Source organism: Cryobacterium sp. M96, assembly GCF_002929845.1.
GTDB lineage: Bacteria > Actinomycetota > Actinomycetes > Actinomycetales > Microbacteriaceae > Cryobacterium > Cryobacterium sandaracinum.
The window spans coordinates 1-56625 of sequence record NZ_PJJS01000049.1 but is presented as its reverse complement, the minus strand read 5'-3'; the positions used below and the strand labels follow the sequence as shown (position 1 = coordinate 56625).

At 68.3% G+C, this 56625-nt stretch carries 54 protein-coding genes (1 of these 54 only partly in view); 42 read left to right on the top strand and 12 right to left on the bottom strand.

Annotation, left to right across the window (positions count from 1 at the left end; translation table 11 throughout):
- Positions 1–480, top strand: the 3' portion of a protein-coding gene (rplQ, locus tag CXY79_RS09775; RefSeq protein ID WP_104100944.1) for a 50S ribosomal protein L17. The gene continues 36 nt to the left of window position 1, outside the view; the window shows 480 of its 516 coding nt (coding positions 37–516); its start codon lies beyond the left edge, outside the window; its stop codon occupies positions 478–480.
- A 130-nt stretch (positions 481–610) separates the two neighbouring features.
- Positions 611–1663, top strand: a complete 1053-nt coding sequence (locus CXY79_RS09770) for a GNAT family N-acetyltransferase (protein ID WP_104100943.1) — start codon at positions 611–613, stop codon at positions 1661–1663.
- 55 nt (positions 1664–1718) lie between these two features.
- Here CXY79_RS09770 and CXY79_RS09765 read toward each other — a convergent pair whose 3' ends face one another.
- Entirely contained in the window at positions 1719–3635 is a 1917-nt protein-coding gene (locus tag CXY79_RS09765) for an acyltransferase family protein (protein ID WP_233191401.1), read from the bottom strand.
- 190 nt (positions 3636–3825) lie between these two features.
- On the opposite strand from CXY79_RS09765, the gene CXY79_RS09760 reads away from it, so the two are divergent.
- The 4 genes from CXY79_RS09760 (at position 3826) to glmM (ending at position 7193) form a co-directional block, all read left to right on the top strand.
- Complete coding sequence (locus CXY79_RS09760; protein ID WP_104100941.1) at positions 3826–4659, top strand: tRNA pseudouridine(38-40) synthase TruA; 834 nt, start codon at positions 3826–3828, stop codon at positions 4657–4659.
- Positions 4660–4828: 169 nt separating this feature from the next.
- Positions 4829–5275 carry a 50S ribosomal protein L13 gene (gene rplM, locus CXY79_RS09755; RefSeq protein WP_104100940.1) on the top strand — a complete coding sequence of 149 codons (447 nt, stop codon included), beginning with the start codon at positions 4829–4831 and terminating at the stop codon, positions 5273–5275.
- 49 nt (positions 5276–5324) lie between these two features.
- Positions 5325–5810 (top strand): 30S ribosomal protein S9, encoded by a 486-nt coding sequence (gene rpsI, locus CXY79_RS09750; RefSeq protein WP_104100939.1) that lies wholly within the window; start codon positions 5325–5327, stop codon positions 5808–5810.
- A gap of 21 nt (positions 5811–5831) precedes the next feature.
- A complete protein-coding gene (glmM, locus tag CXY79_RS09745; protein ID WP_104100938.1) occupies positions 5832–7193 on the top strand; it encodes a phosphoglucosamine mutase in 1362 nt (453 codons plus the stop codon).
- 295 nt (positions 7194–7488) lie between these two features.
- On the opposite strand, the gene coaA is transcribed toward glmM, so the two are convergent.
- A complete protein-coding gene (gene coaA / locus CXY79_RS09740) occupies positions 7489–8445 on the bottom strand; it encodes a type I pantothenate kinase (RefSeq protein WP_104100937.1) in 957 nt (318 codons plus the stop codon).
- A 33-nt stretch (positions 8446–8478) separates the two neighbouring features.
- On the opposite strand from coaA, the gene glmS reads away from it, so the two are divergent.
- The 10 genes from glmS (at position 8479) to CXY79_RS09690 (ending at position 16449) form a co-directional block, all read left to right on the top strand.
- The gene (gene glmS / locus CXY79_RS09735) at positions 8479–10329 is read left to right on the top strand and encodes a glutamine--fructose-6-phosphate transaminase (isomerizing) (protein WP_104100936.1); all 1851 of its coding nucleotides are present in this window, start codon (positions 8479–8481) and stop codon (positions 10327–10329) included.
- A gap of 59 nt (positions 10330–10388) precedes the next feature.
- Complete coding sequence (locus CXY79_RS09730) at positions 10389–10745, top strand: holo-ACP synthase (protein WP_104100935.1); 357 nt, start codon at positions 10389–10391, stop codon at positions 10743–10745.
- Entirely contained in the window at positions 10742–11920 is a 1179-nt protein-coding gene (gene alr / locus CXY79_RS09725; protein ID WP_104100934.1) for an alanine racemase, read from the top strand. Before CXY79_RS09730 ends, alr begins: the two co-directional genes overlap by 4 nt.
- Positions 11920–12441, top strand: coding sequence for a tRNA (adenosine(37)-N6)-threonylcarbamoyltransferase complex ATPase subunit type 1 TsaE (gene tsaE / locus CXY79_RS09720; RefSeq protein ID WP_104100933.1), 522 nt, complete (start codon positions 11920–11922; stop codon positions 12439–12441). Before alr ends, tsaE begins: the two co-directional genes overlap by 1 nt.
- Before the next feature lie 155 nt (positions 12442–12596).
- Positions 12597–13229, top strand: coding sequence for a tRNA (adenosine(37)-N6)-threonylcarbamoyltransferase complex dimerization subunit type 1 TsaB (gene tsaB / locus CXY79_RS09715; protein WP_104100932.1), 633 nt, complete (start codon positions 12597–12599; stop codon positions 13227–13229).
- Positions 13229–13741, top strand: a complete 513-nt coding sequence (gene rimI, locus CXY79_RS09710) for a ribosomal protein S18-alanine N-acetyltransferase (RefSeq protein ID WP_104100931.1) — start codon at positions 13229–13231, stop codon at positions 13739–13741. Before tsaB ends, rimI begins: the two co-directional genes overlap by 1 nt.
- Positions 13738–14850: a tRNA (adenosine(37)-N6)-threonylcarbamoyltransferase complex transferase subunit TsaD gene (gene tsaD / locus CXY79_RS09705; protein ID WP_104100930.1), complete on the top strand. Its 1113-nt coding sequence runs from the start codon at positions 13738–13740 to the stop codon at positions 14848–14850. Before rimI ends, tsaD begins: the two co-directional genes overlap by 4 nt.
- 139 nt (positions 14851–14989) lie before the next feature.
- Complete coding sequence (locus CXY79_RS09700; protein ID WP_104100929.1) at positions 14990–15358, top strand: DUF4190 domain-containing protein; 369 nt, start codon at positions 14990–14992, stop codon at positions 15356–15358.
- Positions 15359–15455: 97 nt separating this feature from the next.
- Positions 15456–16019: a DUF4190 domain-containing protein gene (locus CXY79_RS09695; RefSeq protein ID WP_104100928.1), complete on the top strand. Its 564-nt coding sequence runs from the start codon at positions 15456–15458 to the stop codon at positions 16017–16019.
- A 19-nt stretch (positions 16020–16038) separates the two neighbouring features.
- Entirely contained in the window at positions 16039–16449 is a 411-nt protein-coding gene (locus CXY79_RS09690) for a DUF4190 domain-containing protein (RefSeq protein ID WP_104100927.1), read from the top strand.
- A 25-nt stretch (positions 16450–16474) separates the two neighbouring features.
- Here the strand turns inward: CXY79_RS09690 and CXY79_RS09685 are convergent, their stop codons facing one another.
- A complete protein-coding gene (locus CXY79_RS09685; protein WP_104100926.1) occupies positions 16475–17674 on the bottom strand; it encodes a methyltransferase domain-containing protein in 1200 nt (399 codons plus the stop codon).
- Positions 17675–17801: 127 nt separating this feature from the next.
- Here CXY79_RS09685 and groES point away from each other — a divergent pair, with 127 nt between their 5' ends.
- The 4 genes from groES to CXY79_RS09665 all read left to right on the top strand — a co-directional run bounded on the left by groES (position 17802) and on the right by CXY79_RS09665 (position 21328).
- Positions 17802–18098 (top strand): co-chaperone GroES, encoded by a 297-nt coding sequence (groES, locus tag CXY79_RS09680; protein WP_066597535.1) that lies wholly within the window; start codon positions 17802–17804, stop codon positions 18096–18098.
- Between the two features lie 101 nt (positions 18099–18199).
- A complete protein-coding gene (gene rarD, locus CXY79_RS09675; protein ID WP_104101025.1) occupies positions 18200–19129 on the top strand; it encodes an EamA family transporter RarD in 930 nt (309 codons plus the stop codon).
- A gap of 46 nt (positions 19130–19175) precedes the next feature.
- Positions 19176–19907, top strand: coding sequence for an ABC transporter substrate-binding protein (locus CXY79_RS09670; protein ID WP_104100925.1), 732 nt, complete (start codon positions 19176–19178; stop codon positions 19905–19907).
- Between the two features lie 125 nt (positions 19908–20032).
- Positions 20033–21328, top strand: coding sequence for an ABC transporter substrate-binding protein (locus tag CXY79_RS09665; RefSeq protein WP_104100924.1), 1296 nt, complete (start codon positions 20033–20035; stop codon positions 21326–21328).
- Between the two features lie 219 nt (positions 21329–21547).
- Here the strand turns inward: CXY79_RS09665 and CXY79_RS09660 are convergent, their stop codons facing one another.
- Genes CXY79_RS09660 through CXY79_RS09645 form a run of 4 tightly spaced genes read right to left on the bottom strand, consistent with a single transcriptional unit; the run spans position 21548 to position 25491 of the window.
- A complete protein-coding gene (locus tag CXY79_RS09660; protein ID WP_104100923.1) occupies positions 21548–22318 on the bottom strand; it encodes an ABC transporter ATP-binding protein in 771 nt (256 codons plus the stop codon).
- Entirely contained in the window at positions 22315–23229 is a 915-nt protein-coding gene (locus CXY79_RS09655) for an ABC transporter ATP-binding protein (protein ID WP_104100922.1), read from the bottom strand. Before CXY79_RS09655 ends, CXY79_RS09660 begins: the two co-directional genes overlap by 4 nt.
- Complete coding sequence (locus CXY79_RS09650; protein WP_104101024.1) at positions 23219–24199, bottom strand: branched-chain amino acid ABC transporter permease; 981 nt, start codon at positions 24197–24199, stop codon at positions 23219–23221. The genes CXY79_RS09655 and CXY79_RS09650 overlap by 11 nt, the downstream gene beginning before the upstream one ends.
- Positions 24200–24213: 14 nt before the next feature.
- Positions 24214–25491 (bottom strand): branched-chain amino acid ABC transporter permease, encoded by a 1278-nt coding sequence (locus tag CXY79_RS09645; protein WP_104100921.1) that lies wholly within the window; start codon positions 25489–25491, stop codon positions 24214–24216.
- A gap of 277 nt (positions 25492–25768) precedes the next feature.
- Between CXY79_RS09645 and guaB the strand changes: the two genes are divergently transcribed.
- Positions 25769–27271, top strand: a complete 1503-nt coding sequence (gene guaB / locus CXY79_RS09640; RefSeq protein WP_104100920.1) for an IMP dehydrogenase — start codon at positions 25769–25771, stop codon at positions 27269–27271.
- Between the two features lie 16 nt (positions 27272–27287).
- On the opposite strand, the gene CXY79_RS09635 is transcribed toward guaB, so the two are convergent.
- Complete coding sequence (locus CXY79_RS09635; RefSeq protein WP_104100919.1) at positions 27288–28430, bottom strand: MalY/PatB family protein; 1143 nt, start codon at positions 28428–28430, stop codon at positions 27288–27290.
- 63 nt (positions 28431–28493) lie between these two features.
- Between CXY79_RS09635 and CXY79_RS09630 the strand changes: the two genes are divergently transcribed.
- From CXY79_RS09630 to guaA, 7 genes are all read left to right on the top strand, one after another.
- Entirely contained in the window at positions 28494–29612 is a 1119-nt protein-coding gene (locus tag CXY79_RS09630) for a GuaB3 family IMP dehydrogenase-related protein (protein ID WP_104100918.1), read from the top strand.
- An 87-nt stretch (positions 29613–29699) separates the two neighbouring features.
- Entirely contained in the window at positions 29700–31430 is a 1731-nt protein-coding gene (locus CXY79_RS09625; RefSeq protein ID WP_104100917.1) for a glycerol-3-phosphate dehydrogenase/oxidase, read from the top strand.
- 547 nt (positions 31431–31977) lie between these two features.
- Positions 31978–32505: a cation:proton antiporter regulatory subunit gene (locus CXY79_RS09620; RefSeq protein WP_104100916.1), complete on the top strand. Its 528-nt coding sequence runs from the start codon at positions 31978–31980 to the stop codon at positions 32503–32505.
- A 3-nt stretch (positions 32506–32508) separates the two neighbouring features.
- The gene (locus CXY79_RS09615) at positions 32509–34017 is read left to right on the top strand and encodes a cation:proton antiporter (RefSeq protein ID WP_104100915.1); all 1509 of its coding nucleotides are present in this window, start codon (positions 32509–32511) and stop codon (positions 34015–34017) included.
- Positions 34014–34799 (top strand): SURF1 family protein, encoded by a 786-nt coding sequence (locus tag CXY79_RS09610; RefSeq protein WP_104100914.1) that lies wholly within the window; start codon positions 34014–34016, stop codon positions 34797–34799. Before CXY79_RS09615 ends, CXY79_RS09610 begins: the two co-directional genes overlap by 4 nt.
- A gap of 9 nt (positions 34800–34808) precedes the next feature.
- Positions 34809–35261, top strand: coding sequence for a DUF3817 domain-containing protein (locus CXY79_RS09605; protein ID WP_104100913.1), 453 nt, complete (start codon positions 34809–34811; stop codon positions 35259–35261).
- On the top strand, positions 35258–36850 hold the full coding sequence (gene guaA / locus CXY79_RS09600) for a glutamine-hydrolyzing GMP synthase (RefSeq protein WP_233191399.1): 1593 nt from the start codon (positions 35258–35260) through the stop codon (positions 36848–36850). The genes CXY79_RS09605 and guaA overlap by 4 nt, the downstream gene beginning before the upstream one ends.
- 249 nt (positions 36851–37099) lie before the next feature.
- Here guaA and CXY79_RS09595 read toward each other — a convergent pair whose 3' ends face one another.
- Positions 37100–37906 carry a Bax inhibitor-1/YccA family protein gene (locus CXY79_RS09595; protein WP_104100912.1) on the bottom strand — a complete coding sequence of 269 codons (807 nt, stop codon included), beginning with the start codon at positions 37904–37906 and terminating at the stop codon, positions 37100–37102.
- Positions 37907–37972: 66 nt separating this feature from the next.
- Entirely contained in the window at positions 37973–38521 is a 549-nt protein-coding gene (locus CXY79_RS09590) for a hypothetical protein (protein WP_104100911.1), read from the bottom strand.
- 38 nt (positions 38522–38559) lie between these two features.
- Between CXY79_RS09590 and CXY79_RS09585 the strand changes: the two genes are divergently transcribed.
- From CXY79_RS09585 to CXY79_RS09555, 7 genes are all read left to right on the top strand, one after another.
- Positions 38560–39576 carry a glycerophosphodiester phosphodiesterase family protein gene (locus CXY79_RS09585; RefSeq protein ID WP_104100910.1) on the top strand — a complete coding sequence of 339 codons (1017 nt, stop codon included), beginning with the start codon at positions 38560–38562 and terminating at the stop codon, positions 39574–39576.
- Between the two features lie 59 nt (positions 39577–39635).
- Positions 39636–42092: an ATP-dependent helicase gene (locus CXY79_RS09580; protein WP_104100909.1), complete on the top strand. Its 2457-nt coding sequence runs from the start codon at positions 39636–39638 to the stop codon at positions 42090–42092.
- A gap of 73 nt (positions 42093–42165) precedes the next feature.
- On the top strand, positions 42166–42990 hold the full coding sequence (locus CXY79_RS09575; RefSeq protein WP_104100908.1) for an FUSC family protein: 825 nt from the start codon (positions 42166–42168) through the stop codon (positions 42988–42990).
- A 66-nt stretch (positions 42991–43056) separates the two neighbouring features.
- Positions 43057–44472, top strand: coding sequence for a ferric reductase-like transmembrane domain-containing protein (locus CXY79_RS09570; RefSeq protein WP_233191398.1), 1416 nt, complete (start codon positions 43057–43059; stop codon positions 44470–44472).
- A complete protein-coding gene (locus CXY79_RS16225; RefSeq protein WP_166785885.1) occupies positions 44469–44981 on the top strand; it encodes an FMN-binding protein in 513 nt (170 codons plus the stop codon). Before CXY79_RS09570 ends, CXY79_RS16225 begins: the two co-directional genes overlap by 4 nt.
- Positions 44982–44985: 4 nt before the next feature.
- Positions 44986–45795: an FAD:protein FMN transferase gene (locus CXY79_RS09560; RefSeq protein WP_369827969.1), complete on the top strand. Its 810-nt coding sequence runs from the start codon at positions 44986–44988 to the stop codon at positions 45793–45795.
- A gap of 131 nt (positions 45796–45926) precedes the next feature.
- Positions 45927–46286 carry a hypothetical protein gene (locus tag CXY79_RS09555; RefSeq protein ID WP_104100906.1) on the top strand — a complete coding sequence of 120 codons (360 nt, stop codon included), beginning with the start codon at positions 45927–45929 and terminating at the stop codon, positions 46284–46286.
- Between the two features lie 213 nt (positions 46287–46499).
- On the opposite strand, the gene CXY79_RS09550 is transcribed toward CXY79_RS09555, so the two are convergent.
- The gene (locus CXY79_RS09550; protein ID WP_104100905.1) at positions 46500–46868 is read right to left on the bottom strand and encodes a DUF3054 domain-containing protein; all 369 of its coding nucleotides are present in this window, start codon (positions 46866–46868) and stop codon (positions 46500–46502) included.
- Between the two features lie 61 nt (positions 46869–46929).
- On the bottom strand, positions 46930–47640 hold the full coding sequence (locus CXY79_RS09545; protein WP_104100904.1) for a VIT family protein: 711 nt from the start codon (positions 47638–47640) through the stop codon (positions 46930–46932).
- Positions 47641–47874: 234 nt separating this feature from the next.
- On the opposite strand from CXY79_RS09545, the gene sucC reads away from it, so the two are divergent.
- The 7 genes from sucC to CXY79_RS09510 all read left to right on the top strand — a co-directional run bounded on the left by sucC (position 47875) and on the right by CXY79_RS09510 (position 56587).
- On the top strand, positions 47875–49044 hold the full coding sequence (gene sucC / locus CXY79_RS09540) for an ADP-forming succinate--CoA ligase subunit beta (protein ID WP_104101020.1): 1170 nt from the start codon (positions 47875–47877) through the stop codon (positions 49042–49044).
- A 13-nt stretch (positions 49045–49057) separates the two neighbouring features.
- Positions 49058–49945: a succinate--CoA ligase subunit alpha gene (gene sucD, locus CXY79_RS09535; protein ID WP_104100903.1), complete on the top strand. Its 888-nt coding sequence runs from the start codon at positions 49058–49060 to the stop codon at positions 49943–49945.
- 316 nt (positions 49946–50261) lie between these two features.
- Positions 50262–51815, top strand: a complete 1554-nt coding sequence (locus tag CXY79_RS09530; RefSeq protein WP_199186753.1) for a DUF6350 family protein — start codon at positions 50262–50264, stop codon at positions 51813–51815.
- A 9-nt stretch (positions 51816–51824) separates the two neighbouring features.
- Positions 51825–52418 (top strand): phosphoribosylglycinamide formyltransferase, encoded by a 594-nt coding sequence (purN, locus tag CXY79_RS09525; protein WP_104100902.1) that lies wholly within the window; start codon positions 51825–51827, stop codon positions 52416–52418.
- Entirely contained in the window at positions 52415–54091 is a 1677-nt protein-coding gene (gene purH / locus CXY79_RS09520) for a bifunctional phosphoribosylaminoimidazolecarboxamide formyltransferase/IMP cyclohydrolase (RefSeq protein ID WP_104100901.1), read from the top strand. Before purN ends, purH begins: the two co-directional genes overlap by 4 nt.
- A 94-nt stretch (positions 54092–54185) precedes the next feature.
- Complete coding sequence (locus tag CXY79_RS09515; RefSeq protein ID WP_104100900.1) at positions 54186–55382, top strand: mechanosensitive ion channel family protein; 1197 nt, start codon at positions 54186–54188, stop codon at positions 55380–55382.
- Positions 55383–55501: 119 nt separating this feature from the next.
- Positions 55502–56587, top strand: coding sequence for a Glu/Leu/Phe/Val dehydrogenase family protein (locus CXY79_RS09510; protein ID WP_104100899.1), 1086 nt, complete (start codon positions 55502–55504; stop codon positions 56585–56587).
- Positions 56588–56625 lie beyond the last annotated feature (38 nt).

The window sequence follows — 56625 nt, the reverse complement described above, 5'->3', positions numbered from 1 at the left end:
GGACCGGCCCACGAGCGCCTCATGCTCGCCAACCTGGCCGCATCCCTATTCACCCACAAGTCCATCAAGACGACCGAGACGCGCGCCAAGCGCCTGCGTCCGGTCGCCGAGCGACTGATCACCTTCGCAAAGAAGGGTGACCTGCACGCCCGTCGTCGCGTGCTTGCCACTATCGGCGACAAGACCGTCGTGCACGAGCTCTTCACCGAGATCGCACCTCAGGTTGCCCTTCGTGAGGGCGGTTACACCCGCATTACGAAGCTCGGCTTCCGCAAGGGCGACAACGCTTCGATGGTACAGATGGAGCTCGTTCTCGAGCCCGTCACCCCGAAGGTCAAGCGCTCCTTCGCCAAGGCTGCTTCCAAGCCCGCCGCGGCAGCGCCCGATGCCGAGGCTCCGGCCGAGGTCGTCGTCGAGGATGCTGCTGTCGAAGCTGACGTCGTCGAGGATGATGTCGCTGCCGCCGAGGAATCCAAGTAAGCACTCTGCGCTGTATCGGCTCAGCTGAATCGCTGTGTTGAATTGAGAGGGGCCCGACTTCGGTCGGGCCCCTCTCTGTGCCCCGGCGACGGGCTAGCACCCTCGCGGGGCCCCGGTTACAATATTGGCCATGGAACGCCTGAGCGGAACCCAGAATCAGGGCCCGCGTCGGCGTGCAGCCCCGCCGCTCGACGCGCCGGGGCCCGCCCACCCTGAGATCGCCCGGTGGCGTCCGGCAACGGTGTCGGACGCCGACGACCTGTGGCAGTTCACTTGCGCGGTCGGCAAGGCGGACCATCCGTACCACCTGACGACGCGGGAGGGAATCGAGCGGGACTTCGGTCTGTCGTACTTCCATCCGGAGCGGGATTCCCTGATCGGGTTCGCCGCCGACGGCACCCTCGTGGCGATGGGGATGGTGATGGCGCCGCCGGGCGAGACGCTGGCCCGCGCGATCCTGGTCGGCGGGGTGCACCCCGACTACCGCGGACGCGGAATCGGCCGCGAGCTGCTCGCGTGGCAGCTGGGCCGGGCCGAGCAGCAGCTCGCCACCGACGATCCCTCGGTTCCACGCTGGATCCTCGCCTACACCGAGGAGACCGCGTACCGCAGCACCCGTCTGTTCCGGCGCCTCGGCATGGAATGCGCCCGGTACTTCCAGTCCCTCGAGCGGCGCCTCGACGAGCTGATCCCCGAGATCGACCTTCCGGTTGACATCCGCGTCATCCGGTTTACCTCGGAGCTCTCTGCGGCCGTTCACGAAGCGCGCGACTCGTCGTTCCGGGATCACTGGGCCAGCCAGCCGATGAGCGACGATGCTTGGGACTCCTTCGTGACGAGTCGCAAATTCCGCCCCGACCTCTCATACCTGGCCCTCGCGGCCGGCCCCGACGGCACCCCGAAGGTCGTGGGCTTCACCCTGGCCACGGTCAACGAGGACGACTGGCTGAACCAGGGCTACACCGGCAGCCACGTCGACCTCGTCGGCGTCATCGACGGATGGCGGGGCAAACACATCGCGCGGACCCTGCTGGGCCTGCATTTGCATGCCGCACGCACCGAGGGTCTGGCCCGGGCGACCCTGGTCGTCGACTCCGAAAGTCCGACCGGCGCGCTGAACCTGTACCTCGGCATGGGTTTCACGCCCACCACCCGCAGTCTCGCCTTCACCATTGAGCTCTAGTCCCACCCGGGACCCGCACCCGCCGACCCGGCCGACCCGGCCGACCCGGCCTTGGTCACGGCAGCAGCGGCGGCCGGAAAGAGGGTGACCCGGCAGGGTCGGGCAGGCGATACGCCTCGAGGCCCGGCTGCGGCGGCGGCTCGGCGAGCCGTTCCAGAGCGGCCCGGATGACGTCGGCATAGATCCGACCGCCGGCCGGACCGGGATGGATGTTGTCGTTTGCGAGCACATCCGTGTGCGAGGCGATCGCCGTGCTCCAATCGGCCAGCTCGACCGTGCGGTGCCGGGCAGCGTACTCGGCCAGGCTGGCGTTGACCCCGGCCGTCCAGTCACGTTCGGCGAAGGCAGTGACCAGGATCAGCTCCCGGTCCGGGCCGATCACCGCGCGGATGGCCGCCAGCTGACTCGAACGGATCGGCCCGTTGGTGCCGAGGCCCACGACGACCACCGGCCGGAGCGTGCCGGCCTCGGCTTGGGTGGCCAGGATGTCGGGGGCAGCCCCCATGCCCCGTGAGACGGTGGCATCGATCGCGATCCCCGGGAAGCCGGCCTGCAGCTCGGGGGCCGAGGCGAGCATCACCGAGTCGCCCACGGCCGTGATCAGGTCCCCGGGCGCCGCGCGTTCAATGGCGCTGACGGCCGGCCGGGACGCGCGCCGTGCGTTCTGCACGGCCTGCCGCTGCGCAGCATCCAGTGCCTTCTGGCCGCGTTCGATCTCGCTCTGGGCGCTCGTCTGGGCGGGAGCGGTGAGCAGCGCCGCGGTCGTGCCGGTCGCCAGAAACAGCGCGGCGGCGCCGAACAGGCCGAACCAGACGAGCCTGCCGGGCATGCGGATCGTGCGCGCGCCGCTCGTGCCCTGCCGCAGGCGACGGATGCTGCCGCGCACCCCCTTCGTGCGCACGGGAAGTTCCAGCCAGCGGTACGATCCACCGGCCGCCAGCAGCGTCAGCGCGCCCGCCAGCACCCCGACTCCGATGCTCGTCAGCACGGTCGGCGACGCGGCGGCCGCCGGCCACGCCCCCTGGGCGAGCACGAGCACCGGCCAGTGCCACAGATAGATGCCGTAGGAGCGTTCACCCAGGTAGCGCAGCGGCGCGGTATCCAGCGCCTGGCCGAAGCCTGGCCCGCGCACGGCCGCCCAGATCACGACCGCGGTCAGCAGGCTCACCAGCATCAGTCCGCCTCGATAGGTCGCCAGGCCGGTGTCGGGCAGGGCGAACGCCGCCGCCAGAACCCCGGCCAGGGCGAGCCGACCCAGCCACGGCCGCCAGCGGTCGCGCAGGGCGGCGAGGCGGGGTGCCGTGCCGTCCGGGAGGCCCGAACGGCGCAGCAGCAGCGCGAGCGCGGCACCGGTGAAGAGCCCGAAGCTGTGCGTGTCCGAGCCGTAGTACACCCGGGTGGGGTCGGCGGGGTCGTACAGTAGCCCCATCCAGACGGCAGAGGCCAGGGCCAGGCCGGCGACGAGTGCCAGGCGAAGCCGGCCGCTCCTCACCAGCAGCAGGCCGAGGAGAGCGAACGGCCAGACCAGGTAGAACTGCTCCTCCACCGCCAGCGACCACAGGTTGCGGAACAGTTCCGGCGCCGTGGCGCTGAAGTAACTCGCCGACCCGGCGATCGATACCCAGTTGTAGCCGAAGGTGATCGCGCCGAGCAGCTGCCAGCCGAGGCCCACCAGCACGTCGCCGCCGATCAGCCAGGCGGCAGTGCACAGGATCAGCACCAGAGGGACCAGTGGCGGCACCAGGCGCAGCGCCCGCCGTTTCCAGAATCGACCGAGCGCGATCCGCGAGGTTTCGTCCCGTTCGGTGATGAGGAGGCCCGTGATCAGGAACCCGCTGATCACGAAGAAGACGTCGACCCCGATGAATCCGCCGGGAAGGACCGCGGGGAAGAAGTGGAACACCACGACCAGAACGACGGCGATGCCACGCAGGCCGTCGAGACCGGCCAGGCGTTTGGTGGGCACGTTCACGGAGTCCGGATGAGCGTCAGAGGGCGGGGGCGGCAGATTTTCATGACAGGTGGGGACCGAAGTCCGGGTTCTACGATATCCCGGACCGGACCGTACACTTACCTCCGTGATTCTTCCCCCGGCGCCCGACGAGACCCAAGCAGCGGGCACCACCCGGATCAGGCTCGACATCGCCTATGACGGCACCGGCATGAGCGGCTGGGCGACGCAGCCGGGCCTCCGCACCGTGCAGGGTCAGATCGAGGCCGGGCTGGCCGGCATCCTGCACAGCCACCCGCCGACCCCGATCCTGACCGTGGCCGGGAGAACGGATGCCGGTGTGCACGCGACCGGGCAGGTCGCCCACTTCGATCTGAACCCCGACCAGGCCGACGGCCTTGTGCGCATCTCCCGCGGCAAGGGGCGGCCCCCGACGCCCCTGGCGGTCATGGTGCAGCGGCGGCTCAGCGGCATCCTCGTCACCCAGCCCGAAATCGTGATCATATCCTCCGTGCTCGCCCCGCCCGGGTTCGACGCCCGGTTCTCCGCGCTTTACCGGCGCTACGAGTACCGGATCGCCGACTCCGTCGTCGGGCACGACCCGCTGCAGCGGTTCCGCACCACCTGGCACGGCTTCGCCCTCGACGTGGACGCTATGGACGCGGCTGCCGCGACGCTGATCGGCCTGCACGACTTCGCCACCTACTGCAAGCCGCGGCCCGGGGCCACCACGATCCGCACCCTGCAGGAGTTCCGCTGGTACCGCGATCCGGATGGTGTGCTCGTCGCATCCGTTCAGGCTGACGCCTTCTGCCACAGCATGGTGCGCGCGCTGGTCGGGGCCTGCGTCGCGGTGGGGGAGGGGCGGCTGTCCGGGGACCGCCTCGTCGACCTCCGGATCGAGCGGGCACGTACCAGCGAGTTCAAGGTGATGCCCGCCCAGGGTCTCACGCTGCTTGAGGTCGGCTATCCGGCCGACGAACTGCTCGCCCTGCGGGCCCGCGAAACGCGCGCGCGCCGGGAGCTCATCGACGACACCGAGTAATGGTTGAATTGCGCTGCCGGGCCGACGGCGTTAGTGTTATTCCTTGGTGTCTGTGCGTTGCAGCCAGACACACGAACGTGAGCCCTCCATCGATCGTGTTCCCTTTCTGGGAACACACCCGGAGCGGGATTCACGAACACCTCCGTTCGAACAAGAAAGCAGCTCAATAGTGACGCGCACTTACACTCCCAAGGCAAGCGAAGTCCAGCACGACTGGGTCGTCATCGACGCCACAGATATCGTGCTCGGTCGTCTTGCCAGCCACGCCGCCATTCTCCTTCGCGGGAAGCACAAGGCAACGTTCTCTCCCCACATGGATATGGGCGACTTCGTCATCATCATCAACGCCGAGAAGATTGCCCTTACCGGCAAGAAGCTCGACCTGAAGATGGCGTACCGCCACTCCGGTTACCCGGGCGGCCTCACGGCCACCAACTACTCGGAGATGCTCGAGAAGCACCCGACCCGCGCGGTCGAGAAGGCCATCCGTGGCATGCTGCCGAAGAACACGCTCGGCCGCGCCCAGCTGGCCAAGCTCAAGGTCTACGCCGGCCCGGAGCACCCGCACGCCGCGCAGCAGCCGAAGCCGTACACCCTCGCCCAGGTCGCTCAGTAGCGCCGGCCTCCAGACTTTTCGATTCTAAGAAAAAAGGATTCACACCATCGTGGCGAAAATCGCAGATCAGATTGACCAGGCTCCGGAGAGCTACTCGACCGAGACTCCGACCGAGACTGTAACCAAGGCGCCCCGCGCCATCCTCAATGTCCCCGGCGCAGCCGTCGGACGTCGCAAGCAGGCCATCGCCCGCGTGCGCATCGTCCCCGGCTCCGGCACGATCACCGTCAACGGCCGCGAATTCGGGGACTACTTCCCGAACAAGCTGCACCAGCAGCTCATCAACGACCCGTTCAAGGTGCTCGACCTCATCGGCAGCTACGACGTCATCGCCCGTATCACCGGTGGTGGCCCCTCCGGCCAGGCCGGTGCCCTGCGTCTCGGTATCGCGCGTTCGCTGAACCAGATCGACGAAGAGAACAACCGTGCCATCCTCAAGAAGGCCGGCTTCCTCAACCGTGACGCTCGCGTCAAGGAGCGTAAGAAGGCCGGACTCAAGAAGGCCCGTAAGGCTCCTCAGTTCTCCAAGCGTTAAGTCGATTGGCACCGTAGAAAAATGCCTCGACTATTTGGCACGGACGGCGTCCGGGGTCTGGCCAACCGTGATCTCACGGCTGGCCTGGCTCTGGCCCTCGCCCAGGCCAGTGCGGCGGTCCTGACTCAGGGCCGCCGCGCGGAGTTGCGTCGCGCAGAGGGCCGTCGGCCCGTTGCGGTGCTCGCCCGGGATCCTCGGATCTCCGGTGAATTCATTTCGGCCGCGGTCGCGGCCGGACTGGCGAGCTCCGGTGTGGACGTGCTCGACGCGGGCGTCATTCCGACGCCCGCCGCGGCTTTCTTGATCGCCGATATCGGCGCAGACTTCGGCGTGATGATTTCCGCCTCGCACAACCCCGCTCCCGACAACGGCATCAAGTTCTTTGCCTTCGGGGGAACCAAACTTCCCGACGACGTTGAGGACCGCATCGAAGAGCACCTGTCGCTCGACATGCTCACGCCGATCGGCGGAGACGTCGGTCGCATCAGCCGCTTCGCGGACGCCGAGGACCGCTATGTCGTGCACCTGCTCGGAACGCTGCCGCACCGCCTGGACGGCATCCACGTCGTGCTCGACTGCGCGCACGGCGCCGCCGCCGGCGTATCGCCGCAGGTCTTCACGGATGCCGGTGCCACGCTCACGGTCATCGGAGCCGACCCCGACGGCAACAACATCAACGACGGGGTGGGCTCCACCCACCTCGACAATCTCTCCCGTGCCGTCCTCGAGGCCGGTGCCGACGTCGGAATCGCCCACGACGGCGACGCGGACCGGTGCCTGGCCGTCGACCGCGACGGCAACATCATCGACGGTGACCAGATCATGGCGATCCTCGCTGTCTCCATGGCCGAGCGCGGGGTTCTGAAGGACCGCACGCTCGTGGCCACGGTGATGAGCAATCTCGGTTTGCGTAAGGCCATGGCGGCCAACGACATCCGCATGATTGAGGCCAAGGTCGGCGACCGGTACGTGCTCGAAGAGCTCAACGTCGACGGGCTGTCCCTCGGCGGCGAACAATCCGGTCATGTGATCATGACCAAGTTCGCCACGACCGGTGACGGCATCCTGACCGGGCTGCACCTGGTCGCCGAAATGGCACGCACCGGCAAGACCCTCGCAGAGCTCGCCTCGGTGATGACGGTCTACCCGCAGATCCTGGTCAACGTGCGCGGCATCGACCATCACGGGCTGAAATCGAACGAGGTCATCGCGGAGGCTATCCGTGCCGCTGAGGCCGAGCTCGGGGACACCGGACGGGTGCTGCTGCGACCGTCGGGCACCGAGCCCATGGTGCGCGTCATGGTAGAAGCGGCCGATCAGGGCACCGCCGACCGGCTCGCGAACGAGCTGGCCGACATCGTGCGCCTGCAGCTCGCCCTCTAGAGAGTTCTCGCCGCGGCCGCACCCTCGTTCTCGGCCGCGGGCCCCGCGCCCTCGTTTTCGGCCGCGCCCCGCGCGCCCGCTCCGCCCCGCGCCCCTGACGAATTCGACGGAGATTGTGGCCGAATCGTTCCGAAACAGCCACAGAAACCGGCTTTTCGTCAAAATCTCCGTCGAATTGGTTCACGGCCGGAGTGCCCGGACGTCGAGGGTGCCCGCACGTCGAGGGTGCCCGCACGTCGAGGGTGCCTGTGCGGTGACACCCGGCGGAGCGCACTGTGCGGTGACAAACGGCGGGTCACACCTTGCGCAGCAGCACCTTGGAGACGGAGTGGTTCGGATCCTTGCGCAGCACGAGGGTCGCCCGAGAGCGGGTCGGACGGATGTTGCGCAGCAGGTTCGGTTCGTTGATCTCGGTCCAGATTTCCCGGGCCCGGCTCCGCGCCTCGGCCTCGGTCATACTCGCGTACCGGTGGAAGTACGACTTCGGATTACTGAATGCGCCGCGCTGCAGCTTGAGAAAGCGCTCCTCGTACCAGCGAGCGATGTCCTGCGTGCGGGCGTCCACGTATACGGTGAAGTCGAAGAGGTCGCTGACGGCGAGGCCGTGGCCCGGTCCGGGCGGCTGCAGCACGTTGAGACCCTCGACGATCAGGATGTCCGGCTGCCGCACCACGATCTGGGCGTCGGGCACGATGTCATAGCTGAGGTGTGAGTAGAACGGCGACCGCACTTCGGCGGCACCGCTCTTGACCGCGGCCACGAAGCGTAGCAGGGCCCGCCGGTCGTAGGACTCGGGGAACCCTTTTCGGTCCATCAGGCCCCGGCGGGTGAGTTCGGCGTTGGGCAGCAGGAAACCGTCGGTGGTCACCAACTCGACCCGCGGGGTGTCCTCCCAGCGGGCCAGCAGCTCCCTCAGCAAGCGGCCGATGGTGGACTTGCCCACCGCGACCGATCCGGCGACCCCGATCACGAACGGCGTGCGCTGGGCGCGCTCCCCGAGGAAGTCGCTCGTGGCGCGGTGCAGCTGCCGTGCACCGGCGGCGTAGAGGTTGAGCAGGCGGCTGAGCGGCAGGTAGACATCCGTCACCTCACTGAGGTCGAGCGGCTCACCCAGCCCCCGCAACTGCACGATCTCCGTCTCCCGCAGCGGAAGCCGGGTGGTTGGCGCGAGGGCGGCCCAGTCAGCCCGGTCCAGTTCGACGAAAGGAGTGCTGTGGCCGTTGTTCCAGGGACTCGCAACCGGATCGGACATTTCACCGAGCTTACTCGGACTAATATCGCAGTCATGTGTGGAATCGTTGGTTACGTCGGAGATAACAAGAGCGTTCAGGTCCTGATGGGAGGTCTGCGGCGACTCGAGTACCGGGGGTACGACTCCGCGGGGATCGCTGTCATCGACAGCGAGGGTGCTCTCAATACCGCTAAGCGAGCGGGCAAGCTGGCCGTTCTGGCCGCCGAGCTTGAGGCGAACCCGATCAATAATGGGAACACCGGGATCGGACACACTCGGTGGGCCACCCACGGGGCGCCGAATGACGTGAATGCGCACCCGCACCTGGGTGACAACGGCAAGCTGGCCCTTATTCACAACGGAATTATTGAAAACTTCTCCGTGCTCAAGGACGAACTCCTCGCCGAGGGATTCACCTTCGAGAGTGAGACCGACACCGAGGTCGCCGCGATCCTGCTTGGCCGGGAATACCAGCGCGTCGGCGACCTGGGCGAAGCGTTCCGCGCTGTCGTCTCCCGCCTCGACGGTGCCTTCACCCTGCTCGCCGTCCACCAAGACCAGCCCGGCATCGTCGTCGGCGCCCGCCGCAACTCCCCGCTCGTGATCGGCCTGGGCGACGGAGAGAACTTCCTCGGCTCCGACGTCGCCGCTTTCGTCGAGTACACCCGCCGCGCGGTCGCCATCGGCCAGGACCAGATCGTCACGATCACGCCGGACCTCGTCACCGTGACCGACTTCGACGGCAACGCCGTCGAAGTGGAAGAGTTCGACATCGCCTGGGATGCCTCCGCGTCCGAGAAGGGCGGCTGGTCCAGCTTCATGGCCAAGGAGGTCTCCGAGCAGCCGGATGCCGTGCGCAACACCCTGCGCGGGCGCATCCATGAGGGCCAGGCCGTCGTTCCCGAGCTGACCGAATTCGGAGACGACGTGCTCGCCGGCATCCGTCGCATCGTGGTCGTCGCCTGCGGCACCGCGGCGAACGCCGGCTACGTCGCCAAGTACGCCATCGAAAAGTGGACCCGGGTTCCGGTCGACATCGAACTCAGTCACGAGTTCCGTTACCGCGACCCGGTGCTGAACCCCGAGACCCTGGTCATCTCGATCAGCCAGTCCGGCGAAACCATGGACACGCTGATGGCGGTCAAGTTCGCCCGGGAAGCGGGTGCGAAGGCCATCTCGATCTGCAACACGCAGGGTGCCACCATCCCCCGCGAGTCGGACGCCGTCATCTACACCCACGCCGGCCCGGAGGTCGCCGTGGCCTCAACGAAGGGCTTCACCGCCCAGATCGCCGCCCTCTACCTCTTCGGCCTGCACCTGGCCCGGGTGCGCGGCAGCCTCAGCGAAGCCGAGTGCGCCGTGCAGATCGCCGAGCTCCAGGCCATCCCGGACAAGCTGGCGACCACGCTGCTGCAGGAGTCGACCGTGCACGAGCTGGCCACCTGGATGGCCGACACGCGTGCCGTGCTCTTCCTCGGCCGCCACGTGGGCTTCCCGATCGCGCTCGAGGGTGCGCTCAAGCTCAAGGAGCTCGCGTACATCCACGCGGAGGGCTTCGCCGCCGGTGAGCTCAAGCACGGCCCGATCGCGCTGATCGAGCCCGGCCAGCCGGTCTTCGTCGTTGTGCCGAGCCCACGCGGCTCCGCGCACCTGCACCCCAAGGTGGTCTCGAACATCCAGGAGATCCGGGCCCGCGGCGCGCGCATCATCGCGATCGCCGAAGAAGGGGATGTCGCGGTGCTGCCGTTCGCGGACACCGTCATCCGCATCCCGCTGGCCTCGCCGCTGTTCGAACCGCTCCTCGCGGTCGTACCGCTGCAGATTTTCGCCATGGAACTCGCCACGGTGAAGGGCCTCGACGTCGACCAGCCACGCAACCTGGCGAAGTCCGTCACGGTCGAGTAGCGCCAGTCCTCGAGTCGGAGTAGCCGGAGGGTGCAGCACAGGGTGCAAGGGTTGACCGGATGATCCGGGGCATCGGGGTCGACATCGTCGACCTCGCTCGCTTCGAACGGCAGGTCTTGCGCACGCCTGGGCTTATTCCTCGGCTTTTCACAGAAGCCGAGCGCGGGTTGCCGATGCACTCCTTGGCCGCGCGCTTCGCGGCCAAGGAGGCACTGATCAAAGCGCTCGGCGACAGTGCCGGCGCCAGCTGGCAGGAGATGGACGTCGTGACCGACGCGCACGGCAACCCGGGATTCGTGCTTCACGGGGCTACCGCGGCGGCACTGACGGCCCGCGGCATCGACACAGTGCACTTGACCATGACTCACGACGCCGGGGTGGCCTGTGCGTTCGTGGTCGCGGAGGGCGGGGCATGACCGGATACCGCGAGGCCGTCGTCGACCTGGGCGCGGTCTACGCCAACGTCGCGCACCTCAGGCAGGTGGCCGGCACCCCGCACCTGATGGCCGTCGTCAAGGCGAACGCCTACGGCCATGGGGCAGTGCCGGTCGCCCGCACCGCGCTCGCCGCGGGCGCCGACTGGCTCGGGGTGGCCGACGTCGACGAGGCGCTCGAGCTGCGGGCCGCCGGCATCGACGCGCCCGTCCTGGCCTGGCTGCACGATCCGGATGCCGATTTCACCGTCGCCATCACCCGGAGCATCACCCTCGGGCTGTCCTCGGCGCGGCAGCTGCGCCAGGTCGCCGAGGCCGCCGCCGCTCTCGGTCGCGTGGCCGACGTGCACCTCAAGCTCGAGACCGGGCTCAACCGCAACGGCGTGAACGAACCGGACTGGGCCGAGACGTTCGCTCTGGCGGCCCAGCTCGAGCAGGCCGGCCGCCTGACCGTGACCGGCATTTTCAGCCACCTGTCGAATGCGTCCCCGGTCGACGACGCCGAGGCGATCGAGCGCTTCGAACGCGGTGTCGCTCTCGCCGCCGACACCGGGCTGACCCCGTCTCTGATCCACCTGGCGTCCACCGCGGCGGCGCTGCGCGTGCCGGCCGCCCGCTTCTCGATGGTGCGGGTGGGCATCGGCATCTACGGTCTGTCGCCGTTCGCGGACCAGACGTCGCAGGATTTGGGCCTCACCCCGGCGATGACGCTGCGGGGGCGCGTCGCCGCCGTGCGCCGCGTGGCTGCGGGGGCCGGGGTGTCCTACGACTACCTGTGGCGGGCACCGGTCGACGGCTACCTCGCCCTCGTGCCACTCGGCTACGCGGACGGCGTGCCCCGCCAGGCCTCCGGAACCGCGTGGGTCGACATCTCTGGACACTCGCATCCGCTGGTCGGGCGCATCGCGATGGATCAGTTCGTCGTCAGCGTCGGCCAGGAACGCGTGACGGTCGGCGACGAGGTCGTACTGTTCGGCAACCCGGAGACCGGTGTGCCGAGCGCGACCGACTGGGCCGACGCCGCCGGCACCATCAACTACGAGATCGTTACCCGGATCGGCCGCCGGGTTACCCGCAGCTACCGGAACGCGGTCGACGGCGCGGCGGGCGGCACGCGGCCCGGCGGCGGCGTTCGGCCCGGCGGCGGTTCGCGCTGATGCGCGCCGTCATCCCCGACGCCGACAGCATGCACGAGTTCGGCCGCACGGTCGCGGGGCTGCTGCAGGCCGGCGACCTGATCGTGCTGACCGGGCCCCTCGGCGCCGGAAAGACGACCTTCACCCGCGGCCTGGGGGAGGGTCTGCAGGTGCGCGGCTCGGTCACCAGCCCCACCTTCGTGCTGGCCCGCACCCACCCCAGCACGATCGGCGGACCCCCGCTCGTGCACGTCGACGCCTACCGGCTCGGAAGCGCCCTCGAGCTGGATGACCTCGACATCGATTTCGTTCGGTCGATCGTCGTGGTCGAGTGGGGTCGCGGGATGCTCAACGGTATCGCCGACTCCTGGCTCGATATCGAGATCGAACGGCCCGTCGGGGCCTCGCAGGCGGCCGCATCCGTCGTCGCCGACGAGGCCGAGGTGCTTGACCTCGACGAGCCGCGCACGGTCACGGTCACCCCGCACGGCCCCCGCTGGCCGAACGAATTCGACGGAGATTTTGCTCCTACAGGCCCATAGTGGGCCCGATCCGGCTCCAGAGCCCAAAATCTCCGTCGAATTCGTTCAGGGCGGCCGACGAGCAGGCCTGGCGGAGCAGGATCGGCAGCACAGCGCGTCGGCGGCACAGCGCATTAGCGGCACAGCGCATCGGACACAGCGAATAGGCTGGTGAGGTGCTTCTCGCCATCGATACTTCCGCCGGAACGAGCGTCGCGGTCGTGGATCTCGCCCAAGGCGTCATCGCCGAACACGCCACCGACGACACTATGCGCCACGCCGAGGTGGTCGGCCGCCTGATCGCCGACTGCCTCAGCGACGCGGCCGTGCCGATCAGCGGCCTCTCCGCGGTGGTCGGCGGCATGGGTCCCGGCCCCTTCACCGGTCTCCGTGTGGGCATCGCCGCCGCGCGGGTCTTCGCGCTGGGCGCCGGGGTGCCCTTCGTGCCCGTCGTCAGCCACGATGCGCTCGCCTTCGGCCGCTACCAGGCCGGCCACACCGGCCCGCTCGTCGTCGTCACCGACGCCCGTCGCCGCGAGGTGAACTGGTCCGTGTACAGCGGGGCGGATGCCGTGGGTCTCCCGATCCGGGTCGACGGTCCTGGTGTGGCCCGGCCAGCCGTGCTGCGGGAGCCCGGCTGGGCGCACGCTGGGGTGCCCCGCTTCGACGCGGTCGCCGTGTCCGCCGGGGAGCTGGGGCAGGTTGCCGAGCTGATGTGGGCCCACCAGCGCCCGTTCGCCGCCGACACGGCGCTCTACCTGCGCTCGCCGGATGTCACCGTGTCCAACGGCCCGAAACGGGTGAGTTGATGATGTGGCAGCTGCGGCGCGCCCGAGCCGCCGATGTGGACGCCATCATGGCGCTCGAGACCCGTATCTTCGTCAACGACGCGTGGTCCGCCGAGGCGATGGCCCAGGACGTGGTCAACCCGAACTGCTACTACCTGGTGGCCTTCCCCCCCGATGAGCCCGACCGGATCGAGGGCTACGCCGGGCTGCAGGCCCTGCAGGGAGCGCGCGAGGGCGACATTCAGACCATCGCGGTCACCCAAGAGGCCCGCGGCCACGGCCTCGGCCGAACCCTGATGCTCAGCCTGATCGCCGAGGCCCGGAAGCGGGGCGTGCGCGAGGTGTTCCTCGAGGTGCGCGCCGACAACCCGCCGGCCCAGGAACTCTACCGCCGACTCGGCTTCGAGGAGTTGGGCATCCGCCCTGGCTACTACCAGCCCGACAACGTCGACGCGATCGTGATGCGACTGCACGTGCCTGACGCCGAGATGCAGATGACACCGGCAGAGGCCGCACTGGAGGCCACCGAATGACCGCCCTGAACGCGCAGACCACCCTGAACGCGATGACCGCGCAGAACCGCGCCAACCCGCTCGTGCTCGGCATCGAGACCTCCTGCGACGAGACCGGAATCGGAATCGTGCGCGGAACCACCCTGCTCTCCAACACGATCGCGTCGTCGATGGACGAACACGCCCGCTACGGCGGAGTCGTGCCGGAGGTGGCCGCGCGCGCACACCTTGAGGAGCTCGTTCCGGCGATCCGGGCGGCCGCGCTGGAGGCCGGCATCCGTTTGAAGGACATCGATGCGGTGGCCGTGACCTGCGGCCCCGGTCTGGCCGGCGCGCTCATGGTCGGGGTCGGCGCGGCCAAGGCACTAGCCATCTCGCTCGGCAAACCGATCTACGCGGTCAACCACCTCGTCGGTCACGTCGGGGCCGATGTGCTTCGACTCGGCGCAGACGACTCCACGAAGCCGCTGGAATACCCCACCGTTGCGCTTCTCGTCAGCGGCGGTCACACCTCACTGCTGCTGGTGCGCGATCTGGTCTCCGACGTCGAACTGCTCGGCGAGACCATCGACGACGCGGCCGGCGAGGCCTTCGACAAGGTGGCCCGCCTGCTCGGCCTGCCCTACCCGGGCGGACCCCAGATCGACCGGGCCGCGCGGGAAGGCAATCCCGCGGCCATCCGTTTCCCCCGCGGTCTCAGCCAGACCAAGGACATGGCGAAACACCGGTACGACTTCTCGTTCTCCGGGCTCAAGACCTCGGTCGCGCGCTGGGTCGAGCAGAGACGCGACGCGGATGAGTCGGTGCCGCTGGCCGACGTGGCCGCCAGTTTCCGAGAGGCGGTCGTCGACATCCTCCTGACCAAGTCAGTCGCGGCCTGCGTCGACCTCGGTGTGCCGAGGCTCCTGCTCGGGGGCGGCGTGATCGCCAACGCCCGGCTGCGTCAGGTGGCCCAGGAGCGCACGGATGCCGCCGGCATCGCCCTGCGCATCCCGCCTCTGTCGCTCTGCACCGACAACGGCGCCATGATCGCCGCCCTCGGGGCGCAGCTGATCATGGCCGGGCATGCGCCTTCGTCACTGGAGTTCGGGGCGGACTCCACCCTTCCGGTCTCCGAGATCCAGGTCTGAAACCCCCTCCCACCGGTATTTCGCCACCGGACGGGTATTCTAGCTTCGGCAGGCGACGTTTGTTCGTGCGATCAACACCTTGTCCGGCTGGGAGCCAGATTGGCAGCCCAGATGCACCATTCCCGAAGGAGCAATCGACATGACCGACCCCAACGAGCCGCCGGTTAACCCGCCCATGTTCCAGCCGCCGGCGGCGCAGGCCGCTCCGGCCTACGCCCAGCCGGGCTACCCTCAGCCCTACGCGCCGCAGGGCCCATCCGAGAAGTACAACGTGCTGTCCATTGTGTCGCTCGTGACCTCGGTGCTCGGGATCTCCCTGGTCGGCATCATCACCGGCCACATCGGTCTGAGCCAGATCGGGAAGACCGGAGAAAAGGGACGGGGACTCGCGATTGCCGGCCTCATTGTCGGCTACGCCGGCCTGGCGGCTCAGCTCCTGGCCGTCGTCCTGCTGATCCCGTTGATGATCGCGATCGCGAACGACCCGACCCTGCTCAATACCTACTGACCCGGTGGCCACGGGCAGAAACCCTGCGCGTCGATGACCCGTGACCCGACATGCAATTAGCGACGCCACCCCGTCGTCCGGAAAGGAATGAATTCGCATGAGCGATTCCAACAACCCCAGCAACTCTGACGTGCCCCGCGTGCCTGACGTGCCCCAGGTGCCCGGCGTGCCGGAGGTGCCTGACGTGCCGCAGGTCCCCGATATCCCGCGCGACGAGCAGGGGGCGTCCGCCGCCCCGCCGGCGTACAACGGCCCGACCCCGTCGGCCTCCGTCCCGCCCGCCTACGGCGCCGCGACCCCGCCGCCCGGCTACGGCACCCCGGCGATGACCCAGGCGCCTGCCCATGGCGACGCGTATTCGTCGCCCTTCGGTGCGGTCGCCGCGAAGCAGCCGATTTTCAGCATCTTGGCGCTGGTCGCCGGCGTTATCGGCGTGCTCGGCTCGCCGATCGTGTTCCTCCCGATTGTGGGTGGCATCCTCGGACTGTTCATCCCCGCCGCCGCGGTCGTCCTGGGCTTCCTCGGTAAGTCGAAGGAGCCGCAGGCGAGGGGCTTCTGGCTGACCGGGCTGATCACGGGGTTCATCGGCGTCGGTCTGGCACTGGTCAGTATCGTGATCTGGTCTGTCTTCTTCGCCACCATCCCCAACTCGTCGTACTGAGCGGAAGATAGCAGCGGGGATGGTTGGGGAGGAACGGGACTGGTCCCGCAACGATGACTTCCGGGTCGACCTCACCCGGCCTCCGGCGCCCGCTCCGGGGGAGCTGGACTACGCGTCGACCATCACAGCCCCTACCGAATGGGTGCCGTACGTCTACACCGACAGCGAGCTGACCGCGCAGGCAGGCCAGGGCGGGCTGTCCATCGCATCGCTCGTCTTCGGGCTGCTGGGGCTGCTGATCGCGGTCTTCGGCGTCTGGGGTGCGGCGCTCTCCCTGGCCGCGGTCGTGCTGGCCGTGATGGCCCGCGTGACCGAGCGCCGTGCCGGCACCGCGTGGGCCTACGGGCTGTGGACCGGGCTGGCCGGGCTGGTCCTCGCGGTCGGGTGGGTGTCGATCGTCACACAGGTGCTGACGGTCGTGCCCGGCTGAGCCATGCTGTCCTTCGCCGCTGGCCTCAGTCGAGTGGCGGAATCCGCTCCACCAGCAGAGCCACCCGGTGGCCGGCGGCCCGGGTGAGCACGAGCGTCGCCGACTCGGGGCCCTTGAGCTTCAGTCGGGTGCGCAGGGTGGCCGGGTCGACGTCCACGCCGCGTTTCTTGATCTCGAGAGTGCCGATGCGGCGTTCTTGTAGGCCCAGCCGCAGCTTCTTCTCGTCGACCGGCAGCACCTCGAGCACCCGGAATGCGGTGGCGAAGGGCGTGCGTTGCAGGGTCTCGGAGGTGAAATACGCGATCCCCTCGCTCAGCATCGACGCGTCGAGCGACCGGGCCAGGTCCCCGATCAGACGGGCACGGATGATCGCGCCGTCCGGCTCGTACAGGTAGTCACCCAGCACTCCCACCGGGGCATCCGTGCTGTCGTGGGGCGCGGTCAGTTCGTGGATCCCGGTCCGGCCGAGCAGCAGGGCGGAGCGACGGATGCCGGCGCGCGCCAGTGCTCCGAACCACAGCCCCATCTCCACGAGCTTGCCGTCCACGGAGACCCACTGCGACTCGGCTTCCGCGGGGATCAGCTCGCGGTCGTGGCCCGGCCCGAGCTTGACGCCGACGGGCATCCGCTCACTGAGACCGAAGACAAAATCGAGGTGCGGGGAGTAGTCCTCCGGCCGGGTCAGGCGCGAGGTGTTGGAGTGCCCGGCGGTGCGCCGGGCCGGGTCGAGCCAGGCGGCGTCGAAGCCGGCCAGGTCGACGTCTTCCGCGGACGAGTGCAGAACGCTCGCGTTCTCGAACGGAGCCAGGTTGTAGCTGGCGACGGTCGCGGTCACCTCGTCGGCGTCCACCCCCGTCACCGTGAGGTCCATGGCGGCCAGGGCCATGGCGTCGCCTCCGATGCCGCAGCCGAGGTCGACGACCCGGTTCAGGGACGCGCCCGCGAAGCGGCCGGCGTGCAGCGCCGCCACCCGCAGCCGGGTGGCCTGCTCGAGGCCGGCCTCCGTAAACAGCATGCGGCCGGCGAACTCGCCGAACTTGGGCACGGCCCTGGCTCGGAGCCGGGACTGGCTGAGCACCGCGGTGACCAGCTCGGGGCTGTGTCCGGCCTTGCGCAGTTCGCTCACCACCCGCACGACGTCGGCGGCCGCGTCGTACGGCGGCAACGAGTCCAGCAGGCGCAAACCGCCCGGCGATAACAGCTCGACGAGCTCTGAGCGTTCCATCGTGTAAACCTATCAACACGACGCATCTGGCACTCACGTTGCGTGAGTGCCAGATGCGCCCTAAACTCGTCTTGGCACTCTCGCTGTGAGTCTGCTAACTATGTCTTAGCTAAGAAAGAGGTCAACCGTGTCGGTCTCCATCAAGCCGCTCGAGGATCGCATCGTCATCAAGCAGGTCGACGCAGAGCAGACCACCGCATCAGGTCTGGTCATTCCTGACACCGCCAAGGAAAAGCCCCAGGAGGGCGAAGTTGTCGCAGTCGGCCCCGGCCGCATTGACGACAACGGCAACCGCATTCCACTCGACGTCGCCGTCGGCGACAAGGTGATCTACTCCAAGTACGGTGGAACCGAAGTCAAGTTCGGTGGTGAGGACCTCCTCGTCCTGTCGGCCCGCGACGTGCTCGCAGTCGTCGTTCGCTAGCCACACCCACGCAACGGTAGAATCCCGGATGGCCCTGGCCATCCGGGATTCGTCGTTAAGAAAGGTCCGCTGTGGCGCAAGACGCTCTTCCACCCGGGAAAATCCGCGCGGCCCGCCCGGCGCGGTCGGAGCAGAGCAAGGGACTGATCTACGCGGTCCTCGCCTACGCCCTCTGGGGCACGCTGCCGCTCTACTTTCTGCTCCTCGCGCCCAGTGGTGCCTTCGAGATCGTGGCCTGGCGGGTTCTCTTCTCCCTGGTGTTCTGCGCACTGCTGATCACGGTCACGCGCAAGTGGAAGTCCTTCCTCGCGCTGTTGCGGAGGCCTCGCATCGTGTTCACCATGGGTCTGGCCGGCCTGCTGATCTTCGTCAACTGGCAGACCTACGTCTTCGCCGCCCTCAGCGGCCACGTGGTCGAGGCAGCCCTCGGCTACTTCATCAACCCGATCGTGACCGTGTTCCTCGGCGTCATTCTGCTGCGCGAGAGGCTGCGCCTGCTGCAGTGGGTGGCCGTGGGAATCAGCCTCGGGGCCGTCGTCGTGCTCACCGTCGGCTACGGCTCGCTGCCGTGGGTGTCGCTCATCCTCGCGTTCTCGTTCGGATTCTACGGATTGATCAAGAAAAGGGTCGGCCGCGACGTCGATGCCGTCGCCGGACTCACCCTCGAAACGGTCTGGCTCGCACCCATCGCCGTGGTGCAGCTGATCGTGGTGGCCTCTGTCTCCGGTCTCACCTTCGGAAGCGTGTCCATCTGGCATACCGTGGGGCTGCTGGCAGCAGGTGTTGTGACCGCTGTGCCGCTGTTGTTCTTCGCCGCCGCGGCCCGGCGCCTGCCTCTGACATACATGGGTCTGATCCAGTACTTCGCTCCGATCCTGCAGTTCCTGGTCGGCGTCTTCGTGCTGCTCGAGCCCATGCCGCCCGAGCGCTGGGTCGGTTTCGCACTGGTCTGGGTGGCGCTGGTCGTTCTCACGACCGACATGGTCCTCACCGGACGCGCGCCCCGGCGTGCGTCCCTTGAACCGGTCTGAGCCCCGCTACGCTCGGGGACGCACCTCGTATGTGAAAGGACACCGGATGCGCACTGCGTCGACTTCCCTGCCCGTCATCCTCGTCGGGGCGCTGGCCTGCGTGCTCCTGCTGTCCGGATGTAGGGCTGAGGTCGCGCCGCCCTCAGTCGAGCCCGCTGCCGCCGCGTCCGTCGTGGTGGCTCCGTCCGGTGACGGGACCGTGCGCCTCGGAACTCTGTTCCCCATGACGGGCCCGGCGGCGGCCAGTGGTGCGGCACAGGTGGCCGGCTCCGAACTGGCCGCCCGGGAGATCACCGAGCAGGGCCGAATTCTCGGGACTCCGATCGAGATCATCCACCGCGACTCCGCCGTCGACCCGGCGACGTCGCTGACCGACTTGTTGGCTCGTGACGTCGACGTCGTGCTGTGGGACGCCACCGTTCCGATGCCGGGCGATCTGGCGGCCGCCGTCGCGGCGGCGCCGGTGGTACTGCTGTGGCTCGGCGACTTCGCGAACGGAGGCACGCCGCTGGCCGCCAGTGACGGCTTCGCAGCGCGCCTGCGCACCCTCGATCCAGGGCTGGTCGACACTGCCGGCGGCGGTGAAGCCTATGACGGAGTCGTCTTGAGCGCCCTGGCCGCAGCACGGGCCGGAGACGACGGTGCGGCGTCGATCAGGCCCGCTCTCGACCAGGTCAGTACCGGGGCGTTCGCCTGCGCATCCTGGGGAGAATGTGCGGCCGCGCTGGCCGATGCGCAACAGATCGCTTATCAGGGCGTCACCGGCCGCCGATCGTAACGATTTGGTCTGCGTTACACGGATGTAACCCGGTTGCCTTGTTTCGCGCGATTCCTGTCAATAATGTGACAGAACGGCAGTCAATCGACCGCTGTCATTTCTCATTCCTAGTCCCAAGGAGCAACATGAGCGTATTCGCGAAGGCCTCGGCCTCCCGCTCAGTTCGGGCAGTCGTCACTGGAGTCGCCTTGGTCGGCGTCAGTGCACTTCTGCTCACCGGCTGCAGCAGCAACACCACTGAGCCGGCTGCATCGGAAGCCCCCGCCGCGAGCGGAGACGCCCAGGCCATCACGGCCGGCGACCGTGACCTGACCCTGAAGGTCGGCACCATCCTTCCCCAGAGTGGCGCCCTGGCCTTCCTCGGCCCGCCCGAAGAAGCCGGCGTCGCCCTGGCCGTCAAGGACATCAACGACGCGAACCTCGGATTGACCGTTGAGGCCATCTTCCGTGACTCCGGCGACACCACGACGGACACCGCGACCGGTTCGGTGACCGACCTTCTCTCGCAGAAGGTTTCCGCCATCATCGGCGCGGCATCCTCCGGCGTCTCCAAGACCGTGATCGACCAGATCACCGGCGCGGGCGTCGTGCAGTTCTCCCCGGCCAACACCTCGGCGGACTTCACGAAGTACGCCGACAAGGACCTCTACTGGCGCACCGCCCCGTCCGACCTGCTGCAGGGTGAAGTCCTGGGCACCCAGATCGCCGACGACGGCAACAGCACCCTCGGCCTGATCGTGCTCAACGACTCTTACGGCACCGGCCTGGCCGAGTCCACGACGACCGCCTTCGAGGCTGCGGGCGGCGAGGTTGTCGCCACGTCCCTGTTCAACGAGGGTGACTCCAACTTCGCCGCTCAGATCTCCGAAGTGACCGCCGCCAACCCCGACGCGATCGCCCTGATCACGTTCGACCAGGCCAAGGTCATCACCCCCGCACTGGTCGGCTCCGGCTTCCCCGGTGGCAACCTGTACTTCGTGGACGGCAACCTGTCCGACTACAGCAAGGACTTCGACGCCGGCATCATCACCGGTGCCAAGGGCACGCTGCCCGGCCTCGACGTAGGAACCCTCGGCGACTTCACCGATCGTCTCAAGGAGATCGACCCCACCCTGACCGACTTCAGCTACGCGGCAGAATCTTACGACGCCGTCATGCTCGTCGCGCTGGCTGCCTACGCGGCCAACGACGTCTCGGGTGAGGCCATCTCCAAGCACCTCCGCCAGGTCTCTGGGGGAACCGGCGACGGCACCACGGTCTCCGACTTCACCGCGGCGGCTAAAGCCCTCGCGGCCGGCGACCAGGTCGACTACGAGGGCTTCTCCGGCCCGGTCACGTTCGATGAGAACGGCGACCCGACCGAGGCAACCATCGGCGTCTACGAGTACCTCGAAGACAACACGTACAAGCGCATCAACTAGTCACGATTCGTCGCTGACCGGCGTTCGATCTGGAAGGGCCCCGACTTCGGTCGGGGCCCTTCTTCGTGCGCCCGGTGACGGCCGTCACCCGGTGACGCCCCTCTCCCGGACACGATCGGCGTCACCGGACACGGAGCACCGGACACACGGAAGCGGCGCCCGAAGATCTCGGGCGCCGCTTCGTCGTGCGGGGCGTGCAGTCGGTGCGGGCGGCTCCGGCTAGTCGTCCTGGCCGAGGGTGCCGAGGTAGAGGCCGATCACCTTGGGATCGTTCAGCAGCTCGCGGCCGGTGCCCGTGTAGGCGTCACGGCCCTGGTCGAGCACGTAACCGCGGTCGCAGATCTGCAGGCACCGGCGCGCATTCTGCTCCACCATGATCGTGGTCACGCCGGCCTTGTTGATCTCCTTGACACGCAGGAACGCCTCGTCCTGGCGCACGGGAGAGAGGCCTGCGCTCGGCTCGTCGAGCAGCATTACGTGCGGGCCCATCATCAGCGCCCGCGACATGGCCACCATCTGGCGTTCCCCGCCGGACAGCGATCCGGCGCGCTGCTGCAGACGCTTCCCGAGCTCCGGGAAGATCTCCGTGACGAACTCGAGGCGTTCGGTCAGGCCTTTCGGCTTCAGGAACATGCCCATCTCCAGGTTTTCCTGGATCGTGAGCGTGGGGAAGACGTTGTTCGTCTGGGGCACGAAACCGACGCCCTTGGCCACGAGCTTGTTCGCCTTGAGGTTGGTGATGTTCTCCCCGCGAAGCAGGATCTCACCCTCCCGGACCTTGACCTGGCCGAAGATCGACTTGAGCAGCGTGGACTTGCCGGCGCCGTTCGGGCCGATGATCCCGATCAGCTCGCCGTCGTAGGCGGTCAGGGAGCAGGCGTTGAGGATGTTGACGCCCGGCAGGTAGCCGGCCGTCACCGTCTTGACCTCGACGACGGGCTGCCCGGTGGGCGTGTAAGCCGGCGCGGCGGCAGGGCTGGTGTTCGTCAATCGAGCAACTCCTTAATGGCTTCCACACGTTCTGTTTCGGCGGCCGGATCCTCGCCGAGGTCCTCGTCGTGGTGCTGACCCAGGTAGGCGTCGATCACGGCGGGGTTACGCATCACCTCGTGCGGGTCGCCCTCGGCGACCACGCGGCCTTCGGCCATCACGATGACCCAGTCGGCGATGTGGCGCACCATATGCATGTCGTGTTCGACGAACAGAACCGTCATGCCCTCCGCCTTCAGGTTGAGGATGTGGTCCAGTAGCGACTGCGTCAGTGCCGGGTTCACCCCGGCCATCGGCTCGTCGAGCATCACCAGGCTCGGCTCGCTCATCAGAGCCCGTGCCATCTCGAGCAGCTTGCGCTGCCCGCCGGAGAGGCTTGCGGCGTAGTCGTCCTTCTTGGTGTCGAGCTTGAACCGTTCGAGGATATCGAGGGCCTGCACCCTGTTCGCCTCCTCCTGTTTGGCCCAGAAGAAGGGGAAGATCGCCCGGAACAGGTTCTCGCCGGCCTGGCCCTTGGCGCCGAGCAGCATGTTGTCCATGACGGTCAGCAGGCCGAGCGCCTTGGTGAGCTGGAAAGTGCGCACCTGGCCCATCCGGGCCACCTTGAACGCGGGCATCCCCGACAGGGGGCGACCCTCGAAGGTCCACGACCCGGTGTCAGGCTTGTCGAAGCCCGTCAGCAGGTTGAACAGGGTGGTCTTGCCGGCTCCGTTGGGCCCGATCAGCGCCGTGATGGCGCCGCGCGGGATCTCGACGTGGTCGACGTCGACGGCCTTGAGACCGCCGAAGGTTCGACTCACGCCGTCGGCAACCAGGATCGGGTCGCGCTTCTTGCAGCCCGGTTCGGCCTCGCCGATGTGCAGGTCGGTCGACTTGACCGGCTTGTTGCTGGGAACGGTGTTATTTGACAAAGGCCAACTCCTTCTTGTTTCCGAAGATGCCTTGCGGTCTGAAGATGACTATAAGCATGATCGCCACTCCGACCAGGATGAAGCGCAGCTGGCCGGCCTGAATGCTGGTGATGAAAGGGATCCAGCCTGCCTCCACCGCTCGGGCGATGAACCCGGAGAAGAAGGAGAGCAGAACCCAGAAGACCATCGAGCCGATGACCGGCCCGAGAATCGTCGACGCGCCGCCGAGCAGGAGGATCGCGTAGATGAAGAACGTCAGGGACGTCTGATAATTCGAGGGCACCACCGCACGGGGAAGCACAAAGATCATTCCGGCGATCGTGCCGAACACGCCACCGAGAATCAGAGACTGCATCTTGTAGGAGTAGACGTTCTTGCCGAGCGCGCGCACAGCATCCTCGTCTTCACGGATTCCCTTGATCACGCGACCCCACGGGCTGCGCATGATCTGCCAGGTGAACAGGCAGGCGAGGGCCACGATCGACCAGGCCACGATGCGCAGCCACCAGTCGTACTCGTTGTACTCGAAGGGGCCGAAGCCGTAGCGCCCCTCCGGGATCGGGTTGAGGCCGGCGAAACCGCCCTTGTAGCCGCTCAGGCCGTTCGCGGAACCCGTGATGGACTGGAACGTGTTCGTCGTGAACAGGAGGCGCACGATCTCGGCCGCCGCGATCGTCACGATCGCGAGGTAGTCCGCGCGCAGGCGGAGCGTCGGGATGCCCAGGACCAGGGCGAAAACGACGGATGCGCCGACCCCCACCAGCACGGCACCCCAGACGGGGAAACCGAAGCTGAGGGTGGAGATGGCGAACCCGTAGGCTCCGAGGGCCATGAAGCCGGCCTGGCCGAAGTTCAGGAGGCCGGTGTATCCGAAGTGGATCGCCAGCCCGAGAGCCGCGAGGGCGTAGGCGGCGGTGGTCGGGCTGATCAGCTCGACGGCTGCGTTGCTAAAGATTGCTCCCCAGTCGATCATCGGATGCCCTTCTAGCCAATTCTCTCTTTGCGACCCAGGATGCCTTGCGGCCGAAGCAGCAGCACCAGGATCAACACGACAAGTGCACCGACGTATTTAAGGTCGGAGGGAAGCAACAGCGTCGACAGTTCGACGAACAGGCCGACGATGATCGAACCGATCAGGGCGCCGAAAGCGGTGCCGAGACCGCCGAGGGTCACGGCCGCGAAGACGAGCAGCAGGATCTGGAAACCCATATCCCAGCTGACGCCCGGGCGGAAGTAGGCCCACAGAATTCCGCTGAGGCCGGCGAGGGCCCCACCGAGCACCCAGACGATCCGGATGACGCCGTCGACGTCGATCCCGCTGGCCGAGGCCAGGCTGGGATTGTCGGAGACCGCGCGGGTGGCCTTGCCGATGCGGGTGCGCAACAGGAAGTAGGAAACGGCCAACAGCACCACGATGCTGATGCCCATGCTGGCCACGTCGATCATCGAGAGCCGGATCGGACCCAGCTGCATGTCGGCGAGGCCGGATCCCGGAAGCTGGCTCGTTCCGCCGCCGACGAAGATCTGGAACAGGTAGCGCAGGGCGAGCGAGAGGCCGATGCTCACGATCATCAGTGGGATCAGACCGACGCCCTTGCGGCGCAGCGGCTTCCAGATCACCGCGTCCAGGCTCCAGCCGAAGCCCGCGCTCAGCGCGACGGCGATGATGATCGCCAGCCAGATCGGCAGGCCGAGCGTGACCGAGAAGAGGAGGGACATCAGCGCGCCGAAGGTGATCATCTCCGCATGCGCGAAGTTGCTCAGCCCGGTGGTGCCGAAGATCAGGGACAGCCCGATCGCGGCGAGGGCCAGGAGCAGACCGAAGTTCAGCCCGTTGACGAACCGATTGATGAACTGGTCGAAGAAGCTCACCGTCGTGCGCGTGCCCTCACCGAGGAAGAAGTTGACCGACTTCACCTTCGTGAGCGCGAATTCCGCCTCGATCACGCTGCCGCCCTTAGCGACGACGACGCCCTCGGGGAGGGTCTCCTCATCGAGGGTGACGGTGTAGGCGGCCTTCTCGGGCACGCCGACCTTCCACTTGCCGTCGGCACCCGTTTCCACGGATGCTTCATAGCCGGCCCCCTCGACGGTGATCAGCACATTGTCGAGCGGTTTCTGGTCGAACTGCACATTGCCGGTGAGTACGAACTCGTACTCATCGGTTCCGACCTCGTCGGCATGAGCCGGACTGGCCGAGACGGTGGCGAATGTGGACATAGTCAGGGCTGCGAAGAGCAGGCCGAAAAAGATCACCAGCATTCTGGGTGAGAATCTGCGAACAGCTTCAGGGGAATTCACTGCACCTCCATGGCGGCACCGTTGGGTCTGTGACCGAGCGTGCCCCGGGTCTCACCTACCAACATCTTTGTTGACAGTAAGTGAAGATTATGTCGCATATGTTCCGACGGCGGCCGACACTCCCTAGATTCTCTGCTGAGGAATGCGCAGAGCGCAACGTCGCTTAACATTGAGAAGCCGGTAATCGAGTTGGATGGCCGCGTTTTCTCCACTTTCCTGCGTTGTTAAAAGGGGTTTCATGGATCAGCCAGATCCGTTCGGTTTCACCGGGCTTACGTACGATGACGTCCTTCTTCTTCCGGGGCACACCGACGTCATTCCCAGTGAAGCCGAGACAATGTCTCGGTTGACGCGCCGGATCAGCGTGGCCACGCCGCTGCTGTCCAGCGCGATGGACACCGTCACCGAGACCCGGATGGCCATCGCGATGGCCCGTGAGGGTGGCCTCGGCGTGCTGCACCGCAACCTCTCGATCGCGGACCAGGCCGAGCAGGTCGACCTCGTCAAACGCAGCGAATCCGGCATGATTACCAATCCGGTAACAACTTCGCCCGACGCCACCGTTGCGGAGGTCGACGCCCTCTGCGGGCAGTACCGGATCAGCGGTCTTCCCGTCGTCGACGCCGACGGCGTGCTCGTGGGCATCATCACAAACCGGGACATGCGGTTCGTCTCCACCACCAAAAAGCACACGACCCGGGTGCGCGAGGTGATGACGACGGCACCGCTGATCACGGGCAAGGTCGGCATGGCCCCGATGGACGCCGTCGCCATCTTCGCCACCCACAAGATCGAGAAGCTTCCCCTCGTGGACGACCACGGCCGCCTGACGGGCCTGATCACGGTCAAGGACTTCGACAAGAGCGAGGAATACCCCTTCGCCACCAAGGACGATGCCGGACGACTGCGCGTCGGCGCGGCTATCGGCTTCTTCGGCGACGCCTGGCAGCGCGCCACCGCACTTCTCGAGGCAGGCGTCGACGTGCTCGTGGTCGACACCGCCAACGGCGACAGCGCCGGGGTGCTCGAGATCATCCGTCGCCTGAAGTCCGACCCTGCCTTCGAGGAGGTCGACGTGATTGGCGGCAACGTGGCCACCCGCTCCGGCGCCCAGGCCCTCATCGACGCCGGCGCCGACGCGATCAAGGTCGGGGTCGGCCCCGGCTCGATCTGCACCACCCGCATCGTCGCCGGCGTCGGCGTGCCGCAGATCACCGCCGTCTACCAGGCGTCGCTCGCGGCCCGGGAGACCGGCATCCCGGTCATCGCCGACGGCGGGCTGCAGTATTCCGGCGACATCGCCAAGGCACTGGTCGCCGGCGCGGACACCGTCATGCTCGGCTCCCTGCTCGCCGGCTGTGACGAGAGCCCCGGCGAGCTCGTCTTCGTCAACGGCAAGCAGTTCAAGACCTACCGCGGCATGGGCTCGCTCGGCGCGCTGCAGAGCCGTGGCACGAAGACCTCCTACTCCAAGGACCGCTACTTCCAGTCGGATGTCCCCTCCGACGACAAACTCATCCCGGAAGGCATCGAGGGCCAGGTCCCGTATCGCGGACCGGTATCCGCCGTGGCCTACCAGCTGATCGGCGGCCTGCGCCAGTCCATGTTCTACGTGGGCGCGCGCACGATCGACGAGCTCAAACAGAAAGGTAAGTTCGTTCGGATCACGTCCGCCGGGCTCAAGGAGTCGCACCCGCACGACGTGCAGATCGTGGTCGAGGCGCCCAACTACCGCCGCTGACAGTACTCGAGGGCGACTAGGCGGCCGCGGCCAGCCGGGAGACCGCTTCCGCGAGCACCTCAAGTGAACACCCGAAGTTGAGACGCGCGAAGCCCCGGCCCGGTTCGCCGAACATCGGGCCGGGGCTGAGCGCGACCCGGGCCTGCTCGAGTGCGACCAGCGCCGGGTCGTCACCCCAGCCGAGGCTCCGCAGGTCAAGCCAGGCCAGGTAGCCGGCCCCTGGCTGCCGGTAGCCGACCCCGGGCAGTTGCGCGTCGAGCAGCGCGGCGAGCTCGTGCCGATTGTCGTCGAGGGCCGCGATCACCCCGTCCAGCCACGGCTCCCCGTCGCGGAACGCCGCGATGCCGGCGATCAGCCCGAACTGGCTTGTGCGCCAGGACACCTCCTGGGGCAGGGCGGCGAGCTCGGCGCGCATCCGTTCGCCGGCGGTGACGAGAAGCGCGCATTTGAGGCCGGCCAGGTTCCAGGCCTTGCTCGCGCTCGTCACGCAGACGCCGTGGTCGGCGGCCTCGGTGGAGACCGTGAGGTAGGGCGTGAAAGCGGCGTCGGTGTAGGTCAGCGGGGCGTGGACCTCGTCGCTGACGACCGTGACGCCGTAATGGGCGGCGAGCTCGGACAGCGCCGTAAGGTCCTGGACGGTGTGCGGATGCCCGATCGGGTTGTGCGGGTTGCAGAGCAGCACGCAGCGCACGCCCGATCGGAAGGCGCGCTCGAGGCCGTCCAGGTCGAGGGTCCAGCCGGTCTGACCGGCGAGGAGTGGCACGGCGTGCGGCACCCCGCCGGCCTCGGGCACGAGGTCGAAGAACGGCGGGTAGACCGGGGGAGTGATCACAACCCGGTCGCCGGGCCTGATCAGCATTCGCAGGGTCTCCACGATGGCCACGCTGACATCCGTCGTGGTGGTCACCTGCTCCGGGTCGACCTGCCAGCCCCAGCGGCGACCGGCGAACCCCGCGAAGGCCGCGCCAAGCCCGTTGACCGGTGCGACATACCCGGTGTCGCTGCGCCGCACCGCCGCTGTCAACGCGTCCCGGATAGGTTCGGCGAGCGGAAAGTCGGACTCGGCGACGAAGAGCGGCAGCACATCGGCGGGAAAACTGCGCCATTTCATGCTGGTGCGCTCGCGCAGGAAGGACAGAGGGTCGGCGGTGACGTCCATCACCTCAGGATGCACCCCGCGGCATCCGTCGTCGAGGAGCGCCGCGGCACCTAAACTGAAATCATGGAAATCGAGATCGGCCGCTCCAAGCGCGCCCGCCGCGTGTACGCCTTCGACGACATCGCGATTGTGCCCAGCCGGCGCACCCGCGACCCGGAGGATGTGTCGGTCGACTGGACCATCGACGCGTATCAATTCTCGATCCCGTTCCTCGCGGCGCCGATGGACTCCGTGGTCTCCCCGCAGACGGCCATCATGATGGGTCAGCTCGGCGGCGTCGGCGTACTCGACCTCGAGGGCCTCTGGACCCGCTATGACAACCCCGAGCCGCTCCTCGCCGAGATCCGCGAGCTGCCCGCCGACCGGGCCACCGCGCGCATGCAGGAGATGTACTCCGAGCCGATCAAGCCTGAGCTCGTCACCGCCCGCCTCGCGGAGATCCGCGCGGCCGGCGTGACTGTGGCCGGCGCCCTGTCGCCGCAGCGCACGCAGGAATTGTACGAGACCGTCGTCGCCGCCGGCGTCGACCTGTTCGTCATCCGCGGAACCACCGTTTCTGCCGAGCACGTCTCGCAGAACCAGGAACCCCTCAACCTCAAGAAGTTCATCTACGAACTCGACGTACCCGTGATCGTGGGCGGGGCGGCGACCTACACCGCGGCCCTGCACCTCATGCGCACGGGTGCGGCCGGCGTGCTCGTCGGCTTCGGCGGCGGCGCGGCCTCGACCACGCGCGCCTCCCTCGGCATCCACGCGCCCATGGCCACGGCCGTGGCCGATGTCGCCGGTGCCCGTCGGGACTACATGGACGAGTCCGGTGGACGCTACGTGCACGTCATCGCTGACGGCGGCCTCAACACCTCCGGCGACATCGTCAAGGCCATCGCCTGCGGCGCCGACGCCGTCATGCTCGGCACCGCGCTGGCCCGGGCGACGGATGCCCCCGGCGGCGGCTTCCACTGGGGTGCCGAGGTGCACCACTCGAAGCTGCCCCGCGGCAAGCGGGTCGAGGTGGGCGCCCTGGCGCCGCTCGAGACCATCCTGTATGGCCCGACGCCGATCGCCGACGGCACCGCGAACCTCGTCGGCGCGCTGCGCCGGTCGATGGCGACCACCGGTTACTCCGACCTGAAGGAATTCCAGCGCGTCGAGGTGGTCGTCGCCCCGTACCGGGGGAATTAGACGGTTGTCGCGCCGCACCGAGTGAACTAGCGTCGGTATGAATTAGCGTCAGGTAAGCACCACACCATCCGGAATGGGAGTGAGCACATGGCACCAGGTAATTCGGCGTCGCGATCCACGAAACTGGGTCCGGAGGAACGAGCTGCGGCCCTCGAACGGCTGAAGGGCAAAGAGCTCGACATCCTCGTGGTCGGCGGCGGCATCGTCGGCACCGGAGCCGCCCTGGACGCGGTCACCCGCGGCCTGAGCGTGGGAATCCTCGAGGCCAGGGACTGGGCGTCGGGAACGTCGAGCCGGTCGTCCAAGCTGGTGCACGGCGGCATCCGCTACCTGGAACAGGCCGACTTCCGGTTGGTGCGCGAGGCTCTGACGGAGCGTGGCCTGCTCCTGCAGCGCATCGCCCCGCACCTGGTGAAGCCGGTGCGGTTCCTATACCCGCTCAGGAAGCGCGTCACCGAGCGCTTCTACGTGGGCGCCGGCATGCTCCTCTACGACCTGTTTTCATATACCGGCGGGCGCGCCCCCGGTGTGCCGCACCACCGCCACCTGTCCAAGCGGCAGGTGAAGGGGCTTCTGCCCAGCCTGAACACCGACACGATCGTCGGCGGCATCACCTACTACGACGGGCAGGTCGACGACGCGCTCTACGTGGCCTCGCTCGTGCGCACCGCGTCGTTCTACGGGGCGCACGCGGCCAGCCGGGTGCGGGTCGAAGGATTCATCAAGGTGGGTGAGCGGGTGGTCGGCGTGCACGCCCACGACCTGCAGACCGATGAACGGTTCGAGGTGCGGGCCCGGCAGGTCGTGAACGCCACCGGGGTCTGGACCGACGACACGCAGCGCATGGTCGGCGAACGCGGCACGTTCAAGGTGCGCGCGTCGAAAGGCATCCACCTGGTCGTGCCCCGGGACCGGTTCCAGTCGGCCATGGGGCTGCTGCTGCGCACCGAGAAGAGCGTCCTGTTCGTGATCCCCTGGGGACGACACTGGCTGATCGGCACGACCGACACGGACTGGCATCTGGACAAGGCGCACCCGGCCGCCACCGCCGCCGACATCGACTACCTGCTCGAACACGTGAACGCCGTGCTCCGGGTGCCGCTGACCCGGGAGGACGTCGAGGGAGTCTACGCCGGCCTGCGGCCGCTCCTGGCCGGGGAGTCGGAGAGCACCTCGAAGCTGTCCCGCGAACACCTCGTCGGACACTCCGTGCCCGGCCTGGTGGTGATCGCGGGCGGAAAGTGGACCACGTACCGGGTGATGGCGAAGGATGCGATCGATGCGGCCGTCGACGCCTTCGACGAACGGGTCCCGGCCTCCACCACGGCGGAGATCCCGCTGCTCGGCGCCGAGGGCTACCAGGCCGCCTGGAACAAGCGCGGCCGGATCGCGCGGGCGTTCGGCCTGCACACCGTCCGCGTCGAGCACCTGCTGAACCGCTACGGCACCCTGACCGACGAGCTTCTCGACCTGATCCGCAAGACCCCGTCACTGGCGGACCCGCTGCCGGGGGCCGACGACTACATCGAGGCGGAGGTCGTGTACGCGGCCACGCATCTGGGCGCCCTGCACCTCGAGGACGTGCTGGCTCGCCGCACTCGCATCTCGATCGAGGCCTGGGACCGCGGCGTCTCGGCGGCGCCCGTGGCCGCGCGGCTGATGGCCGGGGTGCTCGGCTGGGACGAAGCCCGGGAGACGCGCGAAGTGGGCACCTACCTCAAGCGGGTGGCGGCGGAACGCGCGTCGCAGCAGCAGCCCGACGATGAGTCGGCCGACCGCGTGCGGCTCGAGGCTCCGGACATCGCCGCCACGAAATAGGAGCGAGCCTCTCCTGCCGCCACCCTCGCCCGGCGTCCACTCCCTGCCTCCGCTTGTCCGCTCGCACCCCGCCGGTGCGTGAACGAATTCGACGGAGATTCTGCCCTGTGGGGCCTGAAAAATGCCCGACAGCGCCGTTCAGAGCCAAATCTCCGTCGAATTGGTTGGGCCGGCCGAGCGCACGCGTGTGGCCAACTCAGGACATCCGTCGCCTGGGCTGCCCGCCCGACACGGACCAGAGCGGAACTCGTGCGGGTGCCCGGGCCCGGCCGGACGGATCTCCTGCGTTAGCCGCAACACTGAGCGGATGTGCCGCAGCGCCTTTGTGGTTCGGGCATCCGCCAGACACTCAGCCCCAGCCCGTACCAATTCGACGGAGATTTTGGCCCGTGCGGGGCAGAAAGCGCCCGACAGCGCCGTTCAGAGCCAAATCTCCGTCGAATTGGTGAGAGCAGTGGGCGGCGCGGCGGCGCGACAGCGGGCGGGAGGCACGCAAACTCGCTCCGGTAGACTGGGCTGACTGCCCACAAACCTCAGGAGTTGCACCATGGTTGACGTTCGGCGGGTCAAACTTCCCGGGGTGGGAGTGCTGCACACCTTCATCACGGATGACGGCGGCAAAGTGGGCGTCATCGCCCACCGCTCGGGGCACAGCGACCTCATCACCTTCGCGGACGACGAGGGCGGCCCCGACGCCGCCAAGGTGTCCCTGCGGCTGAACGAAGACGAGGCGCACACACTCGCCGAGCTCCTCGGCGGCACCCAGATCACCGAGTCGCTCACCGCACTCGACCAGATCCCCGGCCTCAGCATCGACTGGTTCACCGTCGACTACGAAGACCACATCGCCGGCCAGGCGCTCGGCAACCCCGCCGACCGCGGCATAGCCGGTCTGACGGTCGTGGCCGTCGTCCGCGGGGAGTCCGCGAACCCGGCGCCCGCCCACGACTTCCGTGTCTTCCCCGGCGACACGCTCGTTGTCGCCGGCTCGCCCGAGAAGGTCGCGAAGGCCTTCGCCTTCTTCCGCACCGGCGAGGTTAAGGCCAAGTCCGTCGACGCGCCGCCCGGGGGCTAGTACATGCAACTCGGCGAAGACCTCATCACTCTTGGCATCCTGCTCGTCGTTGCCTATCTCCTCGGTCGTGCCGGAAAGCTGATCGGGCTGCCGTCCATCCCCATCTACATGATTGTCGGGCTCCTGGCCAGCCCGAACACCGGCTGGTTCCCGCTGGACTTCCAGTCGGCGGACATCGAACTGATCGCCATTTTCGGGCTGATCCTGCTCCTGTTCAGCCTCGGCCTCGAATTCGACCAGGAGGCGTTCTTCGGCGACGCCGGAAAACTCTTGATTTCCGGCGGCTCCTACGTTCTGATCAACATGGGAGTCGGCTTCGCGTTCGGCCTGATGGTCGGCTGGGGCAGCCGGGAGGCCCTTGTGATCGCCGGAATGACCGGCACCTCCTCGAGCGCCATCATCACCAAGCTCCTGATTGAACTGCGCCGGCTTGCCAACAAGGAAACTCCGATGATCCTCGGCGTGACCGTCGTCGGCGACATCTTCATCGCGGTCTACCTGGCGATCGTCTCCGTCGTGCTCAGCGGCAAGACCGAGGCCTGGCCGATCGTGCTGCAACTGAGCATCGCCTTCCTCTTTCTCGTCGTGATGTTCTCGGTGGCCCGCTGGGGCGCCAAAGTCGTCTCCCGGCTGATGCGCACCAAGGACGACGAACTGTTCACCATCCTCTTCTTCGGGCTCGCCGTGCTCTTCGCCGGGATCGGTGAGATCATCGGCGTGACGGATGCGATCGGGGCCTTCCTGATCGGGGTGGTGCTCGGCGCGAGCACGTACCGCGGCCGGATCGAGCGCGTCGCCGTACCCCTGCGCGACGTGTTCGGGGCTTTCTTCTTCCTCAACTTCGGCCTCGCGCTGAACGTGGCCGAATTCGGATCGGTGATCACCATCGTGTTCGCGGCCGTCGGCATGACCTTCGTGCTCAGCCTGATCTCCGGAATGCTGATGGCGAAACTGCACGGCATGGGCCCGCGGGAGGGACTCAACACCGCGGCCATCTTCGTCAACCGCGGCGAGTTCACGCTGATCCTGGCAACCCTGTCGGTGACCGCTGGTCTCGATCAGCGGCTGCAGCCCTTCGCCGGCCTCTACGTGCTTACGATGGCGATCCTGGGGCCGCTCTTCGCGGCGAACTCCGAGAAGATCGGCGCGGCCCTGCGGCGACGCCGGAAAGCCGTCCCGGCGCGGAAACGCGCCCACGACGTGATGCTGGCGGAGGAAATCGCCCTGGTCGAGGCGGCCACCGCCGCCGACACCGGCACGGATGCCCAACGCGCCGCCGACCGTCTCCTCGCCGACCACCGCCAGCGCCCGACCGCCGCGGCACCCGGCGCGGGGTCGGCCATGGCGCCTGCCGACGCGACCGCCGACTCGGAGGCAGATGCCGCCGCGGCCGACGGACCGGCGTCCGCGGCCCCGGACTCCATGCTCGACTTCATCTCCGGCCGGCGCCCGGCCGAAACCGGCCCGGTCGACAAGCCGGCGCGTGACACCGCTTCAGGGGACTACTCATGATCACAACCATGCTCCGGCCGCGCTGGCTGATCGCGCTGCTGCTGGCGCTCGCGATCGCCGCGGCCTTCGCCCTGCTCGGCCGGTGGCAGCTCGAACGCGCCATCGCGTCCGGCGAAGTCGTGGAGCGCAGCACCGAGACCGTGCAGCCGCTCCACGAGGCGGTGTCGCCGGACGGGCCGCCGCGCGAGTCAGCGACCGGCCAGCTGGTCACCGTGGACGGCTCCTTCGTGCCGGGGGACGACGTGCTGATCAGCGAACGCCTCAACGGGGGCGACAGCGGTTTCTGGGTAGTGAGCCGCTTGTCGACGGTGGAAACGGCATCCGTGCCCGTCTCCACCATCGCCGTGGCTCGCGGCTGGGCCGCCACCGAGGAGGAGGCCAGGTCGGCGATCGAGGCGCTCTCGGCGCAGGCCGCCGCGCAGCAGCAGACCGTGACGGGCCGCTTCGTTCCCTCCGAGGCTCCCGTCGTGCCGGACGAGGACAGCGACCCGCGCACCCAGACCACGGTCTCCACCGCCGCGCTGATCAACCGGTGGGCGGACTTCACCGACCAGTCCGTCTACGCCGGCTACATCGTCGACACGGATGCTGCCGCGAACCTCACCGTGATCGACTCGCCCGTGCCCGGCAACGACGCATCGGTCAACTGGCTGAACATCTTCTACGCCCTCGAGTGGGCAGTCTTCGCCGGCTTCGCGGTGTTCCTCTGGTACCGCCTGGTTCGGGACGACTGGGAGCGTCAGCAGGAGCAGGCCGCCATCGACGCGACGGAGGCCGTCTAGAATTGGCCCATGCCACTTGACCCCAAGCCTGCCGACATCCCCAAAATCCCCGGTGCGCTCCGGCTCTACAAGGTTTCCTCGGTCATCACCGGTGTCTTCCTGCTGCTGCTCTGCGTCGAGGTCTTCCTGAAGTTCGTGCTGCAGCTCGAAATCGAAGTCGGCGGCCCGAACGGGATCATCGCCCTCGTCGCCCGGGACTCGGTGACCGCATTCAACCTGAGCACCGGCATCCTGATCGTGCACGGCTGGCTGTACGTGCTCTACCTGTTCAGTGACTTCCAGCTCTGGAGCCTGATGCGCTGGTCATTCCCCAAGTTTCTGCTGATCGCACTCGGAGGCATCATTCCTACCCTGTCCTTCTTCCTCGAGGTGCGCGTCGCGCGCGAGGTCAACGCCTTCCTGGCGACGCACGCCGACTCGGCTGCCGCTGCCGCTGCCGCTGGGGCCGAGGCCCGCTCGTGAGCGCCGCTGTGAGCGCCTCGACCGGTGCCCGCCCCGTTCTGGTGGTCGACTTCGGTGCCCAGTACGCGCAGCTGATCGCGCGCCGGGTGCGCGAGGCATCCGTCTACTCCGAGATCGTGGCCCACTCGATCACCGCGGCCGAGGTCGCGGAGAAGAACCCGCTCGGCATCGTGCTCAGCGGCGGGCCGTCCAGCGTCTACGCCGAGGGTGCCCCCACCTTCGACCCGGACATCTTCGACCTGGGCATCCCGATCCTGGGCATCTGCTACGGCTTTCAGGTGATGGCCACGACCCTTGGCGGCGAGGTGGCCCGCACTGGCCGGAGCGAGTACGGCGCGACCCCGGTCAGAGTCACCGACAGCGGCAACGCGCTGCTGGCCGGGCAGCCGGCCGAGCAGACGGCGTGGATGAGCCACGGTGACTCCGTGTCGAAAGCCCCCGCCGGCTTCTCGGTGCTCGCGTCCACGAGCTCCACCCCGGTCGCCGCCTTCGCGAACGATACGCGCCGGCTCTACGGCGTGCAGTGGCACCCCGAGGTCAAGCACTCCGAATTCGGCCAGAACGTGCTCGAGAACTTCCTGCACCGCGCCGCCGGCATCCCCGCCGACTGGAACAGCGGCAACGTCATCGCCGAACAGGTGGCCCGCATCCAGGCCCAGGTCGGCACCGGCAAGGTCATCTGCGGGCTCTCCGGCGGAGTCGATTCCGCCGTGGCCGCTGCCCTCGTGCACAAGGCCATCGGCGACCAGCTCGTCTGCGTGTTCGTCGACCACGGCCTGCTCCGCCAGGACGAGCGCCGTCAGGTCGAGGAAGACTTCGTCAAGGCCACCGGCGTGCGTCTGGTCACCGTCGATGTACGTGAGCGGTTCCTGACCGCGCTGGAGGGCGTCAGCGACCCGGAGACCAAGCGCAAGATCATCGGTCGTGAGTTCATCCGCACCTTCGAGCAGGCTCAGGCCGAATTGATCAAGGAAGCGGCGGCAACGAATGAAGACCCGATCCGCTTCCTCGTGCAGGGCACCCTGTACCCGGACGTCGTCGAGTCCGGCGGCGGCAGCGGCACCGCCAACATCAAGAGCCACCACAACGTCGGGGGCCTGCCGGAAGACCTGCAGTTCGAATTGATCGAACCGCTGCGCACCCTGTTCAAAGACGAAGTGCGCGCGATCGGCGCCGAGCTGGGACTGCCGGCCGAGATCGTGCAGCGCCAGCCGTTCCCCGGACCCGGACTCGGCATCCGCATCGTGGGCTCGATCACCCAGGACCGGCTCGACCTGCTTCGCCATGCGGATGCGATCGTGCGCGCCGAGCTGAGCGCCGCGGGCCTCGACCGTGAGATCTGGCAGTGCCCGGTGGTGCTGCTCGCCGACGTGCGGTCCGTGGGCGTGCAGGGTGACGGCCGCACCTACGGGCACCCGATCGTGTTGCGCCCGGTGTCGTCGGAAGACGCCATGACGGCCGACTGGACCCGCCTGCCGTACGACCTGTTGGCGCGGATCTCGAACCGAATCACGAACGAGGTGGACGGGGTGAACCGCGTCGTGCTCGACGTCACGTCCAAGCCGCCGGGGACCATCGAATGGGAGTAGGGGAATGCTCCCGGTTGTGACGCGGGGAGTGGGCGTGTCGCTCCTCAGCTCAAACAATGGGCGGCGGATGCCGGACCCTCCGCTTCGCTCCGGGGCCGGCATCCGCCGCCCATAACTCGACACCCCGCGACACGCCCTCTCCCCGCCTCGCGATCGCTGAGGGACAAGCAACTTTGGGGGTGAGGACGACGAAAGGGCCGCCCCGATGGGGCGGCCCTTTCTACGTGCGGTCGTGCGGCGGGGTGGGTACTACTCGCGGGCGATGGCGAAGATGCGGAGCATCTCGACGTAGAGCCAGACGACGGTGAGCATGATGCCGAAGGCGCCGGTCCAGCCGTACTTGCGGGGGATTCGGTTGTTGACGCCGCGCTGGATGAAGTCGAAGTCGAGCACCAGCGAGTACGCGGCCATGATCACGGCGAGGACGCCGATCAGGAGGCCGATCGGGATGCCGAAGATCTCGGCGCTGCGAAGACCGAACGCGTTGTCGGTCGCGCCGAAGACCATCATGCCGAAGTTGATCAGCGAGAACACGCCGTAGCCGATCATGGCGATCATGAAGACCTTGGTGGCCTTCTTGGAGGCGCGGATCTTGCCGCTGGCGAAGAGGGCCAGCGTGACGCCGACGACGACGAGCGTGGCGAGCACGGCCTGGGTGACGACACCCGGGTAGATCTGCTCGAAGACGATCGAGATGCCACCGACGAAGAGGCCCTGGGCCGCGGCGTATGCGAGGATCAGGGGCGGCGACGGCTCCTTTTTGAACGCGTTGACCAGTCCGAGGACCAGACCCGCGATCGCGCCGACGATGAGCGGCAGCATCGTCACCGGGGTGACCAGCCAGCCGATGGCTGCGGTCACCAGCAGCAAGGCGAAGCTGAGCACCGTCTTGCGGATGGTGTCGTCGTAGCTCATCCGGTCGGTGTCCTGTGAACCGGCGGAGGGAGCGTTGAACATGCCCTGCAGGTCGCTGTCGGAGAGCACCTTGCCACCGGCAGTGGCGCCAGGAGCGCCGAACGCGGCGTTTCGGGAGAATGCGGGGTTGGAAGATGCCATGGTTGCCGAAGCTCACAATCAAGTGGGTAGGTAGCGGAGCCAACACCGGTAGGTGCTGACCAGTTCCTAGATTCTATTCAGATCTGCTGGGGATCCGCCCAATTTGATGCCCGTGGTTCGCGGTGACCGGGGGCGGCGCCCCGCCGACCAGCCGGCCAGCCACCAGGCGAGCCAGGAGGCGGCCGCCGTGGTGATGAAACCGATTAGATAACCGACCCAGTTCTGGTCGTAATTGTTCAGCGCGTCCTTGAGCAGGAAACTCATCGTGATCGACGGGATCAGGGCCAGGTAGCTCAACCACGGGCGGTGCCGCACGAGCAGCCAGCAGGCCAGAAGCACGGCGAAGACACCGTTGAAATCGGCTCCGCCCAGCAGCAGGATGCTGCACAGCAGGGCCGGAACCAGAACCGTGAGCCGCCGCCACAGGGCCCCCGGCAGAATCAGCCAGCCCAGCACGTGGAGGGGCGGGCCGATGGCCAGGAAGAACAGGCTGTAGGTACTGGTGAAGTTCGTGGCAAGCACCCCGAGCACGACCAGCGTCAGTCCGGTCACGTAGCGGGCGCGGTAGCTGCCCCACCGGTGCAGGCGGGTCGGTGGAACGGTCCAGGGTGTCATCGCCTCGATTCTGGCAGTTGCACGCGTAGGGTTGGCAAATGCAGCCGATTGTGATCGGTCACCGCGGGGCGAGCGGTTACCGACCAGAGCACACCCGTTCCGCCTACGAACTGGCCGTCGCTCTCGGCGCGGACGCGGTCGAGCCTGACATCGTCGCCACCCGCGACGGTGTACTGGTGGTGCGCCACGAGAACGAGATCGGGGCGACGACGAATGTCGCAGCGCACCCCGAGTTCGCCGGCCGCCGGGCGAGCAAGGTGATCGACGGCATCCGGCTCACCGGCTGGTTCACCGAGGACTTCACCTGGGCCGAGCTGCGCACCCTGCGCGCCCGGGAGCGCCTGCCCGAGGTGCGGAAGGCAAGCGCCACCTTCGACGACCGGTTCCCCCTGCTGCGCCTGCGGGACGTGTTCAAGCTGATGGACCGGCTGTCCGGACGGGTGCGCCGGCCCATCGGCGTCGTCGCCGAGCTCAAGCACGCCACCTACTTCGAGTCGATCGGGCTTCCGCTCGACGAGCTGTTCGCCGCCGAGGTCAACGACGCCGGTTGGAACGCCGGCGACGGCCGCCTCACCATCGAGAGCTTCGAGCGCAGCCTCCTCGACAAGGTCTACGCGCGCGGCATCTACGGCAAGCGTGTCTTCCTGCTCGAGGCGCGCGGCAAACCCGCCGACGAGGTCGCGCTGCTCGGGCCGAAAGCGCCCCACTACGCCGACTACCTCTCCGACACCGGGCTCTACGGGCTGAGCGGCACGGTCGACGGGATCAGCGTGCCCAAATCGCTCATCCTGGCCACGGATGCCGATGGTCACGTCTCCGGCGCCTCCGACCTGGTCGACGCCGCGCACGCCGCGGACCTGGAGATCTACTGCTGGACGCTGCGCCCGGAGAACCGGTACCTTGCGAAGACGTTCCGCCGTGGGCGGCTGCGGGCCGACTTCGGAAACTGGCAGGCCGAGTTCCGCACCATCCTCGGCACCGGGATCGACGGGGTCTTCGCCGACCACCCCGACCTGGCGGTGCTCGTGCGGGACGAGCTGGCCGCGGAGGACTGACCGGGGCGCTGCCCCGCACCGGGGCGGTGTCAGACGCAGCACCTAGAATTGGGAGCGATATGACGACCCTCTTCGACCCGGACCACACGCCCGCCCGCCAGGTTCCCTCCGCGGTGCCCATCATCCTGGACGGAGCGGCTCCGCGCGACCGAGAGAGTCCACTGCTCGAAGGGCTCAACCCCCAGCAACGCGAGGCCGTGCTGTACCGCGGACCGGCGCTGCTGATCATCGCGGGCGCCGGCTCTGGGAAGACCAGCGTGCTCACCCGCCGCATCGCCAGTCTGCTGGAGAGCCGCGAGGCCTGGCCGAGCCAGATCCTCGCCATCACCTTCACCAACAAGGCCGCGGCGGAGATGCGGGAGCGGGTGCGGGCGATCCTCGGCCAGGGGGCCGACGGCATGTGGATCAGCACCTTCCATTCCTCCTGCGTGCGCATCCTGCGCCGCGAAGCGGAAAGCGCGGGCCTCTCCGCCACGTTCAGCATCTACGACTCGGCCGACACCAAGGTCACGCTCAAGCGCATCATCAAGGCCCTCGACGCCGATACGCTCGGCTTCACGCCCGGTAATGCGTCAGCGAAGATCTCCAAGCTCAAGAACGAGCTCGCGGACGCCGACTCCTACGCCCGCAACGCGAACATGAGCGACCCTCAGGAGGTCATGTTCGTCGAGATCTTCCGGCAGTACACCCACCGGCTGCGCGCGGCCAACGCCCTCGACTTCGACGACCTGATCGGCGAGACGGTCTACCTGTTCCGCGCGTTCCCGAAGGTCGCGGCCCTCTATCGGCGCCGGTTCCGCCACATCCTGGTCGACGAATACCAGGACACCAACCACGCGCAGTACTCGCTGGTGCGCGAGCTGACCCGTCCCGTCGAGCCCGACCTGGCCGAGGAGATGGAGGCGACCGGTGTGCACGTGCGCAACCTGCGCGACGCCTCCGGCGGCATCCCGGGAGCCTCGCTCACCGTGGTCGGCGACTCCGACCAGTCGATCTACGCCTTCCGCGGCGCGGACACCCGCAACATCAGCGAGTTCGAGCGCGACTTTCCGGGCACCAGGGTGATCCTGCTCGAGCAGAACTACCGCTCGACCCAGAACATCCTCTCGGCCGCCAACGCGGTGATCGGCCACAACTTCGACCGCACAGACAAGAAACTGTGGAGCGCGGGCGGCGACGGCGAGAAGATCGTGGGCTACACGGCCTATTCCGGTCACGACGAGGCCCAGTTCGTCTCGGACGAGATCGAGGTGCTGCACCGCGCCGGCATGGCCTACCGCGACATGGCCGTGTTCTACCGCACCAACGCGCAGACCCGTGCGCTTGAAGAAATCCTGGTGCGCTCCGCGGTGCCCTACCGGGTCGTCGGCGGCACCAAGTTCTACGAGCGGGCTGAGATCAAGGATGCGCTGGCATACCTGATCGCCGTCGCGAACCCGAACGACGAACTGGCGCTGCGTCGAATCCTGAACACCCCCAAGCGCGGAATCGGCCCGGCCACCGAGACGGCGCTGGCGAGCTTCGCGGAGGCGAACCAGATCAGCTTCCGGCAGTCGATGCGCGACTGCGCATCGCTGGGCCTCGGCCCCAAGGTGACCGGGGCCATCCTGAAGCTGGCAACCTTGCTCGACGAGGCGGCGCTGAAGCTCGACCCGGAGAACCCGGCCGGCACGGCGAACGTGTCCGAGCTGCTAACGTTCCTGCTCGATGGCAGCGGACTGCTCAGCCTGCTGCGAGGCAGCCGCGACCCGCAAGACGAGGCGCGCGCCGAGAACATCGAGGAACTCGTCGCCCAGACCAAGGACTTCAACAAGGAGAACCCCGACTCGGGGCTGGTCGACTTCCTCACCCAGGTGTCCCTGGTCGCCGCCGCCGACGACCTCGACGACGCCTCCGGAACGGTGTCCCTGATGACCCTGCACACGGCGAAGGGACTCGAATACGAGGCCGTGTTCCTGACCGGCGTGGAGGAGGGCCTGCTGCCGCACCAGATGTCGGCCAACGAGCCCGGTGGGCCCGCCGAGGAGCGGCGCCTGTTCTACGTGGGCATCACCCGAGCCCGCCAGAGGCTCTACCTCTCCCTGGCGATGACCCGGGCCCAGTTCGGCGACATCAACGTGGCCATGCCCAGCCGCTACCTGCAGGAGATCCCCGTCGACCTGATCGACTGGAAGCAGTCCCCGGGCATGGCGAACTCCCGCGGCGGCACCCAGCCCCGGGCGCTGAACGCGAGACGCGACGGCTTCGGCGGCGGGTTCGCGGGGCGCGGTGACCCGCAGGCGCTGCCGCCCGCGCCGAAGAAGAAGACCGAATGGGCCAGCCGGGTGCCGAGCCAGGTGCGCGACAACGGTGACCTCACCCTGATGCAGGGCGACCGCATCCGTCACGTCGATTTCGGCGACGGCCGCGTCAACCAGGTCACCGGTGACGGCACCAAGCGCATCGCGCACGTCCAGTTCGACACGGCGGGCGCAAAGAAGCTTCTGATCAAGATCGCGCCGATCGAGAAGCTCTAGTGGTGGAGCCGCGTGCCGCGGGTCCCGGCGCGCCGCGGCCTTCCTGCTGGTCAGCGTCGCCGCTGGGCTCGTGATGAGCGTGGCCGAGGCAACCCTGCCGGCCCTGGTGCTCGGGCTCCTGCTCGTGATCACGGCGGGGATCCTGCTGGCATCGACGTATGGCTTGTTCCCCGGCACGCCGATCTTCTTCGTCTTCGCCTACCTGGTCTGTGCGCAGGTGCCCGCGCCGGTCGACGAGATGCTGCCGCGCCTGTTGGTGGCAGTGACGAGCGCCGCGCTGGCCTGGCTGCTCACCATGTCCGGCTGGGCGTTTCGGCGCCTGGTCGGAGACCGCTCCGGCGACCTGTTCAAGGAGCTGCCGCGCACGCCGCTGCTGCGACCGGCCGCGTTCCGCGACGTCCAGGTGTGGCTCACCATCCTGCAGCACCAGGTCGGCGTGCTGCTGGCCGGCGGGCTCGCCCTCTTCGTGAGCATCGGGCACCCCTACCGGGCAGTGGTGAGCGTGGTCGCCGTGCTCCCGCCGCCCCGTGCCGCGCATTCCATCTCCCGGGCGGTGCACCGCATCATCGGTACCGCGCTCGGAGTGGCGGTGACCGCCCTCGTGCTGCTGCCCGGGCCATCCGTCTGGGTGCTGATCGCGGTGATCGCGATCGGCCAGTTCGGCGCGGAAATCCTGATCGGCAGGCACTACGGCGCCGCCCTGCTGTTCGTCACGCCATTGGCGCTGACCGTGGATCACCTGGCCGACCCGGTCGCCGTGCCGACGCTGCTGGTCGACCGGGTGGTGGAAACCGCGCTCGGCGGCGTGGTCGCGGTGCTGATCGTGCTCGCGGCGCGCGGCCTCGCCCGGCAGCATTCGCGTCGGCTCGGTGGAAAGCGTCCACCCCTGAACGCTTAGGAACTGCACAGGTTGCTCCCAGCTTTTCGATAGCCCGTCGATTGGTACGCTCGCGAGGCTCTTCGCATGAGCATCGACACCCGCACCACCCCGCCGCGTCGGCGCACTGCTCCCGCGCCGCGCGTGCGCCCCGAATACCGGCAACGGATGCGGCTGGCTGACACCCTGCAGGTTCTCTGTACCGTCTCCGTCGCCCTCGTCATCGCCCTGTTCCTGGCCGATGGCGGCGCTGCCCGCTTCGCCACCCCCGCAGACGTGCTCACCTCCCTCGGCGTGCTGGCCGGACTGATCGGCACAGACCTGCTCCTGATCATGATGCTGCTGGCCGCACGGTTGCCCGCCATCGACCGGGCCTTCGGCCACGACGGTGCGATGGCCCTGCACCAGTCGCTCGGTAAGCCGGCGCTCTCCCTGATCCTCGCGCACGCCGGGCTTTTGATCGTGGGCTACGCGCTGGCCGGCGAGATCAGCGTCGTCGCCGAGGTGTGGCGCATGCTGACCGTGCTGCCGGACATGCTCCTGGCCGTCATCGGCCTCGGACTCCTGGTGCTGGTGGTCGTCAGCTCGATCGTGATCGTTCGGCACCGCCTGCCGTACGAGGTGTGGCACATCGTGCACCTGCTCTCCTACGTGGCCGTGCTGGCGTCGCTGCCGCACCAGCTCACCGTCGGGGCCCTCCTGGTCGCCGGCTCGCCGCAGTGGTTTTACTGGCTGGCCCTGTACGTGGGGGTGGCCGGCTCGATCCTCGTCTTCCGGGTCATCCTGCCGGTCGTCCGCTCGCTGAGGGCCCGGCTGCGGGTGGAGGGCGTCGACCGGGTCGCCGACGGCGTCGTCTCGATCCGTGTGTCCGGCCACCGCCTGGCCCGGCTTCAGGCCGACGCCGGGCAGTTCTTCATCTGGCGGTTCTGGACTCCCGGGCTCTGGTGGCAGGCGCATCCGTTCTCCCTCTCGGCCGCGCCCACCGGCAACTCCCTGCGCATCACGGTGCGCTCCCTTGGCGACGCCTCTGCCGCGCTCGGCGGCCTGCGCCGGGGCACCCGGGTGAGCGTCGAGGGCCCATACGGACTGTTCACCGACCGGGCCAGAACGTCACCGCGGATCGTGCTCGTGGCCGCCGGTATCGGCGTCGCCCCGATCCGCTCCCTGTTGGAGACGGCGAGTTTCCTGCCCGGGCAGGCCACGGTCATCCTGCGCTCCCACACGCTCGCAGACAGCTACCTGGCCGACGAACTCGCCGAGTTGTGCCGGGCGCGGGGTGCGGAGTTCCGCGTCATCGTGGGGAAGCGGCCGCCGGGTGTGGGGAGTTGGCTGCCCGCCGACGCGGTGGCGGGCCCGGTGAACCTGCTGACCCTGGTGCCGCGGCTGCGTGACGCGGACGTGTATGTCTGTGGTCCACGGCGGTGGACTGATGAGGTCGTGCGGGATGCCCGCTCGGCCGGCCTTCCCCCGCGACAGATTCATTTCGAAAGGTTTGACTGGTGAGAATTCGAGCAGCGGCTGCGGCCGCCCTGGCTTCCGTTTCCGTTCTGTCGGTGGGTTGGCTCGTCGGAGCCCCCGCCGTGCAATCCCTGCAGGCCACGCTGACGACGACCCTGACGAGGCCGCCGTCCAACGAAACGACGGGCGTGTCCTCGACGGGTGGTGGCACGGGCGGTGCGACGACCACGATCGACGCGTCGGCACCTGTCGCCGAGGCGCTCGCGCCCACCAGCGTCACCGGCACGTTCGAGGGCTCAGCCGTGCAGACCCGGTTCGGCCCGATGCAGGTGTCGGTGACCATCGACAACGGCACGATCACCATGGTCACCCCGCTGCAGCTGACCAATGACGACCGGAAGTCGGTCCAGATCAGCAACCGGGCGGCCCCGATCCTGCGGGACGAGGTGCTCGCCGCGCAGTCCGCCAACGTGGCGAACGTCAGCGGCGCGACGTACACGACCCAGGGGTACCTCCGTTCGCTCCAGGCAGCCCTCGATGCCGCACAGTTGTAGCGCGGTGGCCGGTCACACGGCGATCACGGCCCTGAGCATGGGGACCGTCATCAGCATCCGTCTCGGTGACGGCGCCGCCCCGCACGACGACGCCCGCCTGGCTGCTGCCCGGAACGCGGTCGTGGAGGTGTTCCGAGGCTGGAACGAACGCTTCAGCCTGCACCGGGAGGGGTCGGAGCTCAGCCGCGTCAACCGTGGCGAGCTGCGGCTCACCCAGGCCGGGCACGAACTCCGCGACTGCTACGCGCTCGCCCTGGCGTGGCGGGGCCGCACCGACGGGGTCTTCACCCCGCACCGCGCCGACGGCGCCATCGACCTGTCCGGCATCGTCAAGAGCCTCGCGATCGCGGAGGCCGGAGACCTGCTGAACCGAATCGGAGCCCGGGGCTGGTCGCTCAACGCAGGCGGGGACATCCTCGTCGGCGGTGACCGGGCGCCCGGCCTCGGCTGGTCGGCCGGGATCGTCGACCCTCTGGACCGAGGAACCCTGCTCGCCACGGTGCCGCTGACCCTGCCGGTGCGGGCCGTGGCCACCTCGGGCAGCGCGGAGCGCGGCGACCACATCTGGACCACCGTCGATGGCGGGGTGTCGCCCTACCGCCAGGTCACCGTCTTCGCCCGGGACATCGTGACCGCGGATGTGCTGGCCACGGCCATCGTCGCCGGCGGGCAGGCGGCACTGGACCGCAGCACGGAGGCTTTCCCGATCGATGTGCTGGCGGTGCTGCGCGACGGTTCGCTGCTGGCCACGCCAGGCCTGCGGGCAGCGTCGGGCCTGCGGGCAGCGTCGGGCCTGCGGGCAGCGTCGGCCTGACCGGGCTCGCGGGCGCGGGGCCTGTCGCCCTGCCTGGATGCCCTTCCTTGTCGCTTGCGGCTCGGGAGCGTAGCGTTGCCGCCGCGGGGATGCCCAAACGGGGCGGCTCCCATCAAGCTGGAGGTGTCATCATGGCGAGCGACCCGGAGGGACTCTGGCCGCGGCGAGCGGATGCGACGAGCGACGGACTCGACGAAGACCGCGAGATCGATGACATCGAACTGACCCTCGACAAGGATGTGCCGCTCGCCGAGCACGGAGATGCGGTGTGGATGATCGACGCCGACCAGCGCCCGGTTGAGCTTGACGACGAGGACGACGACCGGGGAACCGAGGAGCCCGGCGAGCCCGGACCCGGGAGTAGCCGGCCTCGTCAAACCGATTGGTTCTGTCGCTCTCGGAAGATCAGAGCCGACCGCACCGCGTGGCGCCGTTCACCCCCGGAGGAGCGCCGTGCCCGCGGCGAACCAATTCGACGGAGATTCTCCTGAAAAACGGCTTTTCGAGGGTAATCAGGGCCGTTTCTGGCAAAATCTCCGTCGAATTCGTTCAGGCCGGAGACGCTGAAGCGCCGCGTACTCGAGAGACTCGCCGAGCCGTGAGTTCGGCTCCTCAACCCTGTGGCCCGTGGGGAGAGGAGCTCTGCTCACCGTTCGGCGAGCGTACGTGCGACGGAGCGGCTACGCGACGGCGCGGGTGCGAGCCTACCGGTGGCGGAGGAGCACCGCGAGCCCGCGCCAGCCGAGCAGGAACACCCCGAGCACGACGGTCGCCACGACGACGAAGCTGAATTCCGTTCCCTGCCCGCTCACGGTGCGCAGCAGCATCCCGACGCCGACGGCGAAGAGCCAGATTCCGGTGCCTGTCCAGACGATCTTTTGCGGGCTGCGCCAGGCGCGCATGATGAGCCAGCCCACGAGGAGACCGCCAAGGAAGGGCAGCCCGGTGATCAGGGTGCCGAGAATATCCTCTTGGTGGCTGGCCCGGCCGATCAGCACGAAGACCAGCACCAGGGCGGCGTCGAGTCCCGCCGCGAGGAGGAGACTGGACCGACTGCTCTGCTGGATTGCCATGCTTCCAGCCTACGGGGGCCCGGAGGGTCAGACCGCGTTGCCGATCCGGCCGCGGTGCCGATCAGACCGCGGTGCCGAGCAGGGAGCCGATCGCCCAGGTGACTCCGAGCGCGAGCAGGCCGCCAACGAGCACCCGGGAGATCGCGCGGGTTTTCGGACTGCCGCCGAGGTAGGAGCTCAGCCAGCCGGTGATGACCAGGGCGATCGCGACGGCGAGGAAAGTGGCCGGCAGGCGCCACTCCGGCGGCGGCAGCAGCACCGCCAGCAGCGGCAGGCTCGCACCGACCGTAAACGCGATGGCGGAGGCGTAGGCGGCGTGCCACGGGTTCGACAGCTCGTCGGCGCCGATGTGGAGTTCCACCTCGAGGTGCGCGGCGAGGGCGTCGTGCGCGGTCAGCTCGAGGGCCACCTGCTTCGACGTCCGGGGGGTGAGCCCCTTTGCCTGGTAAAGGTCGGCCAGTTCGGCGAGCTCCTGCTCGGGCATGTTCTCGAGTTCCCAGGTCTCCTTGGCGATCAGGGCGCGCTCGGTGTCGCGCTGGCTGCTCACCGAGACGTACTCGCCCAGGGCCATCGAGATCGCGCCGGCGAGCAGGGCGGCGACACCCGCGATCAGGATCGCCGAGGCATCCGTGGTCGCCGCCGCGACGCCGACCACCAGGGCCGCAACCGACACGATGCCGTCGTTGGCTCCGAGCACGCCGGCCCGCAGCCAGTTCAGGCGCGAGGCATGGTCGGCGGAGTGGGGATCGACGCCGTGTTCGGGTTCAGTCATGACTGAATCCAAGCAGGCGGATGCGTGCCGCGCCAGCAAGGACTGGCTTGCCTCACGGCGGCAACTTCACGGCAACCGACGTGCGGCGCACGGCGTGTTCGCGATGTCGGCGGGGACCGATAGAGTTTCAAATGGTACGTATGTCTTGATGTCGAGCTATCTGCGGCGCGGGCATCCGTGCCCTTGCCCCTCAAGACCTTGCAGGAACGCTACGACGCGGATTGGAAGAGCAGCGTGGATCTTTACGAATATCAGGCACGAGACCTGTTTGAACAGTATGGAGTCCCGGTTCTGCCGGGCATCATCGCGGACACTCCGGAGGAGGTGCGCACCGCGGCCGAGAAGTTGGGCGGCGTTGTTGTCGTCAAGGCCCAGGTCAAGGTCGGCGGCCGCGGCAAAGCCGGCGGCGTGAAGGTGGCGAAGACCCCCGACGACGCTGAAGCCGCCGGGCGCGCCATCCTCGGACTCGACATCAAGGGCCACACCGTCAACCGGGTCATGGTGGCCGGCGGAGCCCGTATTGCGCAGGAGTTCTACTTCTCCGTGCTGCTGGACCGCACCAACCGCTCCTACCTCTCGCTCGCGAGCTACGAGGGTGGCGTGGAGATCGAGGTTCTCGCTGTCGAGAAGCCCGAAGCGCTCGCCTACACGGCCATCGACCCGATTGCCGGGATCGACCTGAACACGGCCCGTCAGATCGCGGTCGACGCGAAGTTCCCGGCCGACCTCGTCGACAAGGTCGCACCCGTCTTCGTGCAGCTCTACAACGTATTCACCGGTGAAGACGCGACCCTGGTCGAGGTCAACCCGCTCGTGCTGACCGAAGAGGGCGACGTCATCGCCCTCGACGGCAAGGTCACGATCGACGAAAACGCCGGCTTCCGCCACCCGAGGCACGCCCTCCTCGAGGATGCGGCCGCTGCCGACCCGCTCGAGGCGAAGGCCAAGGAGAACGACCTCAACTACGTCAAGCTCGACGGCGAAGTGGGCATCATCGGCAACGGCGCCGGACTCGTGATGAGCACCCTGGACGTCGTCGCCTACGCCGGCGAAAACCACGGCGGCGTCAAGCCTGCCAACTTCCTCGATATCGGGGGCGGAGCATCCGCCGAGGTCATGGCCGCCGGTCTCGACGTCATCCTCGGTGACCCGCAGGTCAAGGCCGTGTTCGTCAACGTCTTCGGCGGCATCACCGCCTGTGACGCTGTGGCCAAGGGCATCGTGGGCGCGCTCGCCGAACTGGGCAGCGCCGCCAACAAGCCGCTCGTTGTGCGCCTCGACGGCAACAACGTCGAGGAAGGCCGTCGCATCCTCACCGAGGCCAACCACCCGCTCGTCACACTGGCCGCCACCATGGACGAGGGTGCCGCCAAGGCCGCCGAACTCGCCCACGCCGCGAAGTAAAGGATTTTCGAACATGTCAATCTTCCTCAACAAGGACTCCAAGGTCATCGTGCAGGGCATCACCGGCGGTGAGGGCACCAAGCACACCGCCCTCATGCTGAGGGCCGGCACCCAGGTCGTCGGCGGCGTGAATGCTCGCAAGGCCGGCACCACCGTCGTGCACGGCAGCGTTGAGCTGCCCGTGTTCGGCACGGTTGCCGAGGCGATCGAAAAGACGGGCGCGGATGTCTCCATCGCGTTCGTGCCGCCGGCCTTCACCAAGGACGCCGTCATCGAAGCCATCGACGCCGGCATCCCGCTGCTCGTCATCATCACCGAGGGTGTGCCCGTGCAGGACTCGGCCGAGTTCTGGGCCTACAACAACGCCAAGGGCAACAAGACCCGCATCATCGGTCCGAACTGCCCCGGCATCATCACCCCCGGTGAGGCGCTCGTGGGCATCACGCCGGCGAACATCACCGGCAAGGGCCCGGTCGGCCTCGTCTCCAAGTCGGGCACCCTGACCTACCAGATGATGTACGAACTGCGCGACCTAGGCTTCTCCACCGCCATCGGCATCGGCGGCGATCCCATCATCGGCACAACGCACATCGACGCGCTCGAGGCGTTCGAGGCTGACCCCGAGACGCTCGCCATCGTCATGATCGGAGAGATCGGCGGCGACGCCGAGGAGAAGGCGGCAGAGTACATCAAGGCCCACGTCACCAAGCCCGTTGTCGGCTACGTAGCCGGCTTCACCGCCCCCGAGGGCAAGACCATGGGCCACGCCGGCGCCATCGTCTCCAACGGGGCCGGAACCGCCCAGGGCAAGAAGGAGGCCCTCGAGGCCGCCGGGGTCAAGGTCGGCAAGACGCCGAGCGCGACCGCCACCCTGCTGCGTGAGGTTCTCGCGGCGCTGTAACCGGCATCGCTGCACAAGCACCGAACGACAGGGCCCGCCTCACCAGGCGGGCCCTGTCGCGTTGTCGGCCGCGGCCGGCGAGCCTGCCTGCCGTGCCTCTGCCTGCCGCCTGCCGTGCCTGTGCCTGCCGCCTGCCGTGCCTCTGCCGCCCTGCCTCTGCCGTGCCCGGGGCCCGAACGAATTCGACGGAGATTTTGGTCAGAACCGGACCGAAATATCTGTTCCAGCCTGGATCGAGCAAAATCTCCGTCGAATTCGTCAGCGCGCGGCGGGGGGCAGGGGAGCCGGGGCGGCGGAAACGGTAGGCTCCGATCGGATGAAACGCTTAACGACCGCCCTGCTTGCCGCGCTCGACGCGCTCATTGTCGTAGCCATCGGGGTCGGCATCGCGCTCGTTCCGCTCACGGTTCTGTGGGCCACGCGGTTCGACATGGCCGTCAACTGGCTCGTGTTCTGGCGTGCCGCGGTCGACGTCTGGCTCGTCGGCAACGGCGTCGACCTGGTCGTCCAACTCGACCCGACCCTCGTCGCCGCCCTGAACCTGCCCGGCTCGGACGCCGCGTTCCCGATCACGATCGCACTGCTGGGCTTCGCGCTGATGGCCGTGCTCTTCGGCTTGCGCACCGGCCGCCGGGCGGCGGAAACCCCCTACCGCTGGGTAGGGGTGACGGGCGCCATCGCCGGTTACGCGCTGCTGACCGCTCTGCTCGTGCTGTCGGCCGGCACGGATGCCGTGCGCCCCCAGACGGTACAGGGTCTGGTTCTGCCTCCGCTCATCTTCGCCGCCGGCGTTCTGATCGGCGCCGGCCAGGGTCAGCTGGACCGCCTGATCGGCAGCATCCCCGGCCTGCCCGGCCGCCTCCCGGGAGTCGTCCGGGGCGCGGGCCGCGGCGCAACCGGCAGCAGTGCCGACAGCGCCGGCAACGTCGCCAGCGTCAGCGGTTCCGGCGCCGGCAGCAGCGCCGGCAAGAGCGTCCACGGCCTCAATGGCACCAGCAACACCAGCAACACCAGCAACACCAGCAGCAACACCAGCAACATGGGCGCCGCAGCCGGCCTGCTCCCGGTCGCGGTGCGCGCGGGCGCCGCCGCGGCGCTGCGGAGCGGAACGGCCGCGGCCGCCGGTATCCTCTGCGTCTCCGGGATCACCGTTTTCGTGCTGATCCTAACCAGCTACGCCACCATCATCGGACTCTACGAGACCGTGCAGGCCGGCGTCCTGGGCGGCATCGCGCTCACACTCCTGCAGCTTTCGCTGATCCCGAACCTGGTCATCTGGGCCGCGGCCTGGTTTGCCGGACCCGGCATCGCGGTGGGCGTGGGCACCAGCGTGTCCCCGGTCGGCACCTCGCTCGGCGCCGTACCGGGCCTGCCGATCCTCGGCGTGCTGCCGCAGGGCAGCCTGGCATTCGGGTTTGTCGGCCTGCTCGTGCCGCTGCTGGTCGGTTTCCTCGCCGCCGTCATCCTGAGGCAGCGGGCGACCGCGGATGTCCCTCCTTCCATCTCGGAACGGCTCCTCACTGGCCTCGGCACCGGGTTCGTCGCCGGTGTGCTTCTCGGGCTGCTGGCCTGGTGGTCGGGCGGAGCTCTCGGCCCGGGCCGTCTTGTCGAGGTCGGCCCGAACCCGCTGCTGGTCGGGGCGTTGGTCGCGCTCGAGGTCGGCATCGCGGCCTGCCTCGGTCTCCTGACTCCCGCGCCCACGGTCGGCGCGAACGGCTCCGGGCGCGGTGCGACGGGCGAAATGCCGGGAACGAAGCCGGGAACGAAGCCGGGCACGAAGCCGGCAACCGCTTCACGTGCGGCGCGCAGTGGGGATACCGGGGTCGGTCGTCTCCTCGGCCGGCTGCGCGACGCGCTCCCTCGCCGGTAGGCTTCTCCCGTGCTGAACTTGGTCGTACTGATCTCCGGCGGGGGATCCAACCTTCGCTCCCTGCTCGAGGCCTGCCGCGACGCCGAATACCCGGCCCGCGTGGTGGCCATCGGCTCCGACCGGGACGCCGACGGGCTCGTGCTCGGCGAGGAATACGGCATCTCCACGTTCACGGTGCCGTACACGTCGCATCCGTCCCGGGAGGCCTGGGGCGACGAGCTCCTCGCGCAGATCCAGCAGTGGGACGCCGACCTCATCGTGCTCAGCGGCTTCATGCGCCTGCTGCCGCCCCGGGTGGTGGCGGCGCTGACCCCGAACCTGCTCAACACGCATCCGGCCTACCTGCCCGAATTCCCCGGGACGCACGGGGTGCGTGACGCGCTCGCCGCCGGGGTCGCCGAAAGCGGCGCCAGCCTGATCGTGGTTGACACCGGCGTCGACGACGGACCGATCATCGCGCAGGAACGGGTGCCGGTGCTGCACGGTGACACCCAGGCATCCCTGCACGACCGCATCAAAATCGTCGAGCGTCGCCTGCTGGTGCAGGCCGTGCTCGATATCGCCAACGGACACGTCGATCTCAAGGAGCATCCCCACATATGAGCGGTCCCACTAACGCCCCGAGCCTGTACCGCCACCGCGACGTCGTGCCCGTGCAGCGCGCCCTCATCTCGGTGAGCGACAAGACGGGTCTGGTCGAACTGGCCGCAGCTCTCGCGGCGACCGGCGTCGAAATCGTATCGACCGGTTCAACGGCCGCCTTCATCCGCGCCGCCGGCCACGACGTGACGGATGTCTCCGCCGTCACCGGCTTCCCCGAATCCCTCGACGGCCGGGTCAAGACCCTGCACCCGGGAGTGCACGCCGGTATCCTCGCCGACCTGCGCCTCGAGGCGCACGAGGCGCAGCTCGCCGACCTCGGCATCGCCGCATTCCAGCTCGTCGTCGTGAACCTGTACCCGTTTGTCGAGACCGCCCTGTCGAGTGCGGTCCCGGCCGACGTGATCGAGCAGATCGACATCGGCGGCCCGGCCCTCGTGCGCGCCGCGGCCAAGAACCACGCCAACGTCGCCATCGTGGTGGACCCCGACAACTACGACGAGATCATCGCAGCCGTCGAGGCCGGCGGCACCCCGCTGACGCTGCGCCAGAAGCTGGCCTCGCTCGCCTTCGAGCACACCGCCGGCTACGACCTGAGCGTCTCCGCCTGGTTCACGGAGAACGTCTACGACCAGTGGCAGGACGACGCAGCGGCCCTCGACGAGGAGATCCTCGAGGAGTTCGACGCCGTGATCGGCGACGCCCTCTCCGAGGAGATGCCGTTTCCCGAGACCCTTGTCATCGAGGCCACCCGCAGTGCGGTGCTCCGCTACGGCGAGAACTCGCACCAGGCCGCGGCCCTCTACCTCGGCGAGGGCGGACAGGGCATCGCGCAGGCCGTGCAGCGCCACGGCAAGGAGATGTCGTACAACAACTACGTCGACGCGGATGCCGCCGTGCGCGCCGCCTACGACTTCGTCGCACCGGCCGTCGCCATCATCAAGCACGCCAACCCCTGCGGCATCGCCGTCGCCAACCCCAAGGCGCCCGACGCGATCGCCTCCGCGCACCACCGCGCGCACGACTGCGACCCGATCTCCGCGTTCGGCGGCGTCATCGCGGCCAACCGCACGGTCACCCTCGGTATGGCCGAGACCGTCAGTCAGATCTTCACCGAGGTGCTCGTCGCCCCGGGTTTCGAGCCGCCCGCGTTCGAGCTGCTCAGCGCCAAGAAGAACATCCGCCTGCTCGAGCTTCCGGTTGACTACCACCGATCCTCGCTCGAACTGCGCCAGATCTCTGGCGGCCTGCTCGTGCAGGAGTCCGACACGTTCGACGACCTCGACTCGTCGACCTGGGCCCTCGCGGCCGGCGACGAGGTCGACGCGGCCACCCGGGCGGACCTCGAGTTTGCGTGGAAGGCCTGCCGCTCCGTGAAGTCGAACGCCATCCTGCTGGCGCGCGGCGGGGCATCCGTGGGCGTCGGAATGGGCCAGGTCAACCGGGTCGACTCCTGCCACCTCGCGGTGCTGCGGGCCGGCGACCGGGCGGCCGGCTCGGTCGCGGCCTCGGACGCGTTCTTTCCGTTCGCGGACGGCCTGCAGGTGTTGCTCGACGCGGGCGTCACCGCTGTTGTGCAGCCCGGCGGCTCCGTGCGCGACGCCGAGGTCATCCAGGCGGCCGCGGATGCCGGCGTCAGCATGTACTTCACCGGGGAGCGCCACTTCTTCCACTAGGCGTTCATCGGGGCAGCCCCGGTGCGGCCACGGAATCTGGCACGATTGAAGGAACCGTGGCTTCGCCAGACCCGTCCCGGCAGGAAGGAACGCCGTGCCAGACCTCGAGGGATTCATCCAGACCGGCTACCTCGTCGCCCTGGCGGTCGCGGTCGTGGCCGCGGTGGCGATCACGGCGATCGTCGCCCTGGTCTTCCGGGTGGTGGGCCGGAAGGAAGCCTGGGCGCGCACGCTGGTCGGCCTGGTCAGGGTGCCGTTCCGGTTGACGCTGCTGGTGGGCGCGATCTGGACCGTTCACACGCTGTTCCTGCAGACCTCCGAGGGGATCGAACGACTGGTCGACTTCTTCTTCCGGGCCCTCTTCATCGCCGCGTCCACCTGGCTGGTCTGCGCGCTGCTCTACTTCTTCGAGGAGGTGGCGGCCGCCCGCTACCGCATCGACGTGCGCGACAACCGCGTCGCGAGAAGGGTGCGTACCCAGCTGCGGATGCTGCGGCGCATCGGCGTCGTCGTGATCGTCATCTGCGCGATCGGGGCAGTGCTGCTCAGTATCCCCGGCGCCGCGACCCTGGGCGCGAGCCTGTTCGCCTCAGCCGGTCTGCTCAGCGTCGTGGCCGGCCTGGCCGCGCAGTCCACTCTCGCGAACGTGTTCGCCGGCATCCAGCTGGCCTTCAACAATGCCCTGCGGGTCGACGACGTGGTCATCGTCGAGACCGAGTGGGGCAAGATCGAGGAGATCACCCTCACCTACGTGGTCGTGCACATCTGGGACGACCGCCGCATGGTGCTGCCGTCGACCTACTTCACCACCAACCCGTTCCAGAACTGGACCCGGCACAACAGCGAGTTGCTCGGCGCGGTCGAGTTCGACCTCGACTGGCGTGTCGACCCCGCCGGCATGCGCGTGGAACTCGACCGCATCGTCGCGCAGACCGAGCTCTGGGACGGCCGCGTGGTCGTACTCCAGGTGACGGATGCCCTGGGCGGCTTCGTGCGCGTGCGCGTGCTGGTCTCCGCCGCCGACGCTCCCACCCTGTTCGACCTCCGCTGCCTCGTGCGCGAGAACCTGATCGACTGGCTCAATACGCACAACCCCGAGGCACTGCCGGTGGGACGGATGGAACTGCGGCGTGAACCCCCGCGTGCGGAGGTTCCCGCGCGCGCCGCGCCGTCGGCCCACCCCGTCACCGCGCCCATCGGGCTGTTCTCCGGCGACGAGAACGCCAAGGCGCGGGCGGCCGAGTTCACCGCGACCATCCCCGTGCAGGAGGGTCCGGCCGAGAAGCGCTGACGCGCCGCCGGTCACGACGCGCAGTCGGGGAGTCGCGCGGCTATTCTGGTGCAGTCGACGCGTCACGATCGCGGCGGCACAGCCAGCCCACAAGGCCGACCAGCGAGGAGAACCACCCCATGACGCTCACGCACCCCACCACCTCGCTGGATGCCCTGATCGGCCTCCCATTCACGCACGAGCGCGTGTTGATCACCACCGGCATCCGTTCGGGCCTCGTGATCACCGTGGCCGTGCACTCCACCCGGCTCGGCCAGGCCCTCGGCGGCGCCCGCCTGTGGCAGTACGAGAACTGGACGGATGCCGTCGCCGACGCCCTGCGCCTGTCCGCGGCCATGACGCTGAAGAACGCGGCCGCCGGGCTGAACCTGGGCGGCGGCAAGTCCGTGATCCACGTGCCGCTCGGCACCGAGTTGAGCGAGGCGGAGCGGCGTGACGTCATGCTCGACCTCGGCGACGCCATCGAAAGTCTGGACGGCGCGTACATGACGGCCGAGGACGTCGGCACGAACGCCGAGTCGATGGCCATCGTGAAGGAACGCACCGACCACGTCTGCGGTCTCCCGGCCGCCAGCGGGGGCGTGGGCGAACCGGCCGACGCGACCGCGGCCGGCGTCTACGCCAGCGTGCTCGCCACCCTCGACGCCCTGTTCGGCAGCCGCGAGGTGTCCGGCCGGCACATCGTCATCTCCGGCCTCGGCCAGGTCGGCGGCCGCCTTGCCAGCGAGCTCGCCGCCGCCGGGGCACGCCTCACGGTCAGCGACGTCAACCTGGGCAAGCAGCAGGTCGCCGCCGGCCTCGGCGCGACCTGGGTCCCCGTCGACGAGGTGCACCACGTGCCGGCCGACCTGTTCGTGCCCTGCGGGCTCGGCGGGGTGCTCACCGCCCGGGTGATCGGTGAACTCAATGTGCTCGGGGTGGTCGGGGCCGCCAACAACCAGCTCGCCCAGCCGGAGGGTGCCGCCCAGCTGGACGCGCGGGGCATCCTCTGGGCACCCGACTTCGTTGTGAACGCCGGCGGCGTCATCTACCTGGCCCTGGCCTCGGAGCCGAACGCCGACCGGGCCGTCGTGACCGAGCGGGTCGCCGCGATCGGCGATGTCGTCGCGCAGATCTTCACGGATGCCCGCGAGCAAGGCATCACAACGCTCGCCGCCGCCGAGCGCCTCGCTGCCGCGCGGCTGGACGCCGCCCGCCCGCGGTAGCCGCCCCGGGCGGCTCCCCGGTCGCCTCGCCGGCGCTG

Excerpts from the sequence above, each read along its gene's own strand:
- CXY79_RS09620 (WP_104100916.1), top strand. The coding sequence starts at position 31,978 with ATGGTTGACGTTCGGCGGGTCAAACTTCCCGGGGTGGGAGTGCTGCAC.
- CXY79_RS09695 (WP_104100928.1), top strand. The coding sequence starts at position 15,456 with ATGAGCGATTCCAACAACCCCAGCAACTCTGACGTGCCCCGCGTGCCT.
- glmS (WP_104100936.1), top strand. The coding sequence starts at position 8,479 with ATGTGTGGAATCGTTGGTTACGTCGGAGATAACAAGAGCGTTCAGGTC.
- rimI (WP_104100931.1), top strand. The coding sequence starts at position 13,229 with ATGATGTGGCAGCTGCGGCGCGCCCGAGCCGCCGATGTGGACGCCATC.
- CXY79_RS09545 (WP_104100904.1), bottom strand. The coding sequence starts at position 47,640 with ATGACTGAACCCGAACACGGCGTCGATCCCCACTCCGCCGACCATGCC.
- CXY79_RS09630 (WP_104100918.1), top strand. The coding sequence starts at position 28,494 with ATGGAAATCGAGATCGGCCGCTCCAAGCGCGCCCGCCGCGTGTACGCC.
- purH (WP_104100901.1), top strand. The coding sequence starts at position 52,415 with ATGAGCGGTCCCACTAACGCCCCGAGCCTGTACCGCCACCGCGACGTC.
- CXY79_RS09770 (WP_104100943.1), top strand. The coding sequence starts at position 611 with ATGGAACGCCTGAGCGGAACCCAGAATCAGGGCCCGCGTCGGCGTGCA.
- tsaE (WP_104100933.1), top strand. The coding sequence starts at position 11,920 with ATGCGCGCCGTCATCCCCGACGCCGACAGCATGCACGAGTTCGGCCGC.
- CXY79_RS09685 (WP_104100926.1), bottom strand. The coding sequence starts at position 17,674 with ATGGAACGCTCAGAGCTCGTCGAGCTGTTATCGCCGGGCGGTTTGCGC.
- CXY79_RS09555 (WP_104100906.1), top strand. The coding sequence starts at position 45,927 with ATGGCGAGCGACCCGGAGGGACTCTGGCCGCGGCGAGCGGATGCGACG.
- CXY79_RS09590 (WP_104100911.1), bottom strand. The coding sequence starts at position 38,521 with ATGACACCCTGGACCGTTCCACCGACCCGCCTGCACCGGTGGGGCAGC.
- CXY79_RS09645 (WP_104100921.1), bottom strand. The coding sequence starts at position 25,491 with ATGCTGGTGATCTTTTTCGGCCTGCTCTTCGCAGCCCTGACTATGTCC.
- CXY79_RS09580 (WP_104100909.1), top strand. The coding sequence starts at position 39,636 with ATGACGACCCTCTTCGACCCGGACCACACGCCCGCCCGCCAGGTTCCC.
- CXY79_RS09635 (WP_104100919.1), bottom strand. The coding sequence starts at position 28,430 with ATGGACGTCACCGCCGACCCTCTGTCCTTCCTGCGCGAGCGCACCAGC.
- CXY79_RS09700 (WP_104100929.1), top strand. The coding sequence starts at position 14,990 with ATGACCGACCCCAACGAGCCGCCGGTTAACCCGCCCATGTTCCAGCCG.
- CXY79_RS09615 (WP_104100915.1), top strand. The coding sequence starts at position 32,509 with ATGCAACTCGGCGAAGACCTCATCACTCTTGGCATCCTGCTCGTCGTT.
- CXY79_RS09585 (WP_104100910.1), top strand. The coding sequence starts at position 38,560 with ATGCAGCCGATTGTGATCGGTCACCGCGGGGCGAGCGGTTACCGACCA.
- CXY79_RS09625 (WP_104100917.1), top strand. The coding sequence starts at position 29,700 with ATGGCACCAGGTAATTCGGCGTCGCGATCCACGAAACTGGGTCCGGAG.
- sucD (WP_104100903.1), top strand. The coding sequence starts at position 49,058 with ATGTCAATCTTCCTCAACAAGGACTCCAAGGTCATCGTGCAGGGCATC.
- CXY79_RS09595 (WP_104100912.1), bottom strand. The coding sequence starts at position 37,906 with ATGGCATCTTCCAACCCCGCATTCTCCCGAAACGCCGCGTTCGGCGCT.
- CXY79_RS09570 (WP_233191398.1), top strand. The coding sequence starts at position 43,057 with ATGAGCATCGACACCCGCACCACCCCGCCGCGTCGGCGCACTGCTCCC.
- coaA (WP_104100937.1), bottom strand. The coding sequence starts at position 8,445 with ATGTCCGATCCGGTTGCGAGTCCCTGGAACAACGGCCACAGCACTCCT.
- CXY79_RS09690 (WP_104100927.1), top strand. The coding sequence starts at position 16,039 with ATGGTTGGGGAGGAACGGGACTGGTCCCGCAACGATGACTTCCGGGTC.
- CXY79_RS09550 (WP_104100905.1), bottom strand. The coding sequence starts at position 46,868 with ATGGCAATCCAGCAGAGCAGTCGGTCCAGTCTCCTCCTCGCGGCGGGA.
- CXY79_RS09530 (WP_199186753.1), top strand. The coding sequence starts at position 50,262 with ATGAAACGCTTAACGACCGCCCTGCTTGCCGCGCTCGACGCGCTCATT.
- guaB (WP_104100920.1), top strand. The coding sequence starts at position 25,769 with ATGGATCAGCCAGATCCGTTCGGTTTCACCGGGCTTACGTACGATGAC.
- CXY79_RS09510 (WP_104100899.1), top strand. The coding sequence starts at position 55,502 with ATGACGCTCACGCACCCCACCACCTCGCTGGATGCCCTGATCGGCCTC.
- CXY79_RS09670 (WP_104100925.1), top strand. The coding sequence starts at position 19,176 with ATGCGCACTGCGTCGACTTCCCTGCCCGTCATCCTCGTCGGGGCGCTG.
- CXY79_RS09610 (WP_104100914.1), top strand. The coding sequence starts at position 34,014 with ATGATCACAACCATGCTCCGGCCGCGCTGGCTGATCGCGCTGCTGCTG.
- tsaD (WP_104100930.1), top strand. The coding sequence starts at position 13,738 with ATGACCGCCCTGAACGCGCAGACCACCCTGAACGCGATGACCGCGCAG.
- glmM (WP_104100938.1), top strand. The coding sequence starts at position 5,832 with ATGCCTCGACTATTTGGCACGGACGGCGTCCGGGGTCTGGCCAACCGT.
- CXY79_RS09760 (WP_104100941.1), top strand. The coding sequence starts at position 3,826 with ATGAGCGGCTGGGCGACGCAGCCGGGCCTCCGCACCGTGCAGGGTCAG.
- CXY79_RS09575 (WP_104100908.1), top strand. The coding sequence starts at position 42,166 with ATGAGCGTGGCCGAGGCAACCCTGCCGGCCCTGGTGCTCGGGCTCCTG.
- CXY79_RS09605 (WP_104100913.1), top strand. The coding sequence starts at position 34,809 with ATGCCACTTGACCCCAAGCCTGCCGACATCCCCAAAATCCCCGGTGCG.
- alr (WP_104100934.1), top strand. The coding sequence starts at position 10,742 with ATGACCGGATACCGCGAGGCCGTCGTCGACCTGGGCGCGGTCTACGCC.
- CXY79_RS09730 (WP_104100935.1), top strand. The coding sequence starts at position 10,389 with ATGATCCGGGGCATCGGGGTCGACATCGTCGACCTCGCTCGCTTCGAA.
- CXY79_RS09665 (WP_104100924.1), top strand. The coding sequence starts at position 20,033 with ATGAGCGTATTCGCGAAGGCCTCGGCCTCCCGCTCAGTTCGGGCAGTC.